Origin of the sequence: Neorhizobium sp. JUb45 (assembly GCF_004343585.1) — a bacterium.
Taxonomy (GTDB): domain Bacteria; phylum Pseudomonadota; class Alphaproteobacteria; order Rhizobiales; family Rhizobiaceae; genus Neorhizobium.
Window position 1 is genome coordinate 1 of sequence record NZ_SLYW01000012.1, and the last position, 57,255, is coordinate 57,255.

Sequence of the window (57,255 nt, forward strand, 5' to 3'; positions counted from 1 at the left end):
GATAAAGTCGGCCGAAGCATTTCTCTATGCTGCATCCATCATGACGCTGACAAGGCGCATCGCACGACCATCATGAATTCTCGGACGGACTCTTAGTGAACCTGACAATCAGCTCGACAGTCCAATCCCCATCAGGAGCTTAAGGCATATCAATCTCTCGTCTTGCCTCTCGTCCAATATCCGATCGCCGTCACGCTCTCTTTCTCAAATCCGGCGACATCGAGAAGCTGACGGCGGATCTGGGTGGCGATCCTCGTTTCTCCAGCCACCCAAATATAGCTGTTCCGTTCGGGAAGACGAACGTCATTCCAGATCTCCTCCAGCCTGGTGATTTCGGAATGCAGTCCGAAGCCGAAGCTCCATGCAATGCGATATTCCGGGTTGATATCGCCTGGAATATCTTCGGCGGACGGTATCTCCAGATGGGCCTGGATGGGGCAGATCCCCTGATGTTCTTCCATGATACGGCATGCCGCAGGCAGGCCTGTGGCATCGGCAACCAAAACGATAAGTCCCGTATTTTCCGGTGGTGCGTATTTGCCTTGCGGGCTTGTCAGCCCAATCGTGTCACCGGTTCTGGCGGAGGACGCCCAGTCCGACGCGATGCCTCCCTCGTGGACGACGAATTCGATGAGCATGCGACCTTCGGCGCTGTTCCAGTGCCGCACGGTATAGGGGCGCATCGGCGAACGGGGCATATCACCGGGCATCTGCCAACGGCCGTCAACCATGCGCGGCATGGTAATCACGCCGTTTGCGGCCGGAAATACCAGTCGCACCCATTCGTCTGCAAAGCCGCTCGTAGCGAAACGTGCGAGGTCCGCGCCGCCCAATTCGATACGGATCATATTCGGGGTTATCCGATTGGACGAGACGACTTCGCCCAGATAGCAATCCTTCATCGCTGGCCTTTCCAGAGGTAAAAAAGGAAGAACGGTCCACCGACCAGGCTGGTCAGCACACCGGCGGGGATCTGCCACGGAAAAATCAGCATGCGACCGAGCCAGTCGGCGACAAGCATGATTGTTGCGCCTGCCAGTGCGCAAGCCAGCAGCTGAGGCAGGGCGCGAGTGAAGCCGATCTGGCGCACCAGTTGTGGTGCCAGCAAGCCGACGAAGCTTGCTGGACCAACCACAAGCGTCGCCGCAGCGGCAGCGATCGCGCAGGAAAGCATGATGGTGCCGCGTGCCAGCTTCAAATCGATGCCGAGCGCTGTTGCTGTCGGTTCACCCAATGGAAGGATTTCCAGCCAGCGATTGAGCAGGGGAGTGAGGACGATGGAAGCAATGGCGATGGCTGCAACCAGCGTTGCCTGATCGGTGGTGACCCGGTAGGTCGAACCCGACATCCAGGTCAGCAGAAGTGCACGCACCGGGCCGCCGGTCGAAATCAGAAAGGCGGACAGTGCGCCGACGACCGTCGACAGCGCAATACCGGTGAGCAGAAGGCGCTCGGAGGAAAACCGGTGTCGCCAGCCGAGCGTGACGATGACGGCCACGACGGCCAAACCACCTGCTGTCGAAGCGGCCAAAAGGGCGGAAACACTGACGGTGCCATAGGCCACGATAAAGATCGCCGCTCCGAACGTCGCGCCTGATGAAACGCCCATCACTTCCGGGCTGGCCAATGGGTTGCTCGTCAGCTTCTGGATCAGCATCCCGGCAATGCCGAGCAGCATGCCGGCGGCGATGGCCGCGACGATCCTGGCGGCGCGCCATCGCAGAATCAGGTCGATGTCTGTCGTCAGTTCCCACCCGTCGGGCCCGCGACCAATAACGAATGCGACACACAACAGGATCACGAAAGCGCAGACCAGAACCGGCAACGTCAGCTGACCTGTCGATGCCCGACGGGAGGATGAATGCGCTGGCGCCGCTGAAATGCCGGTTCGTATCCGTTTGAGAAGAAGGAGCAGAACCGGTGCCCCAAGCAGCGATGCGACGATGCCTGTCGGCAGTCGTCCTCCTCCCATTGTCGGCCATTGGACGAGTTGATCCGCGCAGACGAGAAGCGCGCCGCCCAGCAGCGGTGCCCATAACAGGCGATCCGCCAGCCGACCGGCTCCGATCGATCGCACCAATGCCGGAACCGCCAAGCCTATGAAACCGATAATGCCAACCGCGGCAACCACTGCGCCGGATAGAACGAGTGCGATCAGCAAGGCCGCAATACGCAATTGGTTCGGCTTCAAACCCAATGAAAGAACGGCGTCATCGCCGAGATTGAAAAGCGAGAGCGGGCGCCTGATCGGCACTATTGTCAAAGCACAGATGAGAAGGCACACGAACAGTCCGCGGGCTGGCCCCCAGCCGCTTTGCTCAAGGCGGCCCGTCTGCCATTGCAGCAGCTCTTCGCTACGGTCCGGATGCAGAAGGACGATGATCGCGCAGATCGTTGCAAGCGTCAGGTTCACCACGAGGCCGGCCATCACCATCGAGATGGGTGTGGTCGAGCCGCGACGGGCGATGCCGAATACGAGTGCGGTGGCAAGGCCTGCACCGGCGATGGCGATCGGACCATATCCGTGTATCAGCAAGCCCGGTGCCCAGATGAGCGATGCGAGAAGTGCCGCCTGTGCGCCGGCGGAACTGCCAAGTGTTGTCGGTTCTGCCAGCGGGTTTCGCAAGGTCTGTTGGAAAACTGTTCCCGCAAGCGAAAGCGCTGCGCCACTCAGCCACGCAATAAACAAACGCGGCAGAGCCGACTGCATGAACAGCAACTCGTTCGGCGAGCTCGGTAAATCTGCGGTGATCGCCGCCAGCCAGTTAGCCATCGGCAAAACGGCGTTGAGCGATTGGATCGCCAGGATTGTTGCGAGCGCCGTCACGAGGATGGTGACTGCCCGCACGGCATGCACTGAGGAGGGCAGTTCCGGCCTCGTCATGTCAGGACGCATCGCTGAACGTGGCAGAAAACCATTCTGCGAGAGCAGTGGCAGATGCGAGGCCACCGAAGATCGAGACCGGCTGTGTGAGGTGGACGCGACCCTCGCGCACAGCCGGCAGGCCGGCCCAGAGGGAATTGTCTTCCATCGCGGTGAGGGCGTTGGCGGTGAGCCTGCCCTGGTTGAGAATGACAATGTCGCTGTCGGAAACCGTCATCAGCTTTTCGATGCCAATCGATGAAAAACCAAAACCGTTGACGTCGCTGGTCCAGGCGTTTTTGAGGCCTGAATGTTTTGCGACACTGTCCGGGAGGCTGCCGGCGGCATAGATGTTCACGAAGCGGTTGGTGCCATGCAGGTTGATGAGCACGATGCGGCGCGGTGGCAGTTGGCGCTGCATATCAGCCAACCTTCGCTGCGCTCCGAGCATCACGTCCCGTTGCTCGGCCTCGGGATAATGCGAAAGCACCGTTCGAGAAAACTCTATCGCCCTTTCGACCGGATCGCCGCCACTGCCATGGATGCTGCAGAGCCGAACGGGCGCGATGCTTTCCAGTTGCGGTCTTGAAATCGCACTCCATCCCGGCAGATAGATCGCGTCAGGTTTGAGGCGATCCATATATTCCAGATTGGGTTCCCAGGTGGAGCCAAGATCGGTGACGCCTTGAAGGTTGGCGAAGGATTGGAACGTCTCGCGGAACCCGTGATGATCGGCAATTCCAACCGGCTTGATGCCCATCGTCAGCAGTGTCTCGGCGGCTGCCCAATCGATGACCGCCGGCCTTTTTTGATCGGTGCCTGCAATGGATTGCCTCGGCCGGACAAGGACGGTCGCCGCCGCACCGAATACGGCGAGGCGGCGACTTATGAGGGCAGGGGCACACTCGGGCATGTTCACCAACGATAGCTCAGCTTGCCCGTGAAGGTGCGTTCCGAGCCGTAATTGCAGGCATTCACCGTAAAGCAGCCGGGGACATAGGATTTGTCGAACAGGTTGCTGACGTTCAGCGATGCAGAGAGCCCCTTTGCTTCGGGGAATTTCTGGCCGAAATCATAACGAAGTGCGACATCGACAAGTGTGAAGGCTGGGACCTTGAACGTGTTGTCGTCGCTGCCCCAGGTGTCGCCAATATACCGAACACCGCCACCGATGCTCAAACCGTCAAGCGCTTCCTGCTGCATTTCGTAGTTCAACCAGATGGACGCGGTATGCCGGGGCACGCGATAGGGCGTGTTGCCCAACTGGCTTGTCGTTTCCGTCTCGGTGATTTCCGCATCCGAATAGGTATAGGCGGCAGTCAGGCTCAGGCCGTCGTCGAGGTTGGCAAGTGCCTCCAACTCGAAGCCGCGTACCCGAACTTCACCTGTCTGAAGGGTAACGCGCGGATCAGCATAATTATAGGTCTGGACGTTTTGGCGAGCGAGATCGAAGGCACTCACCGTGAACAGACCGTCGAAACCCGCCGGCTGATACTTGATGCCGACTTCGTACTGCTGCGCGGTTTCCGGTACAAACACATTGCCGAGGCTGTCTGTACCGACCACTGGCGAGAAGGACTCGGAATAGCTCACATAAGGCGCGATGCCGTTGTCGAACAGATAGGTCAGGCCGGCGCGTTTGGTGAAGGAGTGGTCACGTTGCGTCGTTACGCCGCCCGCAAGGAGGTTTTCCGTGTCGCGCCATGCCCAATCCTGCCGAATTCCGAGCGTCAGGATGAGGTTGTCGAACTTGATTTGGTCCTGTGCATAGATGCCCGCCTGCGAGGCGGTGATGTCGGACAGGGATCTGCTCGTCCATGTGCCGGTATTGATCGGCGATCCATAGACCGGATTGAAGATATCGATCGAGGGCGCTGCACCGCGTTGCTCAAGCCATTTCGACGATCCCCAGAGATAGTCGACACCGACGATCGCCTTGTGTTCAATCGCTCCGGTATCGAAATCGAAACGCAGGCGATTGTCCACGGCGATGCCATCGTTCTCGATGTCACGCAGATTGTATGTGCGGTTGAGGGTGCGGTTACCCACCAGAGCACCGCTCGCCTGCAAATACTGGCGATGGTTGGTCAGGTGCGTATAGCGAAAGTTCTGCTCGAACTGGACAGTGTCATTGAAGCGGTGCTGGAATTCGTATCCCACTGCCGTACGATCGGCCGTCTCGTATTCCCAGCTGGGTTCACCGAGAAATCGGTTGAATGGAATATGACCGTTGGGATTGTCGAACAGGACGGCTGCAGCGGGAACCTGCGCGTAAAAATCGCCGTCATTACGCTGGTAGGAGCCGAGGACGGTCAGTTTCGTGTCTTCATCCGGTGCCCAGGTAAAGCTCGGGGCAAAATAGCGCCGATCGTTATCGACATGATCGACCTGTGTGCCGGCATCGCGCGCCATGCCGACAAAGCGGTACATGATCGTCTTGTCTTCGGAAACGCCACCAAGGTCGAAGCCGCCCTGGTAGTGATCGAAGCTGCCGAATACGGTCTCGATCTCATTGACCGGATTATCGGTCGGACGTTTGGAGACCGTATTGACCATGCCGCCCGGCACTTGCTGGCCGTAAAGAACCGATGAGGGCCCTTTGAGAACCTCGATGCGCTCCACGCCATAAGGATCGAGCGCAAAGAAACCGAAATATCCCGGCGTTACGGCCCGCAGCCCATCCTGAAACGTGTCGAGGCTGCTTTGCTGGAAGCCGCGCAGATAAAGTGGATTGTCCATCATCTGCGAACCGCTGGATTCAGAACGCACGCCGGCGGTGTAACGCAGCGCTTCATTGATGCTCTGAACGCCTTGGTCCTTCATCCGGTCTGAGGTGATGACGGAAATCGACTGCGGCGTTTCAAGAATGGGAATATCTCCCTTCGTGCCGGTCGAAGAACTGTTTGCGACATAGCCGTCAACATGCTCGAATGCGCCACCCTGGCCCGCAACCGTGATGGTGCCCAGCTGCGTGCTGTCTCCGCCCGCTGCCGCATCGCCTGGGGCCGCCGGACCGCGCAATGTGACGGTATTGGCGTTGGTGAAACTGTAGGAAAGACCTGTGCCATCCAGAAGACGGCTAAGCGCTTGTTCGCGGGTGAATGTTCCAGAAATGCCGCGCGTCGTTTTGTCTTTTACCAGCGCTGCCGGAAAGATCACCTGCAGGCCTGCCCTGTCGCCAAACCGCATGATGCCGGCGCTGAGCTGCCCGGCGGGTATCGTATAATTGATGGCCGCTGCCCGGCTTGTGGTTCCACCCTGCTGTTGAGCGAGAACCGGCAGAGGCGAGACCGAAGCCAACATTACCGCCAGCACACTGGTTGCCGCGATTGTTACGCCCGCGGACATTTTTCTGGAAACCAACACCTTCATCGCCCCTGTCACTCCAACACTACGGATCTGGGCGCGTCCCCCGCACCCTTATGACAGCAAGACGGATGGCGATAACGATCACCTCACACTTACTTGAAAATAAAATTCATGTTTTAGCGCGGCCTGTCAGGCGGAGCTGAGAACAACGAGATAGCGGCTGAGATAAACGGCTCGGACAGGCAGTGCGCTGGTAATGGCGTCGAGCACGCCGTCGGGATTGTCTATCGAAAAAATTCCTGTGACGCGCATGCTGGCCAAGGCCGTATCGGTCATGGTGATCATGCCGCTGCGGTAGCGGTTGACGTCGGCGATAACCTGACCGAGTGGCCGGTTTTCAAAGATCAGCTTGCCGCGACGCCATGCCGTTTCCGCATCGGCATCAATTCGCTCGATTGCCCCAACGCCGCCGCCGGTCGCATAAGTCACATTCTCCCCCTGCCGGACGATCACCGACGTTCGGTCGGATGCAACAACCGAGACGGCGCTTTCCTCCACGGCAATAGTCACATTGTCGCTCCATTTATGCACGGCGAACCGTGTGCCGAGCGCCGTTGTGCTGCCATCGCCCGCATCGACCCTGAAAGGGCGAGATGGGTCCTTGGCGACATCGAAAAACACGCGCCCGCGGATCAGTCGCAATGCCCGTGCGTTTTCGGTGAAATCGAGGGCAATCGCCGTTTCTGCGTCGAGGCTGGCCGTCGAGCCGTCCGCAAGCTTCACCACGCGTTGCTCACCGGTTCCGGTCGAGTAGTCGGCGGTCCAGGCGGCGATCGGCAGGGAGGCAGTGACGACGCCGGCTGCCACTATTGCGGTGGCGCTCCCGGCCAGGAAACCGCGGCGGCTCAAAAGATTGCCGCGGCCTGTCTTTTGCAGATTGTCCTTGCGAGGGTCTCCGACGACATCGAAATCCGACCACAGAGCTGCGACCTTCATATATTCCTGCAGGTTGGCGGGCTCCGACATCCACCGGGCATGCTCTGCACGGTCTTCAGCCGTGGCTTCGCCGGACTGAATGCGGACGAACCAGGCTGTTGCGTGGTCCATTATGGCGCCGTTTTCCGATTTTCCTACCATCAATGCCACCGATTTGCCGTGTCGGCGAATATCATTCGCCTTGAAGCCAAGACGGAACAGAGGGTGCAGTCCCTCACCGGTGAGGGTGAATTTCTTTGTTCTCTAGTCAAGGAACTCATCCATCTTCGACCGACATGTCGCCAGCGCCCTGATCATCAACTTTTCAACCGCGCTTCGGGTAATGCCAAGCTTTGCAGCTATTTCACTATGCGTCAGGCCATCGAACTTGTGCATCAGGAACACCTCGCGTTGGCGCGCGGGCAGAGCGGCGACGATCTGTTTCAACCTTTCGAGCCGCTGGCGGTAATCCAGCGCGTGCTCGGCGGTATTATTCGCATGATCGGGAATATCAGGCAGTTCGCCTGACGAGATGTATCGAGACCGCGCAACCCGGCCGCGCAGGTGATCGACCGCGACATTTTCGGCGATCCGGAACACATAGGCGCGGGGATTGGCAATGTCGCTGTCGTCTACAATACGTTGCGTGCGCAGATAGGTGTCCTGAAACGCGTCTTCCGCCTCCGAACGACCGCCTAGGCGTTTCGTCAGATAACCAACCAGTTCGCCATAACTCTCGCTCAGGGCGTGAAGCAACGTTGATGTCTTCTTGGCTGGCATAGGGACATGCGTTTCGTGAAGCTGATAAAAATAGCGAGCAATCTGCTCGTCCAACCGCCAGATAAAACATAAACTTGATATTGTGAATCAAATTTTCCGCAAACGTCGTCGCGATAGGCAAATCGGTGCGGCAGATCAGAGATATCTACGCCGCCAGGCAACCAGCGAGCCCGCCCCGGCACTGTCGAAAGGGGAATATCAATTCGACAGATCGTGCGGCAAACCGGCTATAGCCGAAAAATCTTTGCCGCACCGGAGAAGCAACCCAAAGCGCCCACGAAGCGCGCTTTGGGTATTGGTCTTGCATTGCCGTGCCTTCTAACTGGCATCGATCAAGGCATCATTTTTTTTTCTTCTTTTTCCCGGATGAAACGATGAGATCGCGGTACTCGTCCATGTCGCCTTCGAATGTGGTAACGGTGCCGTTGTTGACGAGCCACAGGCGGTCGACTGTCGCTTCGATCAGATGGCGGTCATGCGAGATCAGGATCACGGCACCGTCATAATCGTTCAGCGCTTCGATCAGCGCACGACGGCTGTCGATGTCCAGATGGTTGGTCGGTTCGTCGAGGATCAGCAGGTTCGGCGCATGGAATGCCGCCAGACCCATCAGCAGACGAGCCTTTTCACCGCCGGACAAATCCTTGGCAGCAGTCGCCATTTTTTCGGTGGCAAGTCCCATCTGTGCCACGCGGGCACGCACCTTGGCTTCCGGCGCCTGCGGCATCAGTTTACGCACATGCTCGATAGCGGATTCTTCAGGCACGAGATCGTCCAGCTGGTGCTGGGCAAAAAAGCCGATCTTCAGCGAAGGGGCTATCCGCAGATCGCCGGTTTCGGGTGCAAGACGGCCGGAGATGAACTTGGCAAAGGTCGACTTGCCGTTGCCATTGGAACCCAGCAGCGCAATTCGGTCATCGTTGTCGATACGCAGATTGATGCCCTTGAGAATGGGATTGCCTGGTTCGTAACCGACGGAACCACCATCGATGGCGATGATCGGCGAGGCAGGCTGCTTTGCCGGTTCCGGAAAGGTTATGGGCTGAACGTGATCTTCGATGACCGAAGATACCGTACCCATGCGTTCCAGCGCCTTGACGCGTGATTGTGCCTGTTTGGCCTTGGATGCCTTGGCCTTGAAGCGGTCGATGAAACTCTGCAGATGCTTGCGCGCTGCATCGTTCTTGACCTTTGCCTTGGTTTGTAATTCGTCGTTTTCGGCCTTCTGGCGCACGAACTGGTCGTAACCGCCGCGATAGAAGGTCAGCTTCTTCTGGTCGAGATGGACAATGGCATTGACGGCGTTGTTCAACAGGTCGCGGTCATGGCTGATGATGATGACCGTGTAAGGGTAACGGCGGATGTAATCCTCAAGCCAGAGCGTGCCTTCAAGGTCGAGATAATTGGTCGGTTCGTCGAGCAGCAGCAGGTCAGGTTCGGAAAACAGCACCGATGCCAGTGCCACGCGCATGCGCCAGCCGCCTGAAAAGGACGATGCCGGGCGAAGCTGGGCTTCCTGGTTAAAACCGAGGCCGGCCAGAATGCTGGATGCACGCGCTTCTGCCGAGTGCGCATCGATGTCGATCAGCCGCATCTGAATATCGGCGATGCGTTCCGGGTCGGTTGCTGTTTCCGACTCCAGCATCAGCGCGGCGCGTTCCTTGTCGGCCGCCATGACGATCTCGATGAGACTGTCTTCGGTACCGGGAGCTTCCTGCGCTACCTGCCCGATCCTGGCATTCTTGGGGATAGACACCGAGCCGCTTTCGGCGCCGTGGTGCCCGGTGATGACTTTGAACAGGGTGGATTTTCCCGCGCCATTTCGGCCAACAAGGCCAGCCTTGGTGCCGCTTGGAAGCGTTACATTGGCCTTATCAAGGAGAAGACGGCCGGCGATGCGGGTGGAAAGATCGGAGATTGAAATCATTGCGCCGTCTTGGGCAAAGTCTTCCCTGATAGCAAGCGCGGTCGATGAATGGCCGATGCCCATCGGGAAAAGCGATGGCGGTGGATGCTGCGCTGCAACACTGCCTTGGTCGCCAATCTCCATCAAGTCGCTGCTGCAGATTTTCAGTATTTTCGACAAGAGGTTTCCTAATACCGCAAATCCGGCAGTCCGCGATCGCGAAACCTATGGGGCCAGATTTTGCGATAGATGCCGACCAATCTGCCGCGTGAGGAGGGTGAAGCAAAGCCGTCCGGCAGACCGTTTTCGAGTTCGCAAAACACCTTCCTTTTGGTGGCATGGCCATCATCATCGACATTGAAGGCACGGAAATGGCGCGGGCGCCGGTGTCGTGACTTGAGGACGAACCCGCGACGTGGAGCGTTTTTCGTCCGGAGAAAAGGCAAGCCCGTTGGGCTGACCGAAATCGGTGATCACCGCGTCGAGTTTTCCGCTTGCCGGATCGAGCCGATAGACGTTGCGGGTCGCCTGCTCCGGTTCGGCACTATAGCCCTCTTAGTCCGACTTGATACCGTAAGTGGGATCGGTGAACCACACGCTGCCATCGCATCTGACGACGTCGTCGTTCGGCGAATTCAGGCGTTTGCCCTGAAAACTGTCGGCCAGAACGGTTATCGAGCCATCGATCTCGGCGCAGGTGACGTGTCGGCCGGCAGAACGCGTCCTTCCTACTCGTCGCCAGGTACGCCGTATGAGGGAGCGGCCAAAGGGTTTACCGCACGTGTCACGTAATCCGCGGCCTGCGGCTTGTAGACATCCCATGCGCGTGCCACCGCTGCGATCGGACAACCCTCATCCAACCAGTCGATGCGCAGTTCGGCATAAGGCCAGCTTTCCTTGTCGACGATCAGCAGGCCCGCAGAACGAACGGGCCCCGCTTCACCACCTGCATCGACGGCGGCCTTGAGCGCAGCGATGAGGCGGTCACCCAGGGTACCTGTCGTGGCTTTGAACGTATCGATCATCGCCTGCGGTACGCCATCATTGGCGAGAAGGTTGCCGGCGGCAACACATTGACTGCCGGTGGCCGAAGTCCAGATGCCGAGGGCGTTGGGGCCTGAATGGATGGCGGTCCCGCCCTGTATATCCACCGCCAGCAACTGGCGATAGCCGGGGAAATCATCACTCTGTTGCGCCGTGGTGACGGCGTCCGCCGCGCCTGCGCCCTTGGCAAGCTCGTCGAGCATTTTTGGGCCGAGCGCAGGATTGGTCACGTTCTGGGTCGCAACCGCACCGATGCCGGCACGTGCCCATGCGCAGCGGGCAGCGACAGCAGGCGAGGAAGAGGAAATCGCCACGCCGAACTGGCCGGACTGCTCGCAGCGAGCAACGATTGAGAAGGTCATGGGAACTCCTGTGTCAGGACGGTGTGGCTATGTTTACGGTCGACTGATCGCGATCGGCCCGCAGCTGCCGGCCGATCGCTTCGAAAACGATCAGTCCGGGATGACAGCCGTCGCGTCGATCTCGACCAGCCATTCCGGCCGGGCCAACGCCACGACGACGAGGCCCGTGCAGACCGGGAAGACGCCTTTGATATATTCGCCCATCGTGCGGTAAACCGCCTCGCGATGGCGAACATCGGTCAGATAGACGACCAGCTTGGTGACATGCTCCATCTGGCCGCCGGATTCCTGCACCAGCTGGCGGATGTTCTGCATCACCTTGTGTGTCTGTTCGACCGGATCATGGCTGCCGATGTTCTTGGCGGTGTCGAGATCCTGCGGGCACTGGCCTCGCAGGAAGATCATCGTGCCGCGCGCGACGACGGCCTGGCAGAGGTCATTGTCGAGATTCTGCTCGGGATAGGTTTCCTTGGTGTTGAACTTGCGAATGCGCGTATGTGCCATTCTTGTCTCCATCGGATTATTCATGGAAGATGCCGGTCGATCTCTGTCGGTATCTCAGGATTGCGGCGCGTAGGCGAGGTAGGTGTCCTGGATGAGGATGTGGTCGGCCACGTGCTTGGCATCGTGCCAGACCCCCCAGATGAAGCTGGAGCCACGACCGGACAGCCAGGGCAGGCCGAGGAAATAGATGCCTTTTTCAGCCGTGACGCCCCGCTGTTGCTTCGGGCGGCCAGCTTCATCGAAGGCATCGACCTTCAGCCAGCTGTAATCGGAAACAAAACCCGTCGCCCAGATGATCGTGGTGACGCCAGCTTCGCCAAGGTTGAGTTCGCGCAACGGATTGGTGACACAATCGACCTGCGGACCAAGCACCCGTGCCTCCGGCTCCTGCGCAAGGTCAAGGCCGTTGCGAGCAACGAAGGCATCCGCCTCGTCAAGCAGCGACAGATAGTTCTGGTCGCCTCGGTCGAGATTACGGGCAAGATCGTCAGCGAAGGAAAGCGATCCGTCACGGTAAGCGCCGGTCATGCCGGCCAGCACCATGCCCTGTGCCGCCAGGCGACGGAAATCGATGGTCTTGCCGCCATGCGCGCCGCTGACAGCAATGGTGACATGTTCCGAACCTGGGGCCTGCGCCTGCGCATCCCACTTCCCGAGCACGCCGAGCCACCAGACGAAATCGCGGCCACGATAGGCGCGAGGCGGGCGGTCGTGCGGGCCGACGGACAGATAGACCTTGCGGCCGGAAAGCATGAGTTCTTCGGCGATCTGGACGCCGGAGGAACCGGCGCCAACCACCAGAACAGCACCTTCGGCGAGCTGGGCAGGGTTACGGTACTCGCTCGAATGCATTTGCGTGACGCCGGCATCTGCGGGCACGATCGACGGAATGCTTGGCTTCTGGAACGGGCCGGTGGCCGCAACGACATTGAGGGCTTCGATCACACCATTCGACGTTTCGACGCGGAAACCGGGGCGGTCTTCAAGACGCTCGACCTTGGTGACATCGACACCGCAGCGGATCGGCGCCTTGTGCATGCCGGCATAGGCCTCGAAATAGTCTGCGACACCTTCCTTCGGCACGAATGCATCCGGGTGGCCGGGAAAATCCATGCCGGGAAAACGGTCGTGCCATGCGGGGCCGTTGGCAACCAGCGAATCCCACCGCATCGAACGCCAGCGCTCGGCAATGCGTCCGCGCTCGAGCACGAGGTAATCGACGCCGTTGCGGCTCAGATGTTCGCTCATGGCCACACCTGCCTGGCCGGCTCCGACCACCAGCGTATGGATCTTCTCGACTGACATGCTCTCGCCCTTTTCTTTTTCGCCACGACCCGCCGATCGGCGTCAGCTGTCATTCCGCTCTAACGAACGGTTGGCATTCGGAAAATTACGATTTGCTGCAGCACTGGTTAGGATTGCCGAAAGCAGGGCGGGAGCGCCTCGTGAAGCGCCGTTAAGCAAAACCGGCGGCAACAGAATATTTACTTTTTAGCAAACCGCAAATAGTAAGCTGGCTTGCTTAGCCTCGCATAGGCATGGGCACACCCGTCGGCCTTCGTGCCTGACATACGGCATCAGGGCCCCACATGCGTTTCACTTTGCGTCAGCTCGAATATTTCATCGCCACCGCCGAAGCCGGCTCCATCACGCTTGCATCGGATCGCATTCGCGTTTCGCAGCCGTCGATCTCAACCGCAATCTCGCAGCTGGAAATCGAGCTCAACACCCAGCTTTTCCTGAGGCGCCATGCACAGGGCCTGTCGCTGACGCCGGCCGGGCAAAAACTGTTGTTGCAGGCAAAGGCTGTGATCGAGCAGGTGCAGAACCTCTACACGGCCGCTTCCGAGGCGACGGACCAGATCCGCGGGACCCTGTCGCTGGGCTGTCTATTGACCTTCGCGCCAATGTTGCTGCCGGAAGTCAGCCAGAGTTTCAAGGCCGCCTATCCCGGCGTGACCGTTCGGCCCACGGTCGCCGATCATCGGACGCTGCTGACCAAGCTGGAGCGTGCAGAACTGGATATCGCGCTTTCCTACGATCTTCTGGTACCGGAAGGGTTCGAGTTTACCCCGCTTGCCGAACTGCCGCCTTACGTTCAGGTCGCGGAAACCGACCCGCTGGCGGAGCGTTCGGCGATTTCCCTTGCCGAGCTGGAGGCACACGAGTTCATCCTTCTCGATCTGCCGTTGTCTCGTGATTATTTTCTGGGACTTTTCGCGGCGGCTGGCGCCACGCCAAACATCGTCGCGCAGATCCAGCACCAGGAAGTCATCCGTACGATGGTCGCCAGCCGCTATGGTTATACGCTCGCCAATGTTCGCCCCAAGAACAAGGCGGCGCTGGATGGAAGGCGGCTCGTCAGTCTGCGCCTCTCGGGTGAACACAAGCCGATGCGTATCGGCCTGATCCGTGTTGGGCAGCAGGTCTCGACACGGATGGTGCGGACCTTCGAAACGCATTGCGCCAACCTCATTTCCGATAACTACGTGCCGGGCATGGAGGCGCCGATCCTCAACCTGCGCCGCACCGGCAATGCCTAGGCTCGCTTTTTTCAAAGCACCAGTTTCGAATATCCTATTTTTCTTTTTGATCGTCGGCTGACAGTGTGCGCGCCAAACGCCGCCTGACCAGTGCGGTGAGTGCCGCATTACGGAGTCGAGAATGCACGAGAAGACCAAGTCCGCAGACCAGGCAATCACATTGATCGTCGAGGCGATGACCAATCAGGAAAAGGTCGATCTGCTTTCCGGCTTCGGAATGTGGAAAACCGCAGCGGTTCCCGCGTACGGTATCAAGCCGATCGTCATGACCGACGGAACCTACGGCGTGCGCTATTCGATCCCGCAGATCGACAGCGACGAACGCGGCGGCATGGATCTCGATGCTTTTCTATCGGTGGTCAACCAGCGCGCCAGCGATGTCGCTATTGCCTGGGGTGAGATGAAGCCGGCCACCTGCTTCCCCAATGGTTCGGCGATGGGCAACAGCTGGGACGAAGGCCTGATGCAGCGGCTGGGCGTGCTTCTCGGCCAGGAATGCCGCGCCATGGGCGTGCACCTGTTGCTTGGTCCGGGCATCAACCTGCGTCGCACACCGCTCGCCGGCCGATCCTACGAATATTATTCGGAAGATCCGCTGGTTACCGGCAAGCTGTCGGCGGCGGTTATCGAAGGCATCCAGAGCCAAGGCGTTGGCACCTCGCTGAAGCATTTTGCCTGCAATAATTCCGAAGTCGAACGCACTACGATGGACAGCGTCATCGAGGAACGCGCGCTTCGGGAAATCTATCTCAAGGGTTTCGAGATCGCCATCAAGCAATCGAAACCCTGGACGATCATGTCCTCCTATAACCGCCTCAACGGCGTGCAGGCCTCGCAGGACCCTTGGCTCCTGAACGAGGTCCTGCGCGATGACTGGGGTTTTGACGGCGTTGTCGTTTCCGACTGGCATGGCATCAAGGATCGCCCGGTTTCGCTGATGGCCGGTGGCGATCTCGACATGCCGGAAAGCCCGCGCCGCAAGGCCGATCTTCTCGCCGCACTCGACAACGGCAGTGTCCCGGCCGAGGTGGCGAACCTGTCGTGCCAGCGCATGCTCGACATGATCGCGCGGTGCAACGAAGGTGCAAGCCAGCCTGTGCCGGTCTACACCGCCGAAGAACACCATGCCGAAGCCCGTGCAATGGCCGCCACCTCCATGGTTCTGGTGCGCAATGAAGATCTGCTGCCGATCCGGCCGGAGATAAAAACCATTCTCGTCGTCGGTCGCGACGCCGGCACGCCGGTCATCCAGGGTTCGGGTTGCGCCACAACAATCCCGACCATGGTCGATCAGCCACTGGAGCAACTGGAGCTGGCCTTGGGCGAAAATCATAGTCTGACCTTCCGCGAGGAAGCCGATGCCGATACGCTGGCACTGGCCGCCAAGGCGGATCTGGTTCTGGTCTACACCTCGACCGAAGGGGCTTATGACGGCGAAGGTTCCGACCGCACCACGCTGGCGCTCGGCCCCGGTCAGGATGCCATGATTGCGGCGCTGGCTGCCGTGTCTGACAAGGTCGCCGTTGTGATCGCTTGCCCTGATGCCGTGGAAATGCCGTGGATCGAGGCGGTGAAGGCGGTTCTCGTCACCTTCTATTCCGGTCAGGCCATGGGTGGTGCCGTCGCCGACGTGCTGACCGGCAAGGTCAACCCGTCCGGCAAGCTTTCCGTCACTTTTCCGAAGCGTCTCGCCGATGTTCCCGGCTTCCTGCATTATCCGGGTGAAAACGGTCGACATATCTATGGCGAAGGTATCCATGTCGGTTACCGCTCTTATGATCTGCGCGAAATTGAGCCGCTGTTCCCCTTCGGCCACGGCCTGAGCTATACCAGCTTTGCCTATTCCGACCTGTCCGTCTCGTCATCCGAGATCGGATTGAAGGACGAAATCGCCGTCGCCTTCACCGTGACCAATACCGGCGAACGCACCGGTGCCGAAGTGGCGCAGCTTTACCTGCAGGCACCCGGTAAACGGTTGAAGCGCTCGCCGCAGGAACTGAAGGGTTTTGCCAAGCCGATGCTGGCGCCGGGCGAGAGCAAGCGCGTCAAAATCACCCTCAAGGGTTCGGATCTGGCGATCTGGGATCCGGCACTTGGTCGCTGGGTGTTGGAAGGCGTCGAGGCCCGTCTCGTGGTCGGCGCCTCCTCGCGTGATCCGAAACTTTCCGCTGATCTGACGATCAAGCCGTCTGTCCTGCCGCATCGTCGCATCGCTTATGACACCCAACCGGCTTATGTCCTGCCGAACGCCATCGCCTGCGAGCATATCTGCGCCTATCTGACGGACCGCTGCAATATTTCGAGAGAGGATGCCATGCGCATGCTCAATCATTGCTCGAACTCGTTCTTTGGAATTTTCACCTCGCTCGAGCGCCGTCTCCGCGTTTCCATTCCCGAAGCCGAGGTTGCCGGTCTCGTTGCCGAGATCAACGCGGCGATGGACGAGGCGGAGAAAAGACTGTGACCGCGACGCAGGATTGGCTGGAACGATTGGTGGCTCACCCCACCATCAGTTCCGCCACGAACCTGCCGCTGATCGACGAGATCGAGGCGGCGCTGGCGAATTCCGGCGCGGTCTGCGAACGCTTTATCGATGCAACGGGACAAAAGGTGGCGCTGCTGGCGCGTCTTGGCCCGGATGTGCCGGGAGGCTTGATGCTCTCGGGGCATGTCGATGTCGTGCCGGTTGCCGGGCAGGACTGGACAGTTCCGCCGTTCAGCGTCACCCGCAAGGGCGGCAAGCTCTACGGGCGAGGCACGACCGACATGAAGGGGTTTGTGGCATCGGCCGTGGCGCTTGCGCAGACGATCGATTTCCAAAGTCTGGCGGCGCCGTTGTGGCTTGCGATCTCTTATGACGAGGAGATCGGCTGTGTCGGCGTCAGGCCGATGCTTGAGGAGATTGCCGGTCGGGATATCTTGCCCGACCTTATCGTCATTGGTGAACCGACGTCGATGCAGCTTGGCCTTGGCCACAAGGGCAAGATGGCTTTCCAGGTGAAGGCCAGGGGCGTTCCGCGCCATTCCGCTGAAGCGCCGCTGGCGCTCAACGCCCTGCATATCGCCGCCGATTTCATCTCCGGTCTGCGCAAATTGCAGGACGAAATCGAGGCGCGTGGTTTGCGTGAGCCCGGATATTCGGTGCCTTATGCCACCGTTCATGTCGGCAAATTGTCAGGTGGCACCGCTGTCAATCTGGTACCGGATCATGCGGATCTCCTGATGGAATGCCGCATGATGGCGGGGGATGACCCGTTGGCTCTGGCCGAACAGGTCCGCAAGGCCGGCGCGGCGGCCGTTGCCCCGCACAAGGATCGGTTCAAGGAAGCGTCTATAGATATCGAGATCACCGGCAATTATCCTGGCCATTCGATTGATGCGGACCACCCGGTCGTGCAGGCCTTTGCCGCCTGCCTTCCGAAGGGAGCCGGAGAGTGCCGCGTCAGCTTCGGAACCGAGGCCGGATTGTTCGCGCAGGCACTGGATGTGCCCGTTGTGATCTGCGGACCCGGCAGCATGGAACAGGGGCATCGTCCCGACGAATTCATCGAGGAAACCCAGCTGGCGCTGTGCGACCAGGTCCTTGCGGAGGCCGTCATTCGCTTTTGCACAAGCCGTCGGCCGCTTGCTTCGCATGTGCCAAAGCAGATGCACGGAAAATTGTAATTTACCGAAGCCGCAGCGACGGGAAGAGTAGAGTTGACGAAGGTCAAAACAAAAACGCCGGAGGGTAAAAATGAATAATAATGTATCACGCCGTGGCTTCATGAAGACGACCACCGGGCTTGCCGCCGTGGCGCTTGCCGCTCCGGTCATTCTGAAGGGCAATCGCGTATTCGCCGGCGAAACGCTGGTCGTGCGCGACATGGGCGGCGCCTTCTATGAAGGTTTCAAACTTGCCTTCTATGACACCTTCACTGCCGAGACCGGCGTCACCATCCAAACCAATACCAATGAGCCCGACCCGATCCCGCAGTACAAGATGGCGATCGACACGGACACCAAGCTGTTTGACGTTGCCCTGATGACGCCGGAACATGTTCTGCGCATCCGCAAGCTCGGCGACAACTACATGCTGCCGCTCAACATCGAGGTTCCCAACAAGGCCGATTTCGCGCCGCATACGTTCGAAAACGATTTTGCCGGTGTCGCGATCTTCGCACTGGCCATGGCCTATCGCAAGGACACCGTGAAGACGGTTCCGACCAGCTGGGCCGATTTCTGGAATACCGAAGCCTTCAAGGGGCGTCGCGGCATGTGGCGCAGCCCGGTTACGACGCTGGAAATGGCGCTTCTCGCCGATGGCGTTCCTCTCGACAAGCTGTATCCGCTCGACGTCGAGCGTGCGTTCAAAAGCCTCGACAAGATCAAGTCCAGCATCGACATCTGGTGGACTTCGGGCGCTCACGCCACGCAGTTGCTCCAGAATGGCGAATTGGACATGATGTCGACCTGGTCGACACGCGCACAGGCAGCCATCAATGCCGGCGCGCCGGCAGGCATCGTCTGGAACGGCGGCCTGTTCAACATCGATGGCTGGACCATTGCCGGCAACACGCAGAAGGCTGATCTGGCTCGCAAGTTCATCGAATGGTGCCTGGATGCAAAACGTCAGGCCGCCTATACGGACATTCTGGCTTGCGGTCCGACCAACATGAAGGCTTACGAACATCTGAGCGCCGAGAAGGCTCAGCTCCTGCCGACGGCGCCCGCCAACATCAAGGGCCTGACTGTCATGAACGCTGCCTACTGGGCAGAACATCAGGACGAACTGACCCAGCGCTTCGAACAGTGGATCCTGAGCTGATTTTCAGCGCCAACGACCACCTGAGCTTCAGGTCTCGCCCCATGGCGGGACCAGTTATCTGATAATGGGTGGCCCAGTTCTGCGATATGCTGAACGGGCCATTTCAACGAACGGGACATCCATGGCTGAACTTTCCGCCAAAGACACCTTCTCACGGAAGCGCCTGAGGGCGGACAGCCTCTGGCTCACCATGCCGGGTCTTGTCTACATGGCTCTGTTGCTGATCCTTCCGGCCGGCGCGCTGATCTGGCAATCCTTCGTCGATCCGAAATCCGGTGCTTTCGACCTGTCCGTTTATCGACAGATGTTTTCAGCTGGTGTCTACGTGAAGGTGCTTGCCAACACATTCGCCATCTCCGCGCAGGTCACCCTCGTTTGCCTTCTGGTCGGTTATCCGATCGCCGTCTGGCTGGCCGGCATGTCGGAACGTCGTCGGCGCATGGCCATGTGGCTGGTCCTCTTGCCGTTCTGGGTCAGCCCGCTTCTGAAAAACTTTGCCTGGATCGTGCTGCTCGCCCGCAAGGGCATCGTCGCGCAGATGCTGACCGGCATGGGTTTCGATACGCAACTCGATCTGCTGTATGGCCGCGGCGCAGTGATCTTCGGCATGGCGCATGCCATGCTGCCGGTCGCGATCCTCACCATGCTGCCGACCATGCTGTCGATCGACGGTCGACTGATCCCCGCCGCGATGACAATGGGGGCAAGCCGCAGCCAGTCCTTTTGGCGCATTTTCGTGCCGCTTTCCATGCCGGGTGTGGCCGCTGCCGGCCTGCTTATCTTCGTCATGGGGCTCGGCTTCTTCATCACGCCGGCTTTGCTTGGTTCGCCACGCGAAACCGTCATAGGCCAGATGATGATTACCCAGGTGCAGCAGCTCTTCAACCTGCGCCTTGCAGGTGCTCTTGCCGCTCTCCTCCTTGCCGTGACGCTGATCACCATCGCCGTCTACGATCGCTTCTTCGGAATGTCGGCCGTCTCCGGTAATGGCGCATCGACCAAACGCGGTGGCGTTATCGGAGCCATCGGCGGCGCGGTCATCGAGATCGGCTCGGGTGTCAGCGATTTCATCGCCAACCTCTTCCCCGCGCGCCTCGGACGCGGTGTGTTCACCGCGTTCGTCTGGATCGTGATCGCCATCATGATCGTGCCGGTTCTGGCATTCCCGCCCATGGCTTTCTCGGGTTCGAGTTTTCTCGAATTCCCGCCGAAAAGCTTTTCGCTGAAATGGTTCCAGACCTATCTCAGTTCCGACCAATGGATGGGGGCGACCTCACGCTCGGCGATCGTCGCGATCGTCACGGGTATCATCGCCACCCTCATCTCGGGCATGGCGGCCTATGGTCTGGCACGCACGCAGCGCAAGGCAGGCGGCGTGATCTTCCTGTCCTTCATGCTGCCGATGATCGTACCCAATATCGTCATCGGCGTGTCGCTGTTCTACGTGCTGGCCAAGATCGGCCTGATCGCCACAGATACCGGCATCATTCTTGGCCATACACTGTCGGCCATGCCGATTGTCTTCGTCATCCTGCTGACCACGTTCCGGGGCTTCGACTGGCGGCTGCTGCAGGCTGCGGCCACGCTCGGTGCAAATGGCTGGCAGCAGATCCGGCTCGTGCTTCTGCCGCTGATCAAGGGTGGCGCCATCGCGGCATTCCTCTTCGGCCTGCTGCATTCCTTCGAGGAGCTCACCATTGCGCTCTTCGTCGGAGCGGGCGTCAAGCAGACCCTGCCCAAGCAGATGTGGGACGATATCATCCTCAGCATTTCCCCGACCCTGGCTGCTGCCTCGGTCTTCATCGTGGCGGTGGTGACAGTGCTCTTCGTCATCGCCGAAAAGGCAAGGCCGCGCTGACACATGCGTAACCCAGCCGATCCCATCACGACCAAAGGAATCACAATCGCCATGTCAGCCGCTTCTGCCAGCACGCCGGAAATCAAGCTCAAGGTACAGGGTCTCGCCAAGCTCTACGGTCAGACCACCGCACTCGATCATGTCGATCTCGAAGTGCGCAAGGGTGAACTCCTGACCCTTCTCGGTCCTTCGGGTTCGGGCAAGACCACGCTCCTGCAGCTGATCTGCGGCCTGCAGGAGCCGACCTCCGGCACCGTCATCATCGACGGCAAGGACCAGACCCATGCGCCGGTCAACAAGCGCGACATCGGCGTCGTCTTCCAGAACTATGCGCTTTTCCCGCATATGTCCGTGGCCGAGAATGTCGGCTTTGCGCTGAAAATGCGCAGCCTGCCGAAGGCTGAAATCGATGCCAAGGTGGCCAAGGCCCTGGCAACCGTCGGTCTCGCGCATGCGGCCGCACGCTCCCCCTCGCAGTTGTCCGGTGGCCAGCAGCAACGCGTCGCGCTCGCCCGCTGCCTCGTTTATGATCCCGCCATCATCCTGATGGACGAGCCGCTCGGCGCGCTCGATGCCAAGCTGCGCGAGGTCATGCAGATCGAAATCAAGCGCATTCACCGCGAAACGGGTGCGACGATCATCTTCGTCACCCACGACCAGCAGGAAGCACTCGCCCTGTCTGATCGCATCTGCCTGATGAACGACGGCAAGATCGCCCAGCTCGGCACGCCGCGTCAGATGTATGACGAGCCGCAGAACCTGTTCGTCGCAGATTTCATTGGCGTCTCCTCGATCATCCGCGGCACAGTAAAGGCAGGCGCGCTTGAAGCTGCCATCGGCACCCTGCCGATCGCTGGCGATGCACCGCCAGAAGGAACCACGGGCGCGATCGTCGTGCGACCGGAAGTCATCACGCTTGGTGAGGGTTTCTGCGAGGGACGTGTGCGCGAAACGGTCTATGGCGGTTCGGAACTGCGCGTCATCATCGACGCCGGCGAGCAGGAAATCATTGCACGCGCACCGGCAACGGCAGGCGACGTGGAAGTCGGCTCGACGGTGCGCTTCGGATGGGCGCCGGAAACTGCCCGCTTCCTCATAGATAAGGCCTAATCCCCAGGGCCTTCGTCCCCGAGCCGGGAGCGATAGCGTTTCCGGCTCGGGTACAAACTCCAGACTTTGTCGGTGCTTTTTTGGCACGCCCCAAACAGTTTTGACCGGAGCAACCGAAACATGGCCGCACTGCGTTTTCTCTACGACTGTGATCCCGGCGCCGATGACGCGCTGGCCATGCTGCTGGCGCTTGGTCGCCCCGATGCGCTCGACATGATTGCCGTGACCTGCGTGGCGGGCAATGTCGGGCTTGAACCTGTCGTCAACAATGCAAGGCGCATCCTGGAACTCTGCGGGCGGCAGGATATTCCGGTCTATTCCGGTGCGGCCCGTCCGATCATGGCATCGCGTGGTCGCCTCTCCATCATGCACGGGTCGGATGGCCTTGCCGGCAGCACGCTTCCCAAACCCACCATGCCGCTGGCGGATGGACATGCGGCAAACGCGGTCTCTCGCATCGCCCGCTCCGAAGGCAAGTTACATATCTGCGCGACTGGTCCGCTGACCAATCTGGCGTTGGCGCTGCTTCTCGATCCGGACCTGCCGGATTTCATCAGCGCCATCACCATCATGGGTGGGGCTGCATTCTGCCCCGGCAATACGACGCCGCTGGCCGAGTTCAATTTTGCCGTCGATCCGCATGCTGCTGCGATTGTTTTTGACAGCTGTATCCCGATCACCATGCTCGGCCTCGATGTCACACGTCAGGCTACAGTGACAGAGGATATGATAGGGCAGGTACAGGCGATCGATAATCCCGTAGCAAGAGAAGCTGCGCATCTGCTGATCAACTACGGTGCCAAGGATCCCTGCTTGCATGACCCTGCCGCGATTGCCTGGATGCTCAAACCGGAAATGTTCGATACGAAGCAGGCGCATGTATCCATTTCCACTGATAGCGGGCCGGCCGCCGGTCAAGTGATTGCTGCTGTCAGCGAGCGTCATCTTGACGGACGCTCACCAAATTGCGCGATCGTCACGGGCGTTGACGCTGAGGAGTTCAGGCGCGTGTTTGTTGATGCTCTAAACTGAGCGCCTGTTTGTCGTTCCGTGTCCGTCTGAACCGGTCACTGGCGCAAACGCAATGAGGTTCATGGCCTCAGCACTGAAACAACATCTTCGCCGGATCAGCGTGTTCAGCTCCTGCTATGCGGCGCTATTGAAAGCCTTTCCAAGGAGGTTTCTCCGAAAGGTGTACGGCTGGTCCGGGTTTCTCCCGGCTGGATCGCCAGTCCCGGCTCCAATGGTCTGGCTCTGCGGATCGCCGAGGAAGCCGGTATCAGCTACGACGCTGCGGTGGATTTGATCATGAAGTCGCTCGGCGACATACCTCTGGGACGACCAGCCGCGCCGGAAGAAGTCGCCGACCTGATCGCGTTCCTTGCATCGGATCGAGCATCGTCCATCACGTGCACGGAACATGTTATCGACGGTGGGACTATTCCGACCGCTTGAACATCAGGTCGTAAGTCGGCCGGTCGCCACCTCCATCCGCTAAAGCGGTACCAATCTCATTTGTTGCGAGTGGCGGCTGCGGCTGAACTTATGGCGCTGCAGCTGTCCGGCCGCGCGGCAGACTTGGGGCCGCCAAAAAAGTCTCCTCCTGTCACATGCACTTCACGCGCTCGTCTATCAGACAATGCTGGCGGAGCTGGAACAACGGTCGATGGACACCGCTTGGACCGCCAACTTTCCCCCAGAAGGCCGCTTTAAGTGCGTTGTGGTCAAGGGAAAAAACTACTGATTTTTCGACATCTCAGATGGTTCCGGTGGGAAATCCCGGCGCTATGTCGGTCCAGCCGAAGATGCTGAGATCACGCGGCGCGTCGAAACACACCAGCAGCAGAAAGATGATCTTCTCGCACGACGACGGATGGTAAGCAGTCTCACTCCTGAAGGCGGGATGATTGCACCGGATACGATGTCAGGAACGGTCGTGGAAGCGCTTGCATCCGGCGGCCTCTTTCGGCTCTTCGGTATGCTCATCGGCGCGGTCGCGTTCCAGACCTATGCGGGCTTGCTCGGTGTTCGATTGCAGGCGGCTGCAATTCTGACCGGAGATGCTGATGTCGCTCAGGATAATGCAGTCTCTCGCGAGGTTGAAGACACGCGTCCGCCCATTGTTGATCTCCTGCAGAACGTTGATCCAAGTTTTCCGCCAGTCCCCCACCGATTAGGTTCGATTGCCTCGTCCGCCTTCCAGAAGGCAACTGGATATCGTGTCGAATTTCTAACTTCGAACCGGGGATCTGATGACTACATCGACCGACCCGCAAGCATGCCTGCTCTTGGTGGCGCAAGTGCGGATCCACTTCGGTTTCTCGACTTCCTGATCAGAGATCCCTTGAGAACGATCCTGTTGCACAAGAGCGGCATCCCAGTGACTGTTCCAGATCCTGCTCGATATGCGGTGCATAAAATGATTGTGGCCACAAGACGCAGAGCCGACGGTCTAGGTGCGGTTAAACGCGACAAAGATATTCGCCAGGCCGAAATCTTTTTGAAGCTCTTTATGAGACCCGCAGAGCGTCCGATTTCCCGATTGCGTTCGAGGAAGCGTGGCAACGTGGGCCAGCGTGGCAAGAGGCTCTTCAGAAGGCTGCAAACAGTATGTTGTCTGCGGAAGGCCAAGATGCGCTTAACCGGATCAGGAGACAAGGTAACACCGAGATCGGTTCAGATCCGCCGGAGGGCTTTCCTTAGAGCACGTAGAAGTCGGCAACGGGTTTACGAATCCAAAATCGCGCATCGGCTTCAAGTTCTTAAGGATACGGTCAGTTTTACGCCGGTTCAACTCCCATCAAGAGCATTGGAGGTCTGCTTCCCACGCCAATTGAAGCATCGGCCTCCCGTTCGAACCAAGTGCGTAAAGACAGCGTACCTAAGCATTTGCAAGGCCTCGCTGAAGGCGGTGGTTGCAGGTTGGGAATCCATCACCCATTTGGCAATGCGAGGGAATTGGGTCTCGTTCCCGTCCAAATGTCTTCACTCTGAAATCCACTCGATCAGCAGGGTCTTGTAACGCGCCAGAGTAGGGTCGGCTGACTGTGGTGAAGTCGATACCAAGCTTGTTGGCAAGTTTGCGCTGCGTTGGAAACCTCCTGCCTTCCGCAAGTCGCCCATTTGGGATGTCCTGAGCCAAAGCGTTCGCAATAGCCAGGTAAATAGGCGCCTCCCAGGTATCAAGCTGAGGCGTCCAGGAGAACTCATCATTCATCCATTAAAATGCATTCAATCGAATCCATTATATGGTCGGTGCATGGGGTTTAAATTTTCCGCAGAATTCAAGAAAAACGGCAACATTAGACACGTTTGATGGTTTTCAACGTCTTTCAACGGCAGCCTTCACGAGGCAGTACCCTGCGACAATATGTGATATACGTCTATTGATCGCAGTATTGTATGTTTTTGTATATGCAGTCAATTTTATTGGAGATATGACATGACCGACGACAGGGCTATGTTGTCACCTATTCACAGCAGATCCGGTGGGCTTGCCTCCCCGCCGTGGGACAGGCTGGCGTTCGTTGTGGTCGTCTTGATATGCGCTGTGGGTGCGGCGTTGGTGGGCATGATCCAGTTTGTTTATTCACCTTCAGTCGGGGTACACCTGTTTGTCGCGCTTCCTCCGGTGCTTTTCGCGTGTCTCTTGCCGTTTTGGCTGGTGAAGCGCTGGCTTGCCAGCGATCGTTTCCGTTTTGAGGCGGACAATATGAAGGGCGACGACGACCGCGTGCGAGAAAAGCCCCTGAATAGCGTGTCGAACGTCGTTACTCTCGGCGCTCAACCAGCCCATGAAACGCTTTGACAGTTGCAGGTAAATCAAGGGCTTTCGCTTAGCCAAAGCTGCTGCCGTCTGCCATAGCTATCCATGCAAGCATGCGCTCGGGCGGGATGAGATCTCAAGACCTGTCGTGATGCACAGAGAGACACAACCATGAATTGGGTACCTATCGTCTTCGTTACGTTCAAGGTTCTGGTCTTGGGAATAGCCATGTTCTTCGCTATCAAGTGGCACTACGATCAGGGGGAGAAGGGGGCAACGCTTGCTATGCTGGGCACCGGCGTCAAGATGACCACTTTCTTCGTTCTCGCGCTACTGATCGTGGCGCTTATCGCCTTTTTCGTAAGCAGCATGCTGGGTTTGGACTTGAGATTCCCTTGATGGCCGACGTCAGTGGTCACTTGGTGTTCGGCGGCCTGAACATTCAGTGACACTTGCAGAACATTGGCCTTTCCTGGCGACGCCCCAAGTTTTGCCCTGGGGCGTCGGAGTGTTTCGGTCGAGTTATTTCAGGCGGGAGGAGACTTTTTCGATCGCCTTGTTGGCACAGGCCTCGTCCAGATTGCCGCCGGGGGCGCCGGCGACGCCGATTGCACCGACTGTTGCGCTACTAGCCTTGACGGGTACGCCGCCTGCAAGAACAAGGAAGCCCGGAATGTCGACAAGGCCGGCCGCGCCAGCGTTTTTGGCGACGTTTTCGGCCATCGTGCTCGTCGGCGTGCGTGAAGACGCTGACGTGAAGGCTTTTGCGGTGGAAGCGTTTGCCGTGTGCGCTCCGGCATTCTCGGCGCGAACGAGAGCGAGCAATACGCCAGAGCGATCGGTTACAGCCGCGGCGACATTGTAGCCTTCCGTCGAGCACGCTGCCACTGCAGCCTGGGCAAGCTCTATAGCCAGCGGGGTGCCGAGGCTGGTCTGCTGGACGACATCCTGGGCAAGAGCCGAGGCGGCGAAAGACGTCGTAAGTGCAAGCGAGAGCAGGGCAGTTTTCATTTTGTCAGCCTTTTGGTTGGTGAGTGGAGTGCAGCCAACCTAGTTGGACAAGTGACGTCACGAAATTCGCACCGCCACCGAAGAGCATCGGTAGGATTACCGATGCTCGGCAAGCCAGATGCGCGTCTGTTCGGCAACGGCTGACGTCCCGAATTTCGCGGCAATGTTGGCGCGGTGGCTATCGACGGTACGCACGGAGACTTCGAGCGCGGCAGCTATGTCCTTGCTTGCAAACCCTTTTGATACAAGCTCGATCACCTCCCGCTCGCGCGCCGTCAGAAGGTCGATCAAATGGCTGTTTTCTCGAAACGCCAGAAATTCGCCAAGCATTGCCTCGCATGAGGTGATCGCTTCCATCAGGACATGTTCATCGACAGGTTTTGTCAGAAAATCCGAAACGCCTGCCTTGAATGCGCGGCGGCAAGCTTCAATGTCGCCATGGCCCGTAATCATGATCGCGGGCCATCCGATGCGCAGATCCGCCAGCTTGTTCATGAGCTGAAGACCGCTCGTCGCCGGCATCCTCAGATCCAGTATGAGAATGCCGGGTTGTGCCTTTTCGATATTCGCCAGCAGGTGCGCAGCATCCGGATATGACGTGACCTCTCTGCCATAGGTCGCAAGCAAAAGCGTCAGGGCCTCACGCACGGAAGGATCGTCGTCTACCAGATAGATCATGGCAACATACCGGTTGGGAGGTGGATGGTAAAACGGGCGCCACCATCATTACATGCTTCGATCGAACCGTTCATCTTTTCCAGAAGACGGGCAGAAAGCGGTAACCCGAGGCCCATGCCCTCTGTCTTGGTCGTGAAGAACGGATCGAATATGCGGTCGAGCGATGAAGGTTCGATGCCGGGACCATTGTCGGCAACCACGATCAGCACCTCGTTTCCTTGCCGCAGGACGTCGACTGTTATGTTCGGGTTCTGTCGATCTGCAACGGCATCGGCGGCGTTCCGGACCAGATTATGAAGAACCTGCTGAAACGAGATCACATCGACGTGGCCGGTTCCGACATTGTCGGACATCGTTACCGCGAGCGCAATGCCGCGCTGTGCCAAGTCGGCTTCGACGAGCCGCAAGGCATCGGTGATTGCCTCGGTCAGGGAAATTTCCTCTATCCGGGCCGGCGCCCCGGACACGTAGGCACGCATGCGGGAAAGGATATCCCCGGCGCGCCTGGCGTCGCGGATGTTCGCATCGATCGCACTTTCCAGGATGTCCGGGCGTTTGATTGCCAATGCACGTTTTGCCGCCTGGCTTTGGCTAAGTATTGCGGCAATCGGCTGAGCGAGTTCGTGGGCGATACCTGAAGCCATTTCACCTATTGCGTTTACGCGACCGGCCTGGGCAAGTTTCGCTTCCTGTTCAAACAACATGGCACGCCGCTCCTGCGACTGTCGCTCCCGGCTGGCATGGCGATACCTCATGATCAGCCATGTGATCGCTGCCAGCCCCGCAAGCAGAGGAAAGGCCAGTTGCGGGGGACAGAGTTCATTCAGTCTGAAACCGCGACTCACCATCAAATGCAGAGGCTGGCTGTGATTGCTGGTGTCCAGCGTGTTGGACGCTGTCAACAATGCATCGGTGCCGCCATTCTTTTCAAAAAGAACGGTATGGTTCAGCGACAACATCGACGAATATTGCGCACCTTCATCGCCCATATCCAGCAAGGCGTCCGTATCGATACGCAAGCGAAGTAGCCGCTTTGGGGCAACCAGTTTGAAGATCTCGTAAGCATGTGGTGTGGTCGCCGGTCGGGCTGAAGTATCGCCGGTCTTTTCAAGGCCGGTCAGATCCAGGATTGGCTGCAGGTCGATGATTTCGGGACCCATAGCTCTTCCATACGATACCGCCCTCACGGTGCCACTGCCGATGGAGATGGTGGCTATGTCGGTAATGCGGGGATAGCGGGTAATGATGTTTTCAGCCAGGCCCTGAATACTGGGCGATGGCTCGTCAGGTGACATGCGAACGACTGCCCCGAGCCCGGACAGGTGAGCGTCATGCTGGGCCAGCCTCTCGGCAAGAAGCATTTCCATGCTCCTTGTCCGCTCCGACAGATCGGAAAGATCCGACGTGTATTGGTAGGCCCCCAGCAGGCCCATGACGGCAAGGCTCATCAGCAACCACACAGCCAAGGCACGAAGAGGAAATACGCCTGCCTGTTTCAGCTGTCTCAACGCCATGGATGTTGTGGTTCTCTCTTGTGCCAATGACCTGGAGGCAAGCAATAGCCTTTTCGTGCGGGACGACAATCCGTAAACCTACCGTCCTCGACGTGATTGCAGCCGGCAGCTGATAGGTGCATGAGGCGTTAGGCGCCGCAAGAAAAATATGGGCGCGCCGTATGCTCGATGTCCACATCCTCGGCTCGCCTGCGATTGCAGTCGCCAATAGACCTCGACGATGGTTCTTGATCGTGCTTTCCTCAGCCTCGGCAATGCATAATCAGAAATGCTCTTCTTGGTAGCATTGGCATCCCGTGAGCGATTGATGACGTGAATGAGGCAGGCCGTGCTCTTCCGGCATCACTTAAAAAGGCTTCTTTCTGCTGAACTTGCAGGCAGTCGGATCCGACCCCACCAAGAGCAAACCGAGGTACTCCCCGCGCCGGAAAGTGATGTGAGTCCTGCGAGGCTATGCTGTTTCGCCCTTCAATCGCACCACATCCTTCGAGGGTGGTAGCCCGAACTGCCGGAAATATTCCAGGCTGAACTCTACCAAGGGCCAGAGCGTCTTTTCGCGGCGATTGCCGACCTCTCCAGCGCAGCCTGACTATCGTATCCAACAAGGAGCCCTCACAGGAAATCGCTCGCATCGGTGCTTCCGACCAAGAACCTAATTCGGCGGAGGCGTTTCCCATAACTAACCAAACCGATCGTTGGTTAACCGAACAGCGATCTGCGCGGGCTGAAACGTAGGATCGAGAATATCGACGCTGTCATTGCCCATCTCCTAAGCGAAAGGTTTGCGGTCACCAAAAAGGTTGGAGACCCTAGTTTTGTGCATGAATAACTGGTTCGGTTTCCAGGCGTCCATGTATGAGGTGGTCTCGAGAAACCGGAAAACAGCCGTATCAAGGGCCGTTTGACGCATAGGCGATGACCTTGCCGTCCTGCCGGACCATGTTGCACAACAACCTGGCATCATCAGGCGGGCCGCGCAAAAGGTTGATCTCGACGGCCTCACCAATGGCGATATTGCCGAGAAAGAACATCTCGCGCTGGCGACTGCCGACAAACGATCCGGGCATGGCTGCTTCGAGGGTGCCTGAAAAGAACCTCTGGAAATGCGCGAAATACAAGAGGCCAGCACCATTGAAGTCTTCTCTGGCATCCGGGACAAGGCGCGCGAGCAGCGTTGCTTGTCCGTCATGCGGCAAACCTGTTTGAGCATCAAACTGGCCGCGTCTGATAGCGGACGCGCGCTGTGCGAGCGCGCTTTCGCCATAACGCGCCGGTGCGTCGCGGCAGGGCTCGGCGCGCATCAGCGCGTGATTGTCTCCCGGCCGCCGTCTGATAATGAAGGCCGAGACGATCTCGACGTCGCAGATCGAAAGCGTACCGATCTGCAGGCGATGGCGGCTTGAATGCTGATTACGCGACAGTGCGGTCAAAGACGACCGGATTTCGAGTATGTCGTTGGCGCGCGCCCTGGAAAAATCCGCATCGCGCAGCGCCGTGGCGCAGATGGATGCATAGGCCTCGCCGCCATCACCGGTGCGGAAATCGGCATTTTCCATCTGCAGGTGACGGGCCAGCATGATCCAGTGCCGATGCCCGAGTTCCTTCATCAGCCAGGTTTCCGAAAGCCCGGTGGGGGTGAGATGCGGCATGCCGAGAAGCATGTACGGATCAAGCGCCCGCTCCATCAGCTCGCGGGAGGAGGGCGCACCGATCCGGGTGTCTATAACGGCAAGGTTCATGATCACCGGCCGGCCATCTGCTTGAGCGCGGGTTGCAGCCCGCCCAGATAACCAGTGAGATGGGTCACGACATGTTCGGCGTCCTTGCCGACGGCGAGAAAGCGCCCTGACCCCCAGGTCCACAGCCAGGGCAAACCCAGAACGTAAATGCCGTCAATGCCGGTCACACCACGCTGCTGCACGGGATAACCCGTTCCATCGAAGATCGGCAGGCCGACATAGGACCAGTCCGGAGTAAATCCCGTGGCCCAGATTACCGAGGTGACGCCTTCATGTGCAAGATCGAGTTCTGTCGGTTCGCATTCCGGCTCCCAAAGCGGAAGATAGGGGCTGCCAGCCGGCGCATCGATGCCTTTTTCGGCAATGTACCGGTCGATCAGGCCATTGATGCCATTATAGACGCGATCGGCATTGTCGAGATTGCTTTTGAGATTGGCGGCGAACAGCATCTTTCCGTTCGCCACGCCTTCCATGCGGCCGTAAAGCTCCATTCCTTCCAGAGCGAATTTCCGCAGGTCGATGTCGCGGCCGCCATCGCGGCCGGTCAGGTAATGATTGGTATCATGCTTTTTCTTGGTCATGCCTTCATGGGCGACCGTGATGTCATACTGGCCGACATCGGCCAGCCAATCGACCACGTCGCGGCCACGGTAGAAGCGGGCGCAGCGCGGCGCATTGCCGGTCACCATGTGAACTTTCCGGCCGGCAAGATGCAGGTCCTCGGCGATCTGGCAGCCGGACTGGCCCGAGCCGACGACCATGACGGCACCCTCTGGCAATTGCGCGGGGTTGCGATAGTCGGCGGTATGGATCTGGATAATACTGTCCGACAGGCGCTCGGCTGCACGCGGCACTGCCGGCCGACTGTAGAGACTGGTGGCGAGCACGACACTGTCGGCCGTGACGGTGCCGGCCGATGTCTCCACCGTGAAGCCGCCGCCAGCCATCTTCTCGACGGATGTGACGCTCGTCCCTTCCAATACCGGCGCATCCACCTTCTTCACGAAGTGGTCAACATAGGCGATGATCTGGTCCTTCACCATGAAACCATGCGGATCCTCGCCGTCATAGGGATGATCGGGCAACTGGCACTGCCAGTTCGGCGTGACCAGGCAAAATGCATCCCAGCGCTCGTCCTTCCACTTGTGGGCGACGGTCTTCTTTTCGAAGACGACATGGTCGATACCGTGCGTCTTCAGGTAATGGCTGGCGGAAAGCCCGGCCTGCCCGCCGCCGATGACGACGGTGCTGTAATGCTGCTTTAAGTAATGGAGCATGGACTGGGCCTTTCAGAGAATGAAGCTGTTGCAGCGGACGCGGGCATCCGTATCGCTCAGGAAGGCGGCGGCGGCGCTTTCGATGCGGGCGAGCTGGTCGTTGGCCGACGAGCAGGCAAATCCGAATTTCGCCTCGACGCGGTCGCTGGCGATGGTCAACGCCTTGCGGCTGCGATCTACGAAATCCACGACCGGATAGCTTTCGCCCTCGGTAAAGAAATCGCGGATGATCAGGGAAGGCGAATAGCAGCTCTCTTCCTGACCATCGGGCCAAGTGATGACAAAACGCATTTCAGGCATTGGCAGCCTCCTTCAATGTTGCGTAGGTGGGCAAATGGGCCTCGGCGACACGGCGCCAGCTGAAACGGCCGGCGACCTCCAGCCCGCGGGCGATGACTCTGTCGCGGATCTGGGGGAGCAGTGACAGCGCCATGGCTTCTGCTATCGAGGCCGAGTGATGCGGATCGCACCAGATGGCGTCGTCGCTGCTCAGATATCCGGTAAACGGCGCAATCGACGGCACGATGGTGGGCACGCCGCTCGCCATCGCTTCCAATACGACAAGGCCGAATCCTTCCTTCAGCGAGGGAAAAACCAGAGCGTCGGCAAGCCGGTAGAGGTTGGGCATGTCGCCATCCGCCACCGCTCCGATCACGTGAACGGCGGCCGCATCCGACCGCAATGCCCGCAGATGGGACTGGAACTCCTCCTGGTAATCGCGGTGGTCGAGCAGGGACACGCCGCCGGCTATGACCAGTTGGGCAAGAGGTTCCACGGCGCGCAACTGCCGGAAGGCGTCGAGGATGCCGAGTGTGTTCTTGCGCGACTCGATGCCGCCGATGCTGAGAAAGACAGGGCCGGAATGCAGGCCGAGCCGGTCGTGCAGTTCGGCCTGTTCACCATTCCATGTTGGCGCAAAGCGTTGCGTATCAACACCGTTGCCGACCACGACGGAGCTGATGCCCCGATTGGTGCGCAAGGTTGCCTGCCACATTTCGCTGACGGAGAAAAACCGGTCGGCCCTATCGATGGAACGGTCCTGCAATTGCATCAGCTTTGGGTCGGAAAACGTGTCGATGTGATGCACGGTGCGGACGAAGGCGGGGATCAGACCGCGTTCCTTCAATGTCGCCAGCGCGTTGCCGGAAATGCCGTCATGGGCATGAAACATGTCGAAGTCCCGCGCTGCGGGGCTTTGGAAATATTGCACGTAGTCGGAGATGCGCTGCTCGACCATGCCAGTCATGTCCGATGCGGCGGGGTCGACGGAGAAACAGACTGTCTGACAACGTGGTTTGCGGAAGAATCCTCGGTCTCGGGCATCGGGAGCATGCAGCACAACCTCATGCCCGATGTCCGTAAGTCCTTCCGAAAGATGCATCGCATGCACAACGCCGCCACGCGGGTTGGTGGAATGAGTGAGCATGGCAATGCGTAGACGCCGGCTCATGCCGCATGCTCCTTATGGCGCAATTGCATCAGCGGGTTGGTTAAGTAGTCGCGGATGACTGCCCGCTCGTCACCATCCGATATGGTGACATACGTGCCGGCTGTGACCGTACCTATGGGGGCAGCGGTTATGTTGCGTTCCGCAAAACGGGACAGCACTGCCTTGACGTTGTCGGGCGAAACAGAAAGCAGGTATCCATAACTCGGGAAGGTCGCCAGCCAGCGGTCGAGTGTAACATTGGCGGGGAGGGGAATGGTGGAAACATCGATCTCGATACCGACGCCGGAACATTCTGCCAGCATGATGGCGGTGCCGACTATACCACCCTGACTGATATCCTTGGCGGCAAGCGACAATCCCGATTCTGCAATCTGCGGCAGGATGTCCAGATCGCCGCGCAACCGTGCAGACGGCGCGTCGGTTGCCGCTTCCCAGTTGTTGAAGGGTTCGCGGTAGCGGCCACGATGGTCGATCGCGGCAACCAGAATATCGCCCGGCTTCGCATCGAAACTGGTCAGCAGCTTTTTGGCCCTGCCAAGGATGGCGACGGACAGCTGCCCGCGATCGGTGCGGATATTGGTATGTCCACCGACGATCGGCACGCCGAACGTTTCGGCGGCTGCCCGCATGCCGGCAAGTACCGGGGCTGCTTCCGCCTCACCGTTGGCCCAGACAGCATCGACGACCGCAACCGGCCGGCCGCCCATGGCCACCACGTCGGATATGTTGACCATGACGCCGCACCAGCCTGCAAACCAGGGATCGGCGGCGACGAATTCGTTGATGAAGCCCTCGATTGCAAACAGCAGATAACCGTCACCATCCGGGATGGCAGCGCAGTCGTCGCCAACGGGAACGGCTTTGCCACCAAGGCCGAGGCTTGCCGCGACGCCGCCTATATCCTGTTTTGCGGCAATGCCGCTGCTGGACCGCAATCGTGCGGCAAGGGCTTCGATATCGATGCTGCCCATGTCATGCCGCCTTTTTCGCGAGCGCGACAAAACCCGCTTCGGGCGTGGCGCAGGGTGGATACCATGCCAGGTCCGCCTTCATCCGAAGATGCGGCTTGCCGTAGATCTCGAATTCCTCGACCACATCCCAATGCAGGCGACGGAACAGAAGCCCGTTCTGAACCTGCACATTGGCGAAAAACGTGTGGCAGCCCATTGCGTTGGCGGAGGAGACCGCGAGCTTGATGAGGGTCGCGCCCAGTGCGCCGACCTTGCGAAAATCCTCGTGCACGGCAAGCCGCGAACCCCACCACACACCCGGCTCGGCCTCGTGAATGCGAACCGTTCCAACCAGCCTGTCGGCGGCGATCCCCAGCATCGAGAGCGCAACGATCGGGATGGCGTGATCGTCGATCGCATCACGGTCGTCATCTTCGAATATCTGCTGTTCGCGGCAGAAGACAAAACGGCGCAAGGCGTGCGCTTCGTCGCGCTCCCAGTTCGAGGTGGCAAACTTCACCTGGAATTCGTTCGAACGATAAGGTGCAAAGGGTTCGAGCATCATTTGGTCAGCATCCTTTCATAGGTGGAAAGGGCAGAGCAGGCGCCGCATTTGCCGCAGCCGGCCTTGATATCGACGGCCTTCAAGCCGCTGGTCACCAGCATTTTCGACAGCGGGCCGAGGATCGAATGCATAAAATCGGGTTTCGGGGAGGGGTGGCTTTCGAGCGGCGTTCCCGAAATCGGCACGAAGGGCACGACGAATGGATAGACACCGATCGCCACCAGCTTTTCGCAGATATCGAGAATTGCTTCGCGGGTATCGCCGAGACCTGCGAGAATATAGGTCGACACCTGGCCGCGGCCGAAAACCTCGACTGCCGCCTTGAACGACGTCATGTATTTTTCGATTCCCACCTGCGCCTTGCCGGGCATGATGCGGGCACGGATTTCCGGCGTTACGACTTCCAGATGCATGCCGAGCGCATCGACGCCTGCCTCCTTCATGCGAGTGAACCAGATGTCGTCCTCGGGCGGTTCACATTGCGCCTGGATGGGAATGTCGACCGCCGCCTTGATGGCGCGCGCACTTTCCGCCAGCACGGCCGCACCGCGATCGTCGCCCTTCGGCGTGCCGGTCGTCATCACCATATGCTTGACGCCGTCGAGTTCGACGGCCGCCTTTGCGACTTCGGCGAGTTGGGCCGGCGTCTTGTGCGCCACCGTGCGGCCTGCCGCAAGCGACTGGCCGATGGCGCAGAACTGACAGGTTTTCGTGCGGCTCTGATAGCGGATGCAGGTCTGCAGCACCGTCGTCGCCAGCACGTCGCGACCATGCAGGACCGCAATCTGCGAATAGGGCACGCCATCTGCAGTCGAGCGTTCATAGAAGCGGGGGCGCAGCGGAAACGATACCTCGCCGATCACCCGGCCGTCGCGGCTGATGCGGCTGTTGCCGGCATCGTCCGGCTTTTCCACCAGATAGGGACTTTCGAACGCGGGGGCGGTGTGGACCGGCACCATCACCGTCATGCCATCGATCGTCAGCGCCTTGTGGTCGGAAGGGCCGGCGCCGCCACGACGGCTTTCATGGCCGGCCTTGGGATCAACCAGCCGTGCTCCGAAGGACTGCAACTCGTTGATCAGCGTTTCGGTCGAAAGCTGCGTCCGTGTGTTCGTTGTGTCCATCGGTGTTGCTCCCTGTCGGTGCGATGTGAGAAGAGGAAGGATGCGAAGCGACCATCGGCACGGTCGGCCGGTCGTCGATGACGAGATGCAGGAGTTCGGGGCGGGCATAATGGCCGACCGAGTCCATCATCCGCTTGCGCTTGACGATCAGGCTCATGTCGAGATCGGCGATCAAAATGCCTTCGCCTTCGGTGATCGGATCTGCCAGATGTTTGCCTTCTGGCGAGATGATCGCCGTCATGCAGCCGCCGCGCAGCGCCTTTTGCAGGCCCTGATCCGGCGTGATCGAGACGATCTGTTCGTCGCTCAGCCAGCCGGTGGCATTGACGACGAAGCAGCCACTTTCCAGCGCGTGGTGACGGATGGTGACTTCCATCTGGTCGGCAAAGATTTGACCGACCATCGAGCCGGGAAATTGCGCGATGTGGATGTCTTCGTGCTGGGCCATCAGGGCGTAGCGGGCGAGTGGATTGTAATGTTCCCAGCAGGCCAGCGCGCCGATGCGGCCGACCTTGCTGTCGACGACCCTCAGCCCCGACGCAGCGCCCTGGCCCCAGATCATCCTTTCATGGAAGGTCGGCGTGATTTTGCGGCGCTTGAGGATCATGCGGCCATCGGCGTCGAACACGATCTGGCTGTTATAGAGCGTGCCGTGATCCCGCTCGTTGACGCCAAGCGCTACGACGATACCGTGTTCGCGCGCAGCCGAGGCCACCGCATCCGTGGTCGCACTTGGCACGGCCACCGCTTCTTCATAGAGGCGCACATGTTCACGTCCCGACAGGACCGGCGGCAGCACGAAGGAAAAATACGGATACCAGGGAACAAGGGTCTCCGGAAAAACGATCAGTTCCGCGCCATTGGCGGCCGCGTCGTGAATGGTCTCGAGAACGCGGGCCAGCGTCTTTTCCCGCGAGGTCAGGTCCGGCGCAATCTGCGCGGCGGCGGCGCGAACCGTGTTTTTTCTGTCCATGGAAAAATCCTTCGTTAGGGTTGAAGGAAGCATAGCTCCCGACAGCCGGGGGAACCCGGAAGAGGGCTCCCCCGCGCTCGGTCAGAGTGTCCAGGTGTCGAGGATGACGGCCCCATCGCGGCGGTGGATGAGCATGAGGTCGAGCACGTCGAGCGGGCTGATCGGCGTGATGCCTGGGATCAGTGCGGGCTCGCCATGTCCATAGAGCGCCTGCAGCGCGAAACGGCAGGCATAGACCTTGCCGCCCTCTTCAAGGAAACCCTTGATCTGGTTGTTGAAGTTGAGATGGCCCGGAAAGGCTTCCGCGCCGAGCTTGGGAAAGCCGCGCTGGATGCCCAGCGTGACGCCGGGACCATACAGCAGGATCGATGTGTCGTAGCCCTTGCGCTTCAAGCGTTTGGCCTGCAGCAGGTTGACGAGGCCGATCGAGCCTTCGAAGGCGACGGTATGGAAGGTGATGAGGGCTTTCTCGCCCTCTTTCGCCTGAACGTCTTCAAAGACCTTCTCTTCGTAATCGACGAAGAAGTCTCCGTCAGCATGGGCCGGGGCTGTGATTGCGGGCATGAATGGCTCCTGTTTTGAAGTCAGACCCCGTCGCGGGGCGCAACCATTCAATTGCAATCACCGTGCCAATATTGGTTTTGCCTAAAATAAATTCAGATTCGCGAAAAAGCCGATCATTTACGCAGTCAATTTGGCATTAGTCATTTTTATCTGTCAAAAAAGCCGCAGAAATATGCCTTTTATCAGATCGCTCATGCTTCACATGAATGCATTCAATATGCTGTCATTGTAGATTTATCGTGGCATTTCCTGCGGACCCCGCCTGCGGCAATTTTTCCGATGACATCGCCAGTCCGCAACAATATACAGTCAATGATACGCGTAAATGGATATGCCGCATGAAGACCTGGATGCCCGATCTGAGCCGCAGCAGCGGCCCCCGTTACATGGCGATCGCCGATGTGATCGAAATGGATCTTCGCAGCGGCCATCTGGTTGTCGGAGACAGGTTGCCGCCGCAGAGAGAATTGGCAAGGCGGCTGGAAATCGATTTCACCACCGTTGCGCGTGGCTATGTGGAGGCGCAGAAGCGTGGCCTGGTCAGTACGCATGTGGGGCGTGGCACTTTCGTGACCGGCGGGGTGGAGAAGGAGCGCCTGGGATTTGTATCGAATGCGGCGCCTGATCCCCGCCGCAGCGCGGCCATCGATCTTTCGATGAACATGCCGCCGGAACCGGATGATCCTGAGCTTATTGCCCGCATGCGCGAGGGATTGTCCTCCGTTGCGACGAACATGATCTCGCTTCTGCGCTACCAGGGTTTTGGCGGCGCGGGCATGGACAAGGATGCGGCAGCCTCGTGGCTCAGCCGGCGCGGGCTCGTGCCCTCGCAGGAACGCATCTTCGTGACCCCGGGCGCTCACCCGGCCTTGCTGGCAATTTTCGGCATGCTGGCAAAACCGGGCGAGATCGTATTCTCCGAAAACATTACCTATCCGGGCATGCGTTCGATCGCGGCGCAACTGGGTTTGAACCTCATCGGTCTGCCGATGGACGAGCACGGCATCGTTCCCGAGGCGTTTGCGCAGGCCTGCGAACGGTCAAAGCCCAAGGCGCTTTATCTCAATCCGACCTTGCAGAACCCCACGACGCTGACCATTCCGCAGAAACGACGCGAGGAAATCTGCGCTGTTGCCCGCAAATACCATGTGCCGATCGTCGAGGACGATGCTTACGGTTTTATTCCGCTTCACAGTCCAGCGCCGCTGGCGGCCATGGCGCCCGATTTGACCTGGCATATCGGCGGCCTCGCCAAGTGCATCGGTGCAGGGCTGCGACTTGCCTTCGTGGTCGCTCCCGACACAAAGGCGGCATGGCCGTTCATCAGCGCCATGCGGGCCAACAATGTATCGGCCTCGCCGCTGACCGTGGCACTGGCGACGCGCTGGATCGAGGATGGCACGGCCGACAGCATTCTGCGCTTCATCCGCACAGAAGCCGCCGCGCGGCAGGATATGGTCGCAACCATTCTGCCGGAGGGCAGCTACCGCGCCGATCCGATCAGCTTCAACATCTGGCTGCCGCTCGGTCAGGGCTGGACCCGCTCGACCTTTGGCTCCCACATGCGCACATCGGGGCTGGGGGTTGTCGCAAGCGACGCATTCACGGTGGATGGCGCCGCGGCAGAGGCTGTCAGGGTGTGCCTGGGTGGACCGATTTCACGCGCAAAGCTGAGAGGCGCGCTGGAGTTCATGGGCCATGCGCTGGAGGGATCGCCCGAACGGGTCGGTACATTCTTCTGAAGAAAAACCGGGCGAGGAAGCTCGATGAATGGCTGAAAGCTGCCAGTGCCGGCTTGTCGCATCGCTTGCCGGCTGCGTCGCAAGGCCCATTGGTGCCGTCAGAAACGCAATCATCTCACCTCCGACACCATAAGAAGGCGGGATCACGCGCCTGAATCTCATCAACCACCAATGTATGAACGAGCGAAACTCGATCTTCTGCAGGCGTGGTTGATCGGCGCAATCCAGTCATTCCGCTTCGACAAAAATGCGTCAGATCTAATTCTGGGTGGAAATTTCCTGTGCCGCCGGAGCCGTTCTCAGCGACAATCACAATATCAGAACGCGACTGGCGATAAGGTAAAATAGGGTTGGATGAAATTAAAACTGAATGATGTTTGTGGGGATCGACCCCTTGCCGCACCCGCGGCCCTTGGATGCGGCTATTGTGGAGAGCGCGTCCGCGTGGCGGAATGCGATGGTCTTTTGGGTTTGAAAGAAGGACGTCGCTGATAACACGGCCGCCCGGATGACTGGCGCAGTTGTTCCTATGAGCCAGCCCCTGAACAGAAGAGCTTGCCGCAAACATCCGCCAGCCGCTGCCGTTCTGCTTCATCGGCATCAATCCAGCCGAACTGGTCGAGGATGCCGACCAGTAGCCTGGCGATTTCTTCGGCGGTGATGTCCTTGCGGAAGATTTTGTGGACTTGCTCCTTTCGGATATTGTCGGCAACCCAGCCGACCATCTGCTGTTTCGTCACCGAGCAGCCTGGAGGATGGAAAAAGCCGATCTCCGTCAAGGAGCGGTCGCTGGCCATAAAATCCAAAAACCTCCGAAAACTTACCGCAACCCGCTCTTCAAGCTCGGCCTTCTGAGTATCGGGGGCGATCAGGTTTGATAACGTGACAAGCCGCAGACTCTCCCGGAACTCCTCTACCAGGGCCTCATAAGTCGACTCCTTGGAATCGAAATAAAGATAGAAAGACGGTTGGCTCAACCCTGCCTCGGCGACGATGTCGCTGACCTTGGTGCCGTGGAATCCGTTTCGGGCAAACACCGTGATTGCGGCCTCTCGCAGCCTGGCACGCGTCTGCTCGCCCTTGCTCTTATGTCTGACAGGCATGGTTCCGTTCAGTTTTTTCTCGATATGACCGCTCTAACAGCATTTCACAAATTCTTCATCCCGCAAGCGTGGAAATTAATAACCGTACTGACAGATAATATTAATGGTGAGTATTAATAGAGCATTTTATGACCACACCTGTTGTCGCTATTTTCGTCGCCAAGGCCGGTTCGGAGCAGAAGCTGGAAGAGCTTTTCCGCGGCGTCATCGAGACCACCCTCAAGGAAGAGGGCTGCATCACCTACCAGCTCAACCGTGATGCCAATAACCCGAGCCGCTTCATCTGGACGGAAGAATGGACGAGCCAGGCATTGCTCGACAAGCATCTGTCTGCGCCGCACATCGCCGAGCTGTTCGCGCAGGTGCCTGACCTCGTTGGAACCTCCGAGGTTCTGCCGCTCGTCAAGCTGGCCGGGGGCGCTGTATGAAACTTTACATCTACGAGCACTGCCCGTTCTGCACGCGGGCCAGGCTGGCTCTAGGTGTGAAGAATATTCCGTATGAGACGGTGATCGTCATGGAAGGCGATGCCGAAACGCCGACCCGTCTCATCGGAAAAAAGGCCGTTCCAATTCTGGAGCGGCCGGACGAGCTTCATCTTCGTCTGCTGGTTCATTTCGGTGAGAAGAGAATATGCCGCCAGCGCATCCGGTATCCGCAAACGCGATCTGGCACGCCTCGCCCTGCAGAGCGCATCCTGATCTCTATGTAGATCGGATGACTATCCGGTGGATAAGCGATCGAACCCAATCAAATAATATGTTGTGGCAAATCATAAGTTCCATAACAAATCTTATGAGATTAAAATGTGTAAGGGGGTACATTCTATTTCCAAGTGCGACATGCCAGTAATTTCAATGGCTTCACTTTGGAGATTTTGGCATGTCCCGATGCTATACGCAGATTACCCTTGCCGATCGCCGTCGTCTTCATCAACTGGTGGCAGCAAAGGTTCCGGTCAACCAGATGGCGCGTCAGCTTGGCCGCCATCGCTCGACCATATACCGCGAGATCAAGCGCAATACGTTTCGGGATCGTGAACTGCCCGACTATGACGGATACTACAGCACGGTTGCTCACGACATCGCGAGGGACCGTCGACGCCGGTTGAGAAAGCTGCGGCGCCATCCGGCTTTGCGCACCGAGATCATCAACCAGTTGGAGGCTCGCTGGTCTCCGGAACAGATTGCCGGACGTTTGCTGTCGGATGGGCTAAGCCGTATTCGCGTGTGCAAAGAGACCATCTACCGCTTCATCTACAGCAAGGAAGATTACGAGCTTGGGCTCTATCAGTATCTATCTGAGGCTCGCCGTAAACGTCGTCCAATGCGTTCCAGGAAGCCGCGCGACGGCGCGTTTCCGGCTACCCACCGGATATCCCAAAGGCCTGATTTCATTGGAGATAGATCGAGTTTTGGACATTGGGAGGGAGACCTCCTCATCTTCGAGCGTCCACTCGGCCATGCCAATGTCACCACCCTCGTGGAGCGCAAGAGCCGCTACACCGTTCTCATCAAGAACCCGAGCCGGCACTCAAGGCCAATCATGGACAAGATCATCAGAGCGTTTTCGCCGTTGCCGGCGTTCGCGCGTCAGAGCTTCACATTTGATCGGGGTACCGAGTTTGCCGGGTTCAGGGCTCTGGAAGACGGGATTGGTGCGAGGAGCTGGTTTTGCGACCCAAGTGCGCCGTGGCAAAAAGGGACCGTCGAGAATGCAAACAAGCGTATTCGACGCTACTTGCCCGGCACCACAGATCTGGCAGCAGTGTCGCAACGCGACCTTCTCCAACTCACACGCGACCTCAACGATCAACCGCGTAAATGCCTCGGATACATGACGCCGGCCGAGATGTTCATGGCTCATTTGCAAGAAGGAGGGTGATCCCCTACCCTAAAGCGCAGGCATGGTGCACTTGGGTTAGCTTGATCAAGCCCGCAAGTCGCGCTTCAGCGTGAACTCACAGTTTGCCAAGACGTTGTCACTTACTAGGCGACAGGTTGCGGAAATAGAAGTCGCAAACCCAACACTCGAAACATTGGAAAAGATAGGCCAGTTATTCGGATTGCGAGTTGGTTTCGTGGCCAAATGGTTCTTCGCGGCGTGAAACGCGGGCAACACGGACCTTGGGAAGCTCTGATTTTCAAGAGCTGCGTTGTGGGCGTCAGACAGGAATTTGTCGCGCAGTTTTCAATTTAGACCGCAGGACTAATCTTTTCATCGTCATGACGCCGCGCGTGCCACTTGATCGTGCGGTCGCGTGCTGACCGGCAAACCCCTACCGCCTTGTTTCTCCATCCTCTGCGCTCTAAGTATCTTAGAAAGTCCGGAGGAATTATGGATCGTGTACTCAGCAGTAAGGCCGAAACTGGTGTCCAGGGACTGGACGACGTTTTATCCGGCGGCTTTACACGCAGACATGTTTTTCTGCTTGAAGGCTCTCCCGGCACTGGCAAGACGACGATTGCCCTGCAGTTTCTGATCGAGGGCGAAAAGCTCGGTGAGCGCTGTCTTTACATCAGCCTGTCGGAATCCGACGAAGAGCTTCGCGACTGCGCGCAATCGCATGGTATGGAAATCGGCGATGGGATCGAGATTTTCGAGCTCGTGCCGCCGGAAAGTCTTCTCGATGCCGATCAGCAGCAAAGCCTGCTCTATTCGTCGGACCTAGAGCTTGGTGAAACGACAAAATTGATTTTCGAGGCATTCGAGCGGCTGAAGCCACAGCGCGTCGTCATCGACAGCCTTTCGGAAATCCGCCTTTTGGCGCAGAGTTCACTGCGTTATCGGCGGCAAATCCTTGCATTGAAACATTTCTTCTCGCGCTCGGATGCCACCGTCCTTCTTCTCGACGACATGACATCGGAGAATTTCGACAAGACGGTGCATAGCGTTGTTCACGGCGTCATTCACCTCGAGCAGCTTGTGCCCGATTACGGCTCCGAGCGCCGCAGGCTGAGGGTCATCAAATATCGTGGCCAGTCGTTCCGCGGTGGCTATCACGACTTCATCATCAAGACCGGCGGCGTTGCAGTGTTCCCACGTCTTCGGGCGATCGAGCACAGGACCAGCTTTGAACGCATCACGCTTTCCAGCGGCCTACCGGAATTCGATGGTCTGCTTGGGGGCGGCATTGAGCGCGGATCCAGCACATTGCTGATTGGTCCTGCCGGGACCGGTAAAAGCCTTTTCGCCCTGCAGTTCGTCAATGCCGCGGTTCAGCGCGGGGAAAAAGCGGCCATCTTCGTATTCGACGAAGAACTCGGCCTGCTTTATGCCCGCACCAAGTCGATGGGTATCGATCTGGAAAAGCTGCATGACGCCGGGCTTATCCACATCGAGCAGCTCGATGCAGCCGAGTTGTCGCCGGGAGAGTTTGCCCAGCGCGTACGCGATCGCGTTTCAACCTATGACGCCAAGACGGTCGTCATCGACAGTATCAATGGTTATCAGGCATCCATGCCGGAAGAGAATGCGTTGATCCTGCACATGCATGAGCTCCTGCAATATCTGAACCGGCAGGGTGCCAATACCTTCTTGACGGTGGCGCAGCATGGGCTGGTCGGCGACATGAAGTCACCGGTCGATGTGACCTATCTCGCCGACAGCGTGATCCTGCTGCGCTACTTCGAAGCGCTGGGCAAGGTCCGGCGTGCTGTGTCCGTTATCAAGAAGCGTACCGGCCCTCACGAAGACACCATTAGAGAGTTCAAGATTTCCGGCAAGGGCCTTACTCTGGGTGAGCCGCTTTCCGGCTTCCAGGGTGTGCTGCGTGGCGTTCCAAACTTCGTTGGAGAACGGCAGCCGCTTCTTCCCCTGACCGATGAGGACGGCGACCATTCCTAACAGCGACGCAAGCGGCCTGATCTACGCTCCAATCGGCCGCGATGCACAGATTGCAGCGTCGCTCCTGAAAGAAGCGGGCATCAACTCGGCGGCGGCAGCGGATATCCCGTCATTCGTTGCAAGCCTCGGCGATCACATCGCGTTCGCTATCGTCACAGAGGAAGCGTTTCGATCTGCCGATTTACGAGCCATTTCCACATGGATCGCGGCCCAGCCCAGCTGGTCGGATCTGCCGTTCATCATCCTGACCAACCGCGGTGGCGGCCCGGAACGCAATCCGGCAGCGGCAAGATTGTCCGAGGTCTTGGGAAACGTGAGTTTTGTAGAGCGACCGTTTCACGCAACGACATTCATCAGTGTTGCCCGATCCGCCATGCGCGGCCGGCGCCGGCAGTTTGACGCCCGAGCCAGAATAGAAGATTTGGATGAAGGCGAGCGTCGCCTCCAGACGGCTCTCAGCGCAGGCCGGCTTGGAGCCTGGGAGCTTGACCTCGCCACCAATGAACTCACCACGTCGAAAACCTGCAAGTCGATTTTCGGACACGGTCCTGATGACAGGTTTTCCTATGAAGATCTGTTGTCGGCGATCCATCTCGACGACGTTGACCGCATGCAATCTGCCGTCAGAGCGACGATCGATACCGGCGTCGACTATGCAATAGAATATCGAACCATCTGGAAGGATGGATCTGTTCATTGGGCGGAGGTTCGCGCGCAGCTTTACAGAGATAGGTCCGGCAAAGCCATCAAGCTGGTCGGTGTCTCTGCCGACATCACGGCGCGACTGGAAGCAGAAGAACAGCAGCGACGGTTGAACGAGGTTCTGGAGCAGCGCGTTGCAGAGCGAACACGTGAACTGGAGTTTGCTCATGCCGCTGTCATGGATGAGGTCGGGCATAGGGAGCGTGCCGAACAGCAACTGCGCCAAAGCCAGAAGATGGAAGCCATCGGTCAGCTGACCGGCGGCGTGGCGCACGACTTCAACAACCTTCTGATGGCGGTCCTTGGCAATCTCGAACTCCTGCGCAAATACGCTGGAGACGATCCCAAGGTGATCCGCCTGATTGACGGCGCGCAGCAAGGCGCAAAGCGCGGCGCGTCCCTTACCCAGCGGCTTCTCGCCTTTTCGCGCCGGCAGGATCTTCGCATCGACCCGGTGGATATGCGAGCGCTCGTGTTCGGGATGGAGGATCTCCTGAAACGATCGGTCGGTTCGACGATCGTGATCGAAACGAATGTGCCGGACCAGCTTCCCCTCGTGTCTGCCGATGCAAACCAGGTGGAACTCGCCCTTCTCAATCTCGCCGTCAATGCGCGAGACGCAATGCCGGACGGCGGAACAATCCACCTCGGCCTGGAAGAGGTCGTGCAGCCTTCGCAGGTCGGCGAGCTGGTCGCCGGTCGTTACGTCGTCCTCTCGGTCACCGATCAGGGCTGCGGCATGGACAATGAGACGCTGCAGAAAGCCATTGAGCCCTTCTTCTCGACCAAGGAACTGGGCAAGGGAACCGGACTGGGTCTTTCCATGATCCATGGTCTGGCCTCCCAGCTGAACGGCGACCTCAAGCTGACCAGCGAGGTGGGCAAAGGAACGAAGGCCGAGTTGTGGATCCCAGTCTCGACGGCACTTGTGACCGTAGACAAGCAAGCAGGAAGCGCATTGGCTGCGCCTGCAACGACGTGGGCTGGTCCGAAACGGATCTTGCTGGTCGACGACGATATGCTGATCGCCATGAGCTCCGCTGACATGCTGATGGATCTTGGACATGACGTCGTTGAAGCGCATTCGGGCCTTGAGGCTTTGGAATGTTTCGGGGACGGATCGGGCTTCGATCTTGTCATCACGGACTTCTCGATGCCCGGTATGAACGGTGGAGACCTAGCCATGGCTGTCCGTGCAATCGCTCCTAATACGCCAATACTTATCGCATCCGGCTATGCGGAACTTCCAGCAGACCTCAACCTCGACGTCGCGAGGCTGGGTAAGCCCTATACTCAGGAGCAATTGATCCAGGAGATTGGCAAGCTCACATCCGGACCTTAGGCATCCCGTATTGGTGGTCACGTTTCTGACTCGGCAAGCGACAGCTGGTGGTCGGCAGCCTTCAACACGCACGAAATCCCGATCGGGAGAGATAACAGGCCCGCCTATCGGACATATGTGCACGTGTCCCTTAAGGGCAACGAAGCGTCCAATCGCGGGATACTTCTGTCGGTTGGAGCAGTGCAGGCATCAATCCGCATAAAAGCATCGAGCTATTACAACGACGCGACACGGCGGAGTGGGCGGGCGGCACGGCTGCTGAATTGATTGTCGTCTTTCAGTGGAAATGCTTCAAAGGCGAAGACACTCGTTCTCGTCGGCAATGAAGGATCGATAGATGGCGACCAAGACGACCCTCAACGCCAAAAATCTCGAAACGCTCGGTGCTCCACGTCTGGCAGAACTTCTTATCGAAATCGCCACCGGCAATGCGGCGCACAAGCGTCGCCTGCGCCTGGAGCTTGCCGGCGACCATTCGAGTGCGGAGGTTGCTCGCGCGGTGCGCAAGCGCCTTGGCAGTATCGCGCGTGCCCGAACCTTCATCGACTGGAAAAAGATCAAGGCAACCAGACTGGATCTTGAAACACAGCGCAGGATGATCGTGGAGACCGTTGCGACGGATGATGCCTCTGAGGGTTACGAACTCATCTGGCAGTTTCTGAACCTGGCGGATTCGATTTTTTCCCGCTCGAACGATAGCAGCGGTTCGCTGATGCAAATCTTTCATCAGGGGTGTGTTGATGCCGGTGTCGTCGCTGCACGCGCGGCGATCGCATCCGACGTGCTTGCGGAAAAAATCATCAAGGCCATACAGGGCAATAACTACGGCCAGTTCGACCCGCTGATTGGCGTCATGGCGGATGCCCTCGGCCATGAGGGGATGGAACGCCTGAAAACACTTTTGTTGGAATGGTCGAACGAACCTCAGGAGACACCATCCGAGATGGAACGCGATATCCTCGGTTGGAGCGGAGCGGGACCGCTTTACGAGGACGAGGTTTTCGGGCGTCACCGGGATCGCACGATCCGCTATGCCTTGCAGGAGATCGCCGATCAGCAAAACGATGTGGATGCCTATATCGCCTTGCAGCCGCAAGAGACGTGTGCTGCACCAATGGTCGCCGCCGATATCGCCAACCGTCTCACGGCGGCAGGGCGTGCCGCCGAAGCGCTTGATATTCTCGATCGGGTCGATGACCGCGGCCGTGGCAGCCTACCGTTCGAGTGGCAAATCGCACGTATCGACGCACTGGAGGAGCTCAAGAGGCCGAATGACGCTCAGGCATTCCGGTGGCAGTGTTTTGAACAGTCTCTGAATGAAGAGCACCTGCGGGCCTATGTTCGCAGGTTGCCTGATTTCGACGATCTGGAAGCGGAGGAGAAAGCTTTCGATTACGTCCGGAATTTCCCCGAGGTTCATCAGGCGCTGTCTTTCTTTATGAGATGGCCCTCCCCGGCGGACGCCGCGAAACTGGTAATGAAGCGTGTCGGCGAACTGGATGGTGATTTCTACGAACTGATGAACGATGCCGCCGACATGCTCGGCGAGAAACATCCGCTGGCAGCAATGATGGTCTTGCGCGCCATGATTGACTTCACCCTGGAAAATGGACGATCCAGCCGATACAAGCACGCCGCACGGCATCTGACGGAATGCCTGTCACTTGCAAGCCAGATAGAGGACTATAGCGGTATCGAAGCTCACGAGGATTATGTCGCTCGGCTGATGCGCGAGCATGGACGTAAATCGGGCTTCTGGAACCAGGCAACATGAACGTTCTATGCAAACACGCATAACGACCATTTTGTGCATAGGTGCGAACGTCACGGCTTATACCTTCGACCTTGCATGTCTCCGTCAGCATCGCCACCTTCGCCATGACTGCAAATCTGGACGGGGCCAAAAGCCATGTCCTCCCATCGTCTGCCACATAGGCGCATCGCATGTTTCATCTTATATTCGGTCTGCCATGGCTGATTGTCGTTCTGCGTTTCATAGAGCCGATGCCTTGGTCACTTCCGGTGAAGATCGTCGTGGCCGCATTTCTCCTGATTGCATCCCAATATCATCTCATAAGCCGTCTTTCTTCCGGATCCGTCCTGTCGCCGGAGTTTCCGCGACCGCTGATCATCGGCTTTAATGTGCTTTTCGGTGCGATCGTGTTTCTGGGCATATTCCAGATCGCGCTGGATATTATCTCGTTGATGCTTGCCGTTGCGCGTTGGAGGTTTCCAGACGTGCCTGTCGAGGTCCGCTATGGGATCGGGCTCCTCTCCCTCGGTCTGGCAGCATACGGAGTCGGGCAGGCGATAAAGATACCACCTCTAAAGGAGGTGGTGGTCGAGATAGCTGGGCTACCGAAAGCTTTCGAAGGATACAGGCTTCTCCAGCTTACAGATCTGCATGTCAGCAGGCTTTTTACGAGGGGTTGGTCACAAGAGATCGTTGCGCGATCGAATGCACTCGACGTTGATCTGATTGTTATTACTGGAGACTTCATCGACGGAAAGCTCGATGCGCGTCGCAACGATATCGCTCCGCTCGCGGACTTGCGCGCCCGTGACGGTGTACTGGCGATACCAGGCAACCACGAATATTATTTCGGGTATGATCAGTGGATGAAGCATGATGCGCAACTGGGCATCCGCATGCTTCTCAACGAGCACGCCGTGATAAGAAAAGACGGCGATGAAGTGGTTGTTGCGGGCGTTACCGATCTTGAGGCGCTCAGTGGTACCAATCCGGCGCCCGATCTGGACGCTGCGCTTGCAGGCACTCCCAGCGACGCGCCGGTTATATTGCTCGCGCATCAGCCCAAGATGGCACCGCGCGCGGCGGCGGCTGGTGTGGCCTTACAGCTTTCGGGCCATACGCATGGCGGCATGGTTCGCGGGCTGGACCTGTTGGTCGCCCGCGGCAATAACGGCTATGTTTCCGGCATGTATCAGGTCGGTGGCCTGCAACTGTATGTCAACAACGGAACTGCTCTTTGGCCAGGCTTCGCAATCCGCCTCGGCGTCCCTTCCGAGCTGACTTTGATCAGGCTCAAGGCAAAGTCCTGATATCTCGGTAGGTTTCCGACGATTCATCGGCAGCAAACCATCGTTAAGCTCGACTGGGAAGATGAACATCGCCGGAGCATGGTTGGCCTGGAACAGGTCAGCTGCCTACACCATCACTATTGAGCTGCCGTCAGGCAAGCATGAATGGCACTTCGCTCTTATTGCTCGGAACCACGATCATCTGACAGATAATATTGTCGCTGCCAGCGATCTCATTCGCGAGCCGCACAATTTTCGCGAGCTCACGGCTGGATGGAACGCTACCGTCCAATACGATGAAGGAGCCGCTTTCTTCGACGCGAACGTCGCTGCAATCGACGTTTTCCAGATATCTCAATTCAGCCTCGATCGCCGGCTTGCCGCAAGACGTGCCTGGCTCGCGCGAAAAGCTGAAAGCAGCGCCAGCATTGAAAGTGTTGAGAAACATCGGATACTCCATCTGAACATGAACGTCAGATGAATAGAACATTTAGGTGGCGTTTAAGTTCCATAGATAGTCCGGCTGGGAACGGTTACCCATTGAGATTGCCACGTCGACGATGAAGGCGCGCAGTCCTAGCGGATACTGAACGGAAAATACTTCGCATTGATCCCGTCATAGGTCCCATCGTCCTGGATTTTCGCAAGCGCCTGGTCCAATCGCTGGAGAAGTGCGGCGTCATCCGGTCGCACAGCTATGCCTGCGCCTTCTCCGAAATATTTAGGGTCTTTCACGTCGTCACCACGGAACTCGCAGCAGCTTCCCGCCTTGGTGTTCGTCAGCCAATCATAGATCGCGAGCTTGTCTTCAAGGATGACATCGACCTCCTCAGCTTCCAGCGCCTTGTAGAGATCGGGCGAGGAAGGATAAACGACCCGCTCGATATTGCTGTAGCGATCGTTGGCGAAGCTGGCCTGGGCAGTCGAGAACGTGACACCGAGCTTTTTGCCCAACAGTTCGTCAGCCTGCATTCGTTTCAGCGGAGAGGCTTTCTGAACGACAAATACCGAAGGGCTGTCATAATAACGGGCAGTAAATCTGACCCTTTCCTTTCGTTCCGCGCTCATGGACATCGACGATATAATCGTGTCGTATTTGACAGCCAGGAGATTGGGAATCATGCCGTCCCAGTCCTGAACGACTAGCTCACATTTCAGCTGGGCTGCAGTGCAGATCGCGTTTGCGATATCAATATCAAACCCCTGAAGTACATTGTTGGAATCCCTGTAGTTGAATGGAGGAAAAATACCTTCGACGGCAACTTTGATCGACGCCTCTTGCCCGTAGGATGTTGCGGTACCGAGAGATCCCAATGCCGAAAGTGCCATTGCGAAACGTAATAAAAGGCTCGTCCACTTACCTCTGATATACATCGTTCCTCCCCAGCCACCCCGTTGCGGCGCAGTCATTAAGCCACACAGATGTTAATTTATGTTATTGAGAGAATTGCAATTTAAATTCGCCTTTATAAGCGTTTAGCAATCTTTTTGCTGAATTCTGTCCCAAAATATGGGGGCGGAAGTGCTTGAACATCTCACCGGCGCAAGAACAAATAGCTTTTTTCGCCGCAGGAACTCTCGCTTAATATTTGTTCCGATAGTTACCATCGGCATTGCCGCAACCTTGCTGGCCGTACTGGCAACCATCTGGGCCGGCGCAGAGAGCGATGTAGCGGCCCTCGAACGCCAAAAGGCGCTGGTCACAGCCAAGCTCGCGGATCAAGTCAATCAGATGGCCAGAGACGTGGCGATGGTCGCTGCGGGCTATGCCTCTCTTCTTCCGGACAATACATCTGACGGCGCCCGAGCCGACCGCCGAGAGGCTCAGGTGTTCGGCGAAACCGTTACGGAGGTGTTTGATTTCGAACAGTTGCTCCTTGTCGACGACGATGGTGAGCTTCTGTCTGACGGCGATCCTGCTATCGCGCGCCGTTACCAATGGGTAAGGCCCCTCCTCGCCAATCTTTTCAGCAAGGTGCGCGACGGACGATATCAGGCAGCGATACGCGGGGAGTTATCTCCATCGATCAGCGCCGAGATGTTGCGCCTGGAAGGTCGGGCATCCATCGTCGCCATATCATCGGTCATCTTCGACGGCGAAAGAGGCGAACCGGGCGGGATGCCAACGCCGCGAGCCCCCCATTATCTTATTGGGTTTCGCTTTCTGGACGGAACGATCCTTGACGATCTTAGCCGCGAAATGGGGCTCAAGGGCGCACGGTACGCTCGAACTACCGATGCTGAAGATGGGGAGGTTGCCTTCCAGGTAGAAGCGAGCGCAAATGGTGATCCGATAGGTGTGATCATCTGGTCTCCGGATCTTCCCGGTTCCAAGGTCATTGAGAGGCTCACGCCATACCTCTGCGCTGCCATCGCAGTGATTGGCGGACTTTTCTTGCTTCTGGTGTTACGCCTTAATCGGAGCTGGAAGGAACTGCATCGTAGCGAGCAGCACGCCAGGGAACTCGCCCTACAGGACGTCCTAACACATCTTCCGAACCGCGACCTTTTCAGCAGACGGCTCAAAGAATGTTTCACATCGACATTGTCAGATGCCAGCATTGTCGTCGGCTTCATCGACCTCGATCGCTTCAAGGCCGTCAATGACTCCTTCGGTCACGCCGCCGGCGATGAGTTGATCATCAAGGCGGCAGAACGCATGAACGAGGTTCTTGACGGGCGCGGAACTCTTGCACGACTGGGTGGCGACGAGTTTGCAATCCTGCTTCCTGTGCGTCGACACGAGCTCGCCGCACAGATCGGTATTTTCGAAGCTATAGTCTCGGCAATTGATCGCCCCTTCGCTTTGAGGCAGGGAGAGGTGACAGCGCATATCGGCTGCTCGATAGGCATTGCGTTCAGTACCCATCATGATTGTCTGCCGGAGGAACTTCTTCGCCGGGCCGATGTTGCCGTCTATCAGGCAAAGGCGAAAGGACGCGGCCGCCATGTTGTCTATGACGCCGAGATCGAGACGGGGCAACGTGAGCGTGAGCGACTGATCGAAGAATTGCGGACAGAGCTTTCACAGATCGAGGCTGCCTCTCTGTCCGGTCGCATGGCAGACGCGTTGTACCATTCCGCGCTCGAAGTCCATTTTCAGACGATCCATCGGGCTGGAGAGGAGCACCATGTTACCGGCGCTGAAGCGCTTGTTCGTTGGCGTCACCCGCGGCTTGGTCTCCTATCGCCGGACAAGTTTATACCGCTTGCCGAAAGTACAGGGTTGATAGCCCCGCTGGGCGATTACATCCTTGAGCAGGCGTGCCGGATCGGATTGACGAAACTCCAAGATAAAATGATCGCCGTGAATATCTCTCCAATGCAGCTGAGGCATGAAGGTTTCGCTGACAGAGTGCTGACCACGTTGCAGCGAACTGGCTTTCCATCATCCTGTCTTGAATTGGAGCTGACCGAAACGGCGCTGGTAGACAATCCGCAGCAGGCCAAGGAAATCCTAGGGCGACTGCGAAACGCAGGGATAAAGATTGCGCTCGATGATTTCGGCACGGGATATTCGTCGTTGAGCCATCTCATCCATTTCGGCATAGACCGCATCAAGATCGACCGCTCTTTTGTGCGGCTCCTTGATACGCAGAGCAATGGCGCAGCTATCGCTGCGGCGGTCACGAGCCTTGCCCGCAACCTCGGCATGGAAACGACGGCGGAGGGTGTGGAGACACAAGGACAACGGGATTTTCTTATCGCCATCGGCTGCACGGATTTGCAGGGTTATCTGTTCTCACGGCCTGTCGCCGCTGACGATTTGATGATTGGCGATTCTGATTGTCCGCAACACGCTTTGCGGTCCAGTGCAAGCTGATCCACCACTTACGTCAACATAAAGTAAGGTCTGCCCGCACCTCCGTTTGATTGCCGATGAATGAAAGTGACAATCCATGACCAATGATCATCAAGACAACTCAGTTGGCTTATTTCGATCCGTTCGTTGAAACGACTCTCATCAACGAGCCGGAACAAGGCTATGCGCGTTATGTTTACATATGTGTTCGTTCTCAGGGCACCCGCGATATCGAGCGTGAACGTTATCTAAGCTCACGCGCGGCGGGACCGATGCCTTGAGACGGTCCGGTCGCCAATGCATGGCAATCGACAGATCGAATAGGCTGGAGAGCATGGTCTCAGCCTCAGGCCAGCGCGCTTTTGACAGCGGCGAGACCACGACGCAGGAACGGGTCCGAATGGACGTAGAAGAACTGTACACCCTTGGCTCGCCAATGCGGGATCTCGTCGAGCGTGGCGAGTGTTCCGGGAATCTTTCCGGCAGCGCGAATCTTGTCGACCGCAACTGCAACCTTGCCCATGACGACATCCGGACGCGGATCGCCGAATGGCGGAGCCGGCGGGTAGCCCATGTCCTGCGATGGCTACCAGCTGATCTGGTCCCGCCCGAACCGAGACTGAGAAGCCGGCCCCGCCTGAAAGGGCGGGGTCATTTTCTCAATGAATACAGCATTGCTGTAATTGCCGGATTTTACAGCATCATGATCGTATGAACCGGTCGACGACCCACAAGAAGTAAGAGATGCCCAGCCGAAACAGATCCTACACGACGGGCGATCTTTTGCGGAAGTCCAGGGACATCATCGCCGAGGCGCTCCGCCACCCTGTGACGATTACTCAGCGCAGCAAACCTCGCCTCGTCATTTTGAACATAGATGATTACGAGCGGTTGATGAGACGCGCGGATGCCAGATCCGTCTGGACGATTAATACCATGTCTAATGGACTGGTCGCAGAAATGGAACGCGCTGTCGATCAATATGCTGACGATGACGAGGTTGGGCGCTGAGCGTGTTCGACGACATAAAGACCGCGGCCGTCATTCGCTATCCTTATCTTTGGAACCGGGAAGCCGGGAAGGGAGAGACAGAGGGACGCAAGGAGCGGCCCATCGCGGTCGGAGTGAGGATCGCCCGCGCTGACGGAGACCTGGTACTGTTCTTCCCTTGCCTATCACCACGAAACAGCCAGAGCGCAGCCGGTTCGCTTTCGAGATACCGGCAATCAAAAAAAGTCGAGCCGGTCTTGATACTGACCCTCAGGTCTGGATCATCATGGGTGAGTTCAACGGCGACGTGATTGGCAACTCTTTCCATATCGAGCAGAGCCTCGATCGGTCAGTTCAGCAAGGCGTTTTTCCTGCCGATTCTGCGTGAATTCTATGCACGACATCAATCGTTCTCCGAGGTCGCCCTCCATCGCTGAGGTGACAGCTTTGATTTATCAAGACCCTGAAACGCATCGAGCCGTTCATGGATACTCGCGACCCAATTCTTCCGGAAAAGAACCATAGGGCTGATCGCGGGTCTGTACGGAACGGTTTTGCCGGGGGCGGTCGGTCCCGCCTTCCGCTGCGCGTCGCTTTGCTAAGGCTCCTGCGGCAGCCCCTGTTCCGGTCAAAACCGTGTCGAGAATTCCCGATTTCACGCCCGTACCGGGCGTCGCTATGCTGAAAGCTCTGATACTCTTCATTATTTGCCCCGGATCTTCACCTGATGTCTTTCGATCCGGCGGCGCATCCGCGCTGTGATGATCTCGGTGACCAGTTTGCGATAGGGAGAGGTTGGGTCTGCTCCGATACTCCCAGTTTAGCGCTGCAAGCAGCCGGCATCAAGTATGCGCGGTCCCCCCGATTTTGCGAGACTGGTGATACCCGCCCAACAATATCGGCTCCCCCACTCCCCGGCTCTGCCGGTCGCATGCGCGATCGCTGACCCCGTCCGCTTTACGCGCTGCAGGCTCTCGTCTTTCGAAACTCAAGGAGAACGGAACGATGACGATTTCACTCGAAACACTGATTGAAGAACTGCTCGCCGACTTGTCGAATACGTGGGATCCGGCCGAGCCTCGGCTGCTGATTGCTGAGCTCGATCGCCATGGCCGAGCTTCAAGTCCTTATTTCAGACCTGTCCGGCCCACATGATACCGAGCTACCTTGTCGAAAGGCGGCAATCAAACTGAAGACATCCGGGAAGTATTCGAAGCGCAAGGCTGACTATAGCAATCGGCAGGCAACAGTCAGCTGTAGGAGATCTTACCTGAAAAGCTTCTGATTTCGCCGTTTCTTGGTGTCGAGCCGCAGAGCGAATGTCCTGAGCGAAATCGCCTCTTGAGTGCTGCGTTCGTCTGCCGAAAACGGCTTGGTCTGAATGCCGTCTGCCGAAGGGACATCCGACCCGGTCTGAGGATGGGCAGTGGTGCCTTCCCGAAGTTCTAAAATCATGCTCACGAGGCCCATACACAAAACCGCCTTTCCATCATGGAGCTGAAGCCTAACATGCTATTCATGACGACGGAATAGTGCCGTGCCTTCTGCCGGAATTCATACTGATCGCGTGAGCTGCAAGCCCGTTGACTTCAATGCGGTTGATCCATCGCAGTTTCCACATCGCGCAACCAGAAATAATAGCTGCAACGAATATGGCGGATGAATTTGACAAGGGTAGCACTATCGGCTTACGTACCGATCGATCAGTTTGCGCAAATGCGCATTTTGGAGCTTCAGCTTTACGGCAAGCTGTTTGCGAAGCTCCTCGATGTCTCGATCAAGGTCGACCATCTCATCCGAGTGCGACTTGAAGCCCGTGGCCGCTTCTTGCACCGGATCGACAGCCGGAAGAGTGATTTTTTCGTCTTCCCGCGCGACGACAGGGCGCTTGGCTTTGACAGGTGATGGCGCTTTCACGACCCGCCGACGTGCCGCAGGTTTCTCGGGCTCTTCGCTCGCTTTTAACGGAGAAGCCAACTCCGCCTTTTTCTCGAAGGGCACCAGCTCATCGACGGGTGTGGTCGCCGTTACAGTTCCGGCATCATCGACTGTTGCCGGGTTCATGGCGACATCGGGTTCGGAAACAATTTCCGGTACAGACGACGCGGCGACAGCGTCTTCGACATCCGCAGGACTGGCGTCGGCGCTTGCCACGATCTTGTTCGCGTCGGCTACAGGCGGCGTTGCCTCGTCGGCACTAGCCTTGGGTTCAGTCTCGGTTTCGTCCTTGGATGATTTTCCTGACACCAGGTCCGCAAGCATTTTCCACGGTGTTCTCATCGCACTTCAACCTCGGTTTAAAGACGGGATGGCTCCCGTATCAATAAATGCCGGACCTCCAGAAAAGGTCCGGCCAAATGTTCGGTCCCGATCGTGAATGTACGGCCGCGATCGAGTGGGCAAATCAGACCTTGCCGAGCTTCTTCTTGAGATCGGTGTTTTCGGCGCGCAACTTGTCGCCAAGTTCCTTGCGAAGAAGCCTGTTTTCTTCTTCGAGCTTCAGCAGGTCGGAAAACTCGTCGGATACAGGGGCAGCAACAATTGGTGCGGGGGCGGCTGTGACGGGCTTGGTGACGGCGGCGGCACGCGGCGCCTTGGTTGCCTTTTCGGCTTTGGCGGCCTTCACCAGCTGTGCTGCAGCGACTTTTTCGCCGCGCTTTGCACGGGTCTTCTTGGCAGGTGCATCCGCCGTGGTCGTTGTAGTAACCGCTTCGGCAGCAGGCTTTTTGCGATTCGGACCACGGGTCTTTTTCGCGACCGGCGTGGGAGTGGCAGGTTCCGGCGTAGCAGTTTCGGCGTTGACGCCAGTATTCATCTCATCAGCCATCAGTAATCTCCTTGCTGGGCAGGCCTCTCATTGATGGACATGCGCGCAGAGTCAACATGTGAAGGCAATGCGACATGTCCAGATGCTTTTTGCGGGGTTAATACTTTTTGGTCAATTGGATGCCGCTTCGTGTGCTTAGGAAAAGCGATCGATTTGCGAATATTCTTTGATCGCCAACCTATCTGGT

At 58.2% G+C, this 57,255-nt stretch carries 50 protein-coding genes and 6 pseudogenes; 25 read left to right on the top strand and 31 right to left on the bottom strand.

Annotated elements, in window-relative coordinates; translation table 11 throughout:
• Window positions 1-149: 149 nt before the first annotated feature.
• The 11 genes and pseudogenes from EDF70_RS26445 to EDF70_RS26495 form a co-directional block, all read right to left on the bottom strand.
• A complete protein-coding gene (locus EDF70_RS26445) occupies window positions 150-902 on the bottom strand; it encodes a siderophore-interacting protein (protein ID WP_132280164.1) in 753 nt (250 codons plus the stop codon).
• Entirely contained in the window at window positions 899-2,884 is a 1,986-nt protein-coding gene (gene fhuB / locus EDF70_RS26450; protein WP_165932146.1) for a Fe(3+)-hydroxamate ABC transporter permease FhuB, read from the bottom strand. Before fhuB ends, EDF70_RS26445 begins: the two co-directional genes overlap by 4 nt.
• Window position 2,885: 1 nt before the next feature.
• Window positions 2,886-3,776, bottom strand: coding sequence for an ABC transporter substrate-binding protein (locus EDF70_RS26455; RefSeq protein ID WP_245519388.1), 891 nt, complete (start codon window positions 3,774-3,776; stop codon window positions 2,886-2,888).
• Window positions 3,777-3,778: 2 nt separating this feature from the next.
• A complete protein-coding gene (locus EDF70_RS26460; protein WP_165932147.1) occupies window positions 3,779-6,211 on the bottom strand; it encodes a TonB-dependent siderophore receptor in 2,433 nt (810 codons plus the stop codon).
• A gap of 150 nt (window positions 6,212-6,361) precedes the next feature.
• Window positions 6,362-7,279: a FecR family protein gene (locus EDF70_RS26465; RefSeq protein ID WP_165932148.1), complete on the bottom strand. Its 918-nt coding sequence runs from the start codon at window positions 7,277-7,279 to the stop codon at window positions 6,362-6,364.
• Window positions 7,280-7,411: 132 nt separating this feature from the next.
• The gene (locus EDF70_RS26470) at window positions 7,412-7,981 is read right to left on the bottom strand and encodes an RNA polymerase sigma factor (protein ID WP_245519378.1); all 570 of its coding nucleotides are present in this window, start codon (window positions 7,979-7,981) and stop codon (window positions 7,412-7,414) included.
• 289 nt (window positions 7,982-8,270) lie between these two features.
• A pseudogene (locus tag EDF70_RS26475) lies at window positions 8,271-9,854 on the bottom strand (ABC-F family ATP-binding cassette domain-containing protein); the annotation flags it as partial.
• A gap of 263 nt (window positions 9,855-10,117) precedes the next feature.
• Window positions 10,118-10,544, bottom strand: a pseudogene (locus tag EDF70_RS26480) (SMP-30/gluconolactonase/LRE family protein); the annotation flags it as partial.
• A 17-nt stretch (window positions 10,545-10,561) separates the two neighbouring features.
• On the bottom strand, window positions 10,562-11,239 hold the full coding sequence (locus tag EDF70_RS26485; RefSeq protein ID WP_132280179.1) for a DUF1028 domain-containing protein: 678 nt from the start codon (window positions 11,237-11,239) through the stop codon (window positions 10,562-10,564).
• A gap of 90 nt (window positions 11,240-11,329) precedes the next feature.
• Complete coding sequence (locus EDF70_RS26490) at window positions 11,330-11,743, bottom strand: RidA family protein (RefSeq protein WP_132280182.1); 414 nt, start codon at window positions 11,741-11,743, stop codon at window positions 11,330-11,332.
• A gap of 54 nt (window positions 11,744-11,797) precedes the next feature.
• Window positions 11,798-13,048 carry an NAD(P)/FAD-dependent oxidoreductase gene (locus EDF70_RS26495; RefSeq protein WP_132280185.1) on the bottom strand — a complete coding sequence of 417 codons (1,251 nt, stop codon included), beginning with the start codon at window positions 13,046-13,048 and terminating at the stop codon, window positions 11,798-11,800.
• 284 nt (window positions 13,049-13,332) lie between these two features.
• Between EDF70_RS26495 and EDF70_RS26500 the strand changes: the two genes are divergently transcribed.
• From EDF70_RS26500 to EDF70_RS26540, 9 genes and pseudogenes are all read left to right on the top strand, one after another.
• Entirely contained in the window at window positions 13,333-14,286 is a 954-nt protein-coding gene (locus tag EDF70_RS26500; protein ID WP_132280188.1) for a LysR family transcriptional regulator, read from the top strand.
• 121 nt (window positions 14,287-14,407) lie between these two features.
• Window positions 14,408-16,750 carry a glycoside hydrolase family 3 C-terminal domain-containing protein gene (locus EDF70_RS26505; RefSeq protein ID WP_207908335.1) on the top strand — a complete coding sequence of 781 codons (2,343 nt, stop codon included), beginning with the start codon at window positions 14,408-14,410 and terminating at the stop codon, window positions 16,748-16,750.
• The gene (gene argE / locus EDF70_RS26510; RefSeq protein WP_207908336.1) at window positions 16,747-17,952 is read left to right on the top strand and encodes an acetylornithine deacetylase; all 1,206 of its coding nucleotides are present in this window, start codon (window positions 16,747-16,749) and stop codon (window positions 17,950-17,952) included. Before EDF70_RS26505 ends, argE begins: the two co-directional genes overlap by 4 nt.
• 70 nt (window positions 17,953-18,022) lie before the next feature.
• Window positions 18,023-19,093: an ABC transporter substrate-binding protein gene (locus tag EDF70_RS26515; protein ID WP_132280194.1), complete on the top strand. Its 1,071-nt coding sequence runs from the start codon at window positions 18,023-18,025 to the stop codon at window positions 19,091-19,093.
• 121 nt (window positions 19,094-19,214) lie between these two features.
• Entirely contained in the window at window positions 19,215-20,951 is a 1,737-nt protein-coding gene (locus EDF70_RS26520) for an ABC transporter permease subunit (protein WP_132280197.1), read from the top strand.
• A gap of 51 nt (window positions 20,952-21,002) precedes the next feature.
• Window positions 21,003-22,061 (top strand): ABC transporter ATP-binding protein, encoded by a 1,059-nt coding sequence (locus tag EDF70_RS26525; RefSeq protein WP_245519379.1) that lies wholly within the window; start codon window positions 21,003-21,005, stop codon window positions 22,059-22,061.
• Between the two features lie 120 nt (window positions 22,062-22,181).
• A complete protein-coding gene (locus EDF70_RS26530) occupies window positions 22,182-23,093 on the top strand; it encodes a nucleoside hydrolase (protein ID WP_132280203.1) in 912 nt (303 codons plus the stop codon).
• Window positions 23,094-23,222: 129 nt separating this feature from the next.
• Window positions 23,223-23,516 (top strand): annotated as a pseudogene (locus EDF70_RS26535) (SDR family oxidoreductase); the annotation flags it as partial.
• A 184-nt stretch (window positions 23,517-23,700) separates the two neighbouring features.
• Window positions 23,701-24,764 (top strand): annotated as a pseudogene (locus EDF70_RS26540) (GSU2403 family nucleotidyltransferase fold protein).
• Between the two features lie 178 nt (window positions 24,765-24,942).
• On the opposite strand, the gene EDF70_RS30750 reads toward EDF70_RS26540, so the two are convergent.
• Window positions 24,943-25,278, bottom strand: a complete 336-nt coding sequence (locus tag EDF70_RS30750) for a GntR family transcriptional regulator (protein WP_132280206.1) — start codon at window positions 25,276-25,278, stop codon at window positions 24,943-24,945.
• 225 nt (window positions 25,279-25,503) lie between these two features.
• Between EDF70_RS30750 and EDF70_RS26550 the strand changes: the two genes are divergently transcribed.
• Window positions 25,504-25,869, top strand: coding sequence for a hypothetical protein (locus EDF70_RS26550; RefSeq protein WP_132280209.1), 366 nt, complete (start codon window positions 25,504-25,506; stop codon window positions 25,867-25,869).
• A 186-nt stretch (window positions 25,870-26,055) separates the two neighbouring features.
• Window positions 26,056-26,226, top strand: a complete 171-nt coding sequence (locus tag EDF70_RS26555) for a hypothetical protein (RefSeq protein ID WP_245519380.1) — start codon at window positions 26,056-26,058, stop codon at window positions 26,224-26,226.
• A 123-nt stretch (window positions 26,227-26,349) separates the two neighbouring features.
• Here EDF70_RS26555 and EDF70_RS26560 read toward each other — a convergent pair whose 3' ends face one another.
• From EDF70_RS26560 to EDF70_RS26615, 12 genes are all read right to left on the bottom strand, one after another.
• A complete protein-coding gene (locus tag EDF70_RS26560; RefSeq protein ID WP_132280215.1) occupies window positions 26,350-26,838 on the bottom strand; it encodes a heme-binding protein in 489 nt (162 codons plus the stop codon).
• A gap of 96 nt (window positions 26,839-26,934) precedes the next feature.
• Complete coding sequence (locus EDF70_RS26565; RefSeq protein ID WP_132280218.1) at window positions 26,935-27,516, bottom strand: response regulator; 582 nt, start codon at window positions 27,514-27,516, stop codon at window positions 26,935-26,937.
• Window positions 27,513-28,964, bottom strand: coding sequence for an ATP-binding protein (locus EDF70_RS26570; protein WP_245519389.1), 1,452 nt, complete (start codon window positions 28,962-28,964; stop codon window positions 27,513-27,515). Before EDF70_RS26570 ends, EDF70_RS26565 begins: the two co-directional genes overlap by 4 nt.
• A 956-nt stretch (window positions 28,965-29,920) precedes the next feature.
• Complete coding sequence (locus EDF70_RS26575) at window positions 29,921-30,769, bottom strand: Pnap_2097 family protein (RefSeq protein ID WP_132280224.1); 849 nt, start codon at window positions 30,767-30,769, stop codon at window positions 29,921-29,923.
• A 2-nt stretch (window positions 30,770-30,771) separates the two neighbouring features.
• Window positions 30,772-32,046 carry an MSMEG_0569 family flavin-dependent oxidoreductase gene (locus EDF70_RS26580; RefSeq protein WP_132280227.1) on the bottom strand — a complete coding sequence of 425 codons (1,275 nt, stop codon included), beginning with the start codon at window positions 32,044-32,046 and terminating at the stop codon, window positions 30,772-30,774.
• A 12-nt stretch (window positions 32,047-32,058) separates the two neighbouring features.
• Complete coding sequence (locus EDF70_RS26585) at window positions 32,059-32,346, bottom strand: MSMEG_0570 family nitrogen starvation response protein (protein WP_132280230.1); 288 nt, start codon at window positions 32,344-32,346, stop codon at window positions 32,059-32,061.
• Complete coding sequence (locus EDF70_RS26590) at window positions 32,339-33,496, bottom strand: MSMEG_0565 family glycosyltransferase (protein ID WP_132280233.1); 1,158 nt, start codon at window positions 33,494-33,496, stop codon at window positions 32,339-32,341. Before EDF70_RS26590 ends, EDF70_RS26585 begins: the two co-directional genes overlap by 8 nt.
• The gene (locus EDF70_RS26595) at window positions 33,493-34,467 is read right to left on the bottom strand and encodes a sll0787 family AIR synthase-like protein (protein ID WP_132280236.1); all 975 of its coding nucleotides are present in this window, start codon (window positions 34,465-34,467) and stop codon (window positions 33,493-33,495) included. The genes EDF70_RS26590 and EDF70_RS26595 overlap by 4 nt, the downstream gene beginning before the upstream one ends.
• Window position 34,468: 1 nt before the next feature.
• Complete coding sequence (locus EDF70_RS26600; protein WP_132280239.1) at window positions 34,469-35,011, bottom strand: MSMEG_0567/Sll0786 family nitrogen starvation N-acetyltransferase; 543 nt, start codon at window positions 35,009-35,011, stop codon at window positions 34,469-34,471.
• A complete protein-coding gene (locus tag EDF70_RS26605) occupies window positions 35,008-36,135 on the bottom strand; it encodes an MSMEG_0568 family radical SAM protein (protein ID WP_132280242.1) in 1,128 nt (375 codons plus the stop codon). The genes EDF70_RS26600 and EDF70_RS26605 overlap by 4 nt, the downstream gene beginning before the upstream one ends.
• Complete coding sequence (locus tag EDF70_RS26610) at window positions 36,053-37,108, bottom strand: Nit6803 family nitrilase (RefSeq protein WP_132280246.1); 1,056 nt, start codon at window positions 37,106-37,108, stop codon at window positions 36,053-36,055. The genes EDF70_RS26605 and EDF70_RS26610 overlap by 83 nt, the downstream gene beginning before the upstream one ends.
• Window positions 37,109-37,189: 81 nt before the next feature.
• Window positions 37,190-37,672: an MSMEG_0572/Sll0783 family nitrogen starvation response protein gene (locus EDF70_RS26615; RefSeq protein WP_132280249.1), complete on the bottom strand. Its 483-nt coding sequence runs from the start codon at window positions 37,670-37,672 to the stop codon at window positions 37,190-37,192.
• A 338-nt stretch (window positions 37,673-38,010) separates the two neighbouring features.
• Between EDF70_RS26615 and EDF70_RS26620 the strand changes: the two genes are divergently transcribed.
• Window positions 38,011-39,414 (top strand): PLP-dependent aminotransferase family protein, encoded by a 1,404-nt coding sequence (locus EDF70_RS26620; RefSeq protein ID WP_132280252.1) that lies wholly within the window; start codon window positions 38,011-38,013, stop codon window positions 39,412-39,414.
• A gap of 115 nt (window positions 39,415-39,529) precedes the next feature.
• Here EDF70_RS26620 and EDF70_RS26625 read toward each other — a convergent pair whose 3' ends face one another.
• On the bottom strand, window positions 39,530-40,009 hold the full coding sequence (locus EDF70_RS26625) for a hypothetical protein (RefSeq protein ID WP_132280255.1): 480 nt from the start codon (window positions 40,007-40,009) through the stop codon (window positions 39,530-39,532).
• Window positions 39,942-40,517 carry a TetR/AcrR family transcriptional regulator gene (locus tag EDF70_RS26630; RefSeq protein WP_132280258.1) on the bottom strand — a complete coding sequence of 192 codons (576 nt, stop codon included), beginning with the start codon at window positions 40,515-40,517 and terminating at the stop codon, window positions 39,942-39,944. The genes EDF70_RS26625 and EDF70_RS26630 overlap by 68 nt, the downstream gene beginning before the upstream one ends.
• A 128-nt stretch (window positions 40,518-40,645) precedes the next feature.
• Between EDF70_RS26630 and EDF70_RS26635 the strand changes: the two genes are divergently transcribed.
• The 8 genes and pseudogenes from EDF70_RS26635 to EDF70_RS26670 all read left to right on the top strand — a co-directional run bounded on the left by EDF70_RS26635 (window position 40,646) and on the right by EDF70_RS26670 (window position 49,470).
• Window positions 40,646-40,945, top strand: a complete 300-nt coding sequence (locus tag EDF70_RS26635; RefSeq protein WP_132280261.1) for a putative quinol monooxygenase — start codon at window positions 40,646-40,648, stop codon at window positions 40,943-40,945.
• A complete protein-coding gene (locus tag EDF70_RS26640) occupies window positions 40,942-41,229 on the top strand; it encodes a glutathione S-transferase N-terminal domain-containing protein (RefSeq protein WP_132280264.1) in 288 nt (95 codons plus the stop codon). Before EDF70_RS26635 ends, EDF70_RS26640 begins: the two co-directional genes overlap by 4 nt.
• Before the next feature lie 170 nt (window positions 41,230-41,399).
• The gene (locus EDF70_RS26645; protein ID WP_132280267.1) at window positions 41,400-42,401 is read left to right on the top strand and encodes an IS30 family transposase; all 1,002 of its coding nucleotides are present in this window, start codon (window positions 41,400-41,402) and stop codon (window positions 42,399-42,401) included.
• Between the two features lie 453 nt (window positions 42,402-42,854).
• On the top strand, window positions 42,855-44,363 hold the full coding sequence (locus tag EDF70_RS26655; RefSeq protein ID WP_132280273.1) for an ATPase domain-containing protein: 1,509 nt from the start codon (window positions 42,855-42,857) through the stop codon (window positions 44,361-44,363).
• Window positions 44,341-46,407 (top strand): ATP-binding protein, encoded by a 2,067-nt coding sequence (locus EDF70_RS26660; protein WP_132280276.1) that lies wholly within the window; start codon window positions 44,341-44,343, stop codon window positions 46,405-46,407. Before EDF70_RS26655 ends, EDF70_RS26660 begins: the two co-directional genes overlap by 23 nt.
• Before the next feature lie 141 nt (window positions 46,408-46,548).
• A pseudogene (locus EDF70_RS30475) lies at window positions 46,549-46,674 on the top strand (integrase); the annotation flags it as partial.
• Window positions 46,675-46,744: 70 nt separating this feature from the next.
• Complete coding sequence (locus EDF70_RS26665; RefSeq protein ID WP_132280279.1) at window positions 46,745-48,181, top strand: DUF6880 family protein; 1,437 nt, start codon at window positions 46,745-46,747, stop codon at window positions 48,179-48,181.
• 170 nt (window positions 48,182-48,351) lie between these two features.
• Complete coding sequence (locus EDF70_RS26670) at window positions 48,352-49,470, top strand: metallophosphoesterase (RefSeq protein ID WP_132280282.1); 1,119 nt, start codon at window positions 48,352-48,354, stop codon at window positions 49,468-49,470.
• A gap of 130 nt (window positions 49,471-49,600) precedes the next feature.
• Here EDF70_RS26670 and EDF70_RS26675 read toward each other — a convergent pair whose 3' ends face one another.
• Window positions 49,601-49,897, bottom strand: a complete 297-nt coding sequence (locus EDF70_RS26675) for a BON domain-containing protein (protein WP_165932150.1) — start codon at window positions 49,895-49,897, stop codon at window positions 49,601-49,603.
• 128 nt (window positions 49,898-50,025) lie between these two features.
• Entirely contained in the window at window positions 50,026-50,778 is a 753-nt protein-coding gene (locus tag EDF70_RS26680) for a transporter substrate-binding domain-containing protein (RefSeq protein WP_245519390.1), read from the bottom strand.
• A gap of 193 nt (window positions 50,779-50,971) precedes the next feature.
• Between EDF70_RS26680 and EDF70_RS26685 the strand changes: the two genes are divergently transcribed.
• Together EDF70_RS26685 and EDF70_RS30100 are read left to right on the top strand one after the other, a co-directional pair.
• Complete coding sequence (locus EDF70_RS26685) at window positions 50,972-53,272, top strand: EAL domain-containing protein (RefSeq protein ID WP_165932151.1); 2,301 nt, start codon at window positions 50,972-50,974, stop codon at window positions 53,270-53,272.
• 83 nt (window positions 53,273-53,355) lie between these two features.
• Window positions 53,356-53,532, top strand: a complete 177-nt coding sequence (locus tag EDF70_RS30100) for a hypothetical protein (RefSeq protein WP_165932152.1) — start codon at window positions 53,356-53,358, stop codon at window positions 53,530-53,532.
• A 65-nt stretch (window positions 53,533-53,597) separates the two neighbouring features.
• Here EDF70_RS30100 and EDF70_RS26690 read toward each other — a convergent pair.
• A pseudogene (locus EDF70_RS26690) lies at window positions 53,598-53,834 on the bottom strand (2,4-dihydroxyhept-2-ene-1,7-dioic acid aldolase); the annotation flags it as partial.
• 161 nt (window positions 53,835-53,995) lie between these two features.
• Between EDF70_RS26690 and EDF70_RS26695 the strand changes: the two are divergent.
• From EDF70_RS26695 to EDF70_RS30105, 3 genes are all read left to right on the top strand, one after another.
• On the top strand, window positions 53,996-54,262 hold the full coding sequence (locus tag EDF70_RS26695; protein WP_132280294.1) for a type II toxin-antitoxin system prevent-host-death family antitoxin: 267 nt from the start codon (window positions 53,996-53,998) through the stop codon (window positions 54,260-54,262).
• Between the two features lie 157 nt (window positions 54,263-54,419).
• On the top strand, window positions 54,420-54,629 hold the full coding sequence (locus EDF70_RS30480; protein ID WP_245519381.1) for a hypothetical protein: 210 nt from the start codon (window positions 54,420-54,422) through the stop codon (window positions 54,627-54,629).
• Between the two features lie 617 nt (window positions 54,630-55,246).
• Entirely contained in the window at window positions 55,247-55,396 is a 150-nt protein-coding gene (locus EDF70_RS30105; RefSeq protein WP_165932153.1) for a hypothetical protein, read from the top strand.
• 525 nt (window positions 55,397-55,921) lie between these two features.
• Here the strand turns inward: EDF70_RS30105 and EDF70_RS26705 are convergent.
• On the bottom strand, window positions 55,922-56,503 hold the full coding sequence (locus tag EDF70_RS26705; protein ID WP_132280297.1) for a hypothetical protein: 582 nt from the start codon (window positions 56,501-56,503) through the stop codon (window positions 55,922-55,924).
• A gap of 142 nt (window positions 56,504-56,645) precedes the next feature.
• Window positions 56,646-57,068 carry a SyrB-like regulator gene (locus tag EDF70_RS26710; protein ID WP_132280300.1) on the bottom strand — a complete coding sequence of 141 codons (423 nt, stop codon included), beginning with the start codon at window positions 57,066-57,068 and terminating at the stop codon, window positions 56,646-56,648.
• Window positions 57,069-57,255: the final 187 nt, after the last annotated feature.

What these genes read in the sequence shown, in the direction of transcription:
- EDF70_RS26515 (WP_132280194.1), top strand. Translation starts at nt 18,023, where the DNA reads ATGAATAATAATGTATCACGCCGTGGCTTCATGAAGACGACCACCGGG.
- EDF70_RS26490 (WP_132280182.1), bottom strand. Translation starts at nt 11,743, where the DNA reads ATGGCACATACGCGCATTCGCAAGTTCAACACCAAGGAAACCTATCCC.
- EDF70_RS26675 (WP_165932150.1), bottom strand. Translation starts at nt 49,897, where the DNA reads ATGTTTCTCAACACTTTCAATGCTGGCGCTGCTTTCAGCTTTTCGCGC.
- EDF70_RS26695 (WP_132280294.1), top strand. Translation starts at nt 53,996, where the DNA reads ATGCCCAGCCGAAACAGATCCTACACGACGGGCGATCTTTTGCGGAAG.
- EDF70_RS30105 (WP_165932153.1), top strand. Translation starts at nt 55,247, where the DNA reads ATGACGATTTCACTCGAAACACTGATTGAAGAACTGCTCGCCGACTTG.
- EDF70_RS26710 (WP_132280300.1), bottom strand. Translation starts at nt 57,068, where the DNA reads ATGGCTGATGAGATGAATACTGGCGTCAACGCCGAAACTGCTACGCCG.
- EDF70_RS26465 (WP_165932148.1), bottom strand. Translation starts at nt 7,279, where the DNA reads ATGGACCACGCAACAGCCTGGTTCGTCCGCATTCAGTCCGGCGAAGCC.
- fhuB (WP_165932146.1), bottom strand. Translation starts at nt 2,884, where the DNA reads ATGACGAGGCCGGAACTGCCCTCCTCAGTGCATGCCGTGCGGGCAGTC.
- EDF70_RS26635 (WP_132280261.1), top strand. Translation starts at nt 40,646, where the DNA reads ATGACCACACCTGTTGTCGCTATTTTCGTCGCCAAGGCCGGTTCGGAG.
- EDF70_RS26505 (WP_207908335.1), top strand. Translation starts at nt 14,408, where the DNA reads ATGCACGAGAAGACCAAGTCCGCAGACCAGGCAATCACATTGATCGTC.
- EDF70_RS26625 (WP_132280255.1), bottom strand. Translation starts at nt 40,009, where the DNA reads ATGAAGCAGAACGGCAGCGGCTGGCGGATGTTTGCGGCAAGCTCTTCT.
- EDF70_RS26565 (WP_132280218.1), bottom strand. Translation starts at nt 27,516, where the DNA reads ATGATCTATCTGGTAGACGACGATCCTTCCGTGCGTGAGGCCCTGACG.
- EDF70_RS26560 (WP_132280215.1), bottom strand. Translation starts at nt 26,838, where the DNA reads ATGAAAACTGCCCTGCTCTCGCTTGCACTTACGACGTCTTTCGCCGCC.
- EDF70_RS26630 (WP_132280258.1), bottom strand. Translation starts at nt 40,517, where the DNA reads ATGCCTGTCAGACATAAGAGCAAGGGCGAGCAGACGCGTGCCAGGCTG.
- EDF70_RS26660 (WP_132280276.1), top strand. Translation starts at nt 44,341, where the DNA reads ATGAGGACGGCGACCATTCCTAACAGCGACGCAAGCGGCCTGATCTAC.
- EDF70_RS26620 (WP_132280252.1), top strand. Translation starts at nt 38,011, where the DNA reads ATGAAGACCTGGATGCCCGATCTGAGCCGCAGCAGCGGCCCCCGTTAC.
- EDF70_RS30750 (WP_132280206.1), bottom strand. Translation starts at nt 25,278, where the DNA reads ATGAATGATGAGTTCTCCTGGACGCCTCAGCTTGATACCTGGGAGGCG.
- EDF70_RS26590 (WP_132280233.1), bottom strand. Translation starts at nt 33,496, where the DNA reads ATGAGCCGGCGTCTACGCATTGCCATGCTCACTCATTCCACCAACCCG.
- EDF70_RS26445 (WP_132280164.1), bottom strand. Translation starts at nt 902, where the DNA reads ATGAAGGATTGCTATCTGGGCGAAGTCGTCTCGTCCAATCGGATAACC.
- EDF70_RS26670 (WP_132280282.1), top strand. Translation starts at nt 48,352, where the DNA reads ATGTTTCATCTTATATTCGGTCTGCCATGGCTGATTGTCGTTCTGCGT.
- EDF70_RS26495 (WP_132280185.1), bottom strand. Translation starts at nt 13,048, where the DNA reads ATGTCAGTCGAGAAGATCCATACGCTGGTGGTCGGAGCCGGCCAGGCA.
- EDF70_RS30100 (WP_165932152.1), top strand. Translation starts at nt 53,356, where the DNA reads ATGATCATCAAGACAACTCAGTTGGCTTATTTCGATCCGTTCGTTGAA.
- EDF70_RS26605 (WP_132280242.1), bottom strand. Translation starts at nt 36,135, where the DNA reads ATGGACACAACGAACACACGGACGCAGCTTTCGACCGAAACGCTGATC.
- EDF70_RS26655 (WP_132280273.1), top strand. Translation starts at nt 42,855, where the DNA reads ATGGATCGTGTACTCAGCAGTAAGGCCGAAACTGGTGTCCAGGGACTG.
- EDF70_RS26615 (WP_132280249.1), bottom strand. Translation starts at nt 37,672, where the DNA reads ATGCCCGCAATCACAGCCCCGGCCCATGCTGACGGAGACTTCTTCGTC.
- EDF70_RS26530 (WP_132280203.1), top strand. Translation starts at nt 22,182, where the DNA reads ATGGCCGCACTGCGTTTTCTCTACGACTGTGATCCCGGCGCCGATGAC.
- EDF70_RS26680 (WP_245519390.1), bottom strand. Translation starts at nt 50,778, where the DNA reads ATGGCACTTTCGGCATTGGGATCTCTCGGTACCGCAACATCCTACGGG.
- EDF70_RS26645 (WP_132280267.1), top strand. Translation starts at nt 41,400, where the DNA reads ATGTCCCGATGCTATACGCAGATTACCCTTGCCGATCGCCGTCGTCTT.
- EDF70_RS26595 (WP_132280236.1), bottom strand. Translation starts at nt 34,467, where the DNA reads ATGGGCAGCATCGATATCGAAGCCCTTGCCGCACGATTGCGGTCCAGC.
- EDF70_RS26455 (WP_245519388.1), bottom strand. Translation starts at nt 3,776, where the DNA reads ATGCCCGAGTGTGCCCCTGCCCTCATAAGTCGCCGCCTCGCCGTATTC.
- EDF70_RS26580 (WP_132280227.1), bottom strand. Translation starts at nt 32,046, where the DNA reads ATGCTCCATTACTTAAAGCAGCATTACAGCACCGTCGTCATCGGCGGC.
- EDF70_RS26520 (WP_132280197.1), top strand. Translation starts at nt 19,215, where the DNA reads ATGGCTGAACTTTCCGCCAAAGACACCTTCTCACGGAAGCGCCTGAGG.
- EDF70_RS26705 (WP_132280297.1), bottom strand. Translation starts at nt 56,503, where the DNA reads ATGCTTGCGGACCTGGTGTCAGGAAAATCATCCAAGGACGAAACCGAG.
- EDF70_RS26610 (WP_132280246.1), bottom strand. Translation starts at nt 37,108, where the DNA reads ATGGACAGAAAAAACACGGTTCGCGCCGCCGCCGCGCAGATTGCGCCG.
- EDF70_RS26570 (WP_245519389.1), bottom strand. Translation starts at nt 28,964, where the DNA reads ATGAGCCTTGCCGTCATGGGCCTGCTGGGGGCCTACCAATACACGTCG.
- EDF70_RS26500 (WP_132280188.1), top strand. Translation starts at nt 13,333, where the DNA reads ATGCGTTTCACTTTGCGTCAGCTCGAATATTTCATCGCCACCGCCGAA.
- EDF70_RS26485 (WP_132280179.1), bottom strand. Translation starts at nt 11,239, where the DNA reads ATGACCTTCTCAATCGTTGCTCGCTGCGAGCAGTCCGGCCAGTTCGGC.
- EDF70_RS26555 (WP_245519380.1), top strand. Translation starts at nt 26,056, where the DNA reads ATGTTCTTCGCTATCAAGTGGCACTACGATCAGGGGGAGAAGGGGGCA.
- EDF70_RS26600 (WP_132280239.1), bottom strand. Translation starts at nt 35,011, where the DNA reads ATGATGCTCGAACCCTTTGCACCTTATCGTTCGAACGAATTCCAGGTG.
- EDF70_RS26575 (WP_132280224.1), bottom strand. Translation starts at nt 30,769, where the DNA reads ATGAACCTTGCCGTTATAGACACCCGGATCGGTGCGCCCTCCTCCCGC.
- EDF70_RS26550 (WP_132280209.1), top strand. Translation starts at nt 25,504, where the DNA reads ATGACCGACGACAGGGCTATGTTGTCACCTATTCACAGCAGATCCGGT.
- EDF70_RS26585 (WP_132280230.1), bottom strand. Translation starts at nt 32,346, where the DNA reads ATGCCTGAAATGCGTTTTGTCATCACTTGGCCCGATGGTCAGGAAGAG.
- EDF70_RS26460 (WP_165932147.1), bottom strand. Translation starts at nt 6,211, where the DNA reads ATGTCCGCGGGCGTAACAATCGCGGCAACCAGTGTGCTGGCGGTAATG.
- EDF70_RS26665 (WP_132280279.1), top strand. Translation starts at nt 46,745, where the DNA reads ATGGCGACCAAGACGACCCTCAACGCCAAAAATCTCGAAACGCTCGGT.
- EDF70_RS26640 (WP_132280264.1), top strand. Translation starts at nt 40,942, where the DNA reads ATGAAACTTTACATCTACGAGCACTGCCCGTTCTGCACGCGGGCCAGG.
- EDF70_RS26525 (WP_245519379.1), top strand. Translation starts at nt 21,003, where the DNA reads ATGTCAGCCGCTTCTGCCAGCACGCCGGAAATCAAGCTCAAGGTACAG.